Raw genomic sequence first — 55775 nt, 5'->3', positions numbered from 1 at the left:
CAAGCCCAAGGTGGTGGTGCTCATGCTGATCACCTCGCTGGCGGGCATGTTCCTGGCCACCCGGGCGGGCGTCAGCTGGAGCGTGCTGTTGTTCGGCAACCTGGGCATCGGCCTGTGCGCGGGTGGCGCAGCGGTGGTCAATCATGTGGTGGATCGGCGCATCGATGCGTTGATGGCGCGCACCCACAAACGGCCTTTGGCCCAAGGCCGAGTCGAGCCCCTGCCGGCGCTGTTGTTCGCCTTGGCCCTGGCCCTGTTGGGCATGGTTCTGCTGCTTGTGTTCACCAACGCCCTCACCGCCTGGCTGACCCTGGCCTCATTACTCGGTTATGCGGTGCTCTACACTGGCTTTCTCAAGCGCGCCACGCCCCAGAACATCGTCATCGGTGGCCTGGCCGGAGCCGCTCCACCGTTGCTCGGCTGGGTGGCGGTAAGCGGCCATGTCAGCGCCGAACCCTTGCTGCTTGTGCTGATCATTTTTGCCTGGACCCCGCCGCATTTCTGGGCGCTGGCCATCCACCGCAAGGAGGAATACGCCAAGGCCGATATCCCGATGTTGCCGGTGACCCACGGCGAGTACTACACCAAGCTGCATATCCTGCTGTACACCCTGGTCTTGCTGGCAGTGAGCCTGCTCCCGTATGCCATCCACATGAGTGGCCCGCTGTACCTGGCCTGTGCCCTGGCTTTGGGCCTGCGCTTCCTGCATTGGGCCTGGGTGTTGTACCGTAGCAGCCGGCCGCACGCAGCGATCGGCACCTTCAAGTACTCTATCGGCTACCTGTTCGCGCTGTTCATTGCGTTGCTTCTTGACCACTACCTGTTGCTGAACCTATGACCCGAACCCAGAAAACCGTCTTCATCCTCGTTGCCCTGGTCGCGTTGATCATGGGCCTTACCGTCAACAAGGTGCTTAATGGTCGTGACCAGCCCAACCCTGCCGAACTGATCGATGCGGGCATCATCCTGCTGCCGCAGAGCCGCGCCGTGGCCGATGTCACCATGACCAACCAGGACGGCCAGCCGGTGCAGATGGATGCCCTCAAGGGCAAATGGTCGCTGCTGTTCTTTGGCTACACCTACTGCCCGGATATCTGCCCGACCACCCTGGCCCAGCTGCGCCAGGTGAAGAGCGAGCTGCCCAAGGATGCCGTCGACCGGCTGCAGGTGGTGTTGGTGAGTGTGGACCCTGACCGCGATACGCCGAACCAGCTGAAGCAGTATCTGGGCTATTTCGACAAGGACTTTGTCGGGGTGGCGGGGTCGATCGAGGATACCCAGAAGCTGGCCAATGCCTTGAGCATTCCGTTCATTCCTGCGGACACCAGCAAGCCGGGGTATACCGTGGATCACAGCGGTAACCTGGCGATTGTCGGGCCGGATGGGCGGCAGCGCGGGTTCATTCGGGCGCCGTTCAACAACCAGAAGCTGGGGGCGCAGCTGCCGGGGCTGGTCAAGCGGGATTGAGTCAGCCCCAAAAGCTTCGCGGGTAAACCCGCTCCTACAACGATGGGTGTAGGGGCGGGTTTACCCGCGAAGAGTCCAGCGTGATAGTTCGGCTCAGAACGCCGGAACCACAGCGCCTTTGTACTTCTCGATGATGAACTGCTTCACCTCTGGCGAGTGCAGTGCAGCCGCCAGTTTCTTCATGTCGTCCGAGTCCTTGTTGTCCGGGCGGGCAACCAGAATGTTCACGTAAGGCGAGTCGCTGCCCTCGATGGCCAGCGCGTCTTTTTCCGGGTTCAGCTTGGCTTCCAGCGCGTAATTGGTGTTGATCAGGGCGGCATCTACCTGGGTCAGCACGCGCGGGATGGTGGCGGCTTCCAGCTCACGGAACTTCACGTTTTTCGGGTTCTCGGCAACATCCTTCACGGTCGACAGGATGTTCTTGTTGTCCTTGAGCTTGATCACGCCAGCCTTGTCCAGCAGCAGCAAGGCGCGGCCGCCGTTGGTGGCGTCGTTGGGGATGACCACGGTGGCGCTGGAGGACAGCTCGTCGAGCTTCTTGATCTTGGTCGAATACACGCCCAGTGGCTCGATGTGCACGCCAGTCACGCTCACCAGGTTTGTGCCCTTGGCCTTGTTGAACTCATCCAGGTAAGGCTGGTGCTGGAAGAAGTTGGCGTCCAGGCGCTTTTCGGCCACCTGCACGTTCGGCTGGATGTAGTCGGTGAATTCCTTGACCTTCAGCTCTACGCCTTCTTTCGCCAGTTGTGGTTTGACGAAGTTGAGGATCTCGGCGTGCGGCACCGGGGTGGCGGCGACGGTGAGGGTATCGGCCTGGGCCGAGAAGGCCGCGACAGCGGCAGCGACAGCAAGCAGCTTCTTCATTGATCACTCCTTGTGAGGGCCGCGACGGCCCCCGAACGGGTCGGCCAGGCCGACCCCATTGGGGTTACTTACGGGAAAAATGCACGACCAGTTTGTCGCCCACGCTCTGCAGTACTTGAACCAGTACCAGCAGCAGTACCACGGTCACTACCATCACATCTGTCTGGAAACGCTGGTAGCCGAAGCGGATAGCCAGGTCGCCAAGGCCACCGGCACCCACCACACCGGCCATGGCGGTGTAAGAAACCAGGGTAATGGCGGTTACGGTAATGGCCGCGAAGATGCCCGGACGGGCCTCCGGCAGCAGCGCACTGGTGATGATCTGGCGGGTGGTGGCACCCATTGACTGGGTGGCCTCGATGATGCCGCGGTCCACTTCACGCAGGGCGGTTTCAACCAGGCGCGCAAAGAACGGCGTGGCACCCACTACCAGCGGCGGGATGGCGCCCGCAACGCCCAGCGAGGTACCGGTGATCAGCACGGTGATCGGGATCATCACGATCAGCAAAATGATGAATGGCAGCGAGCGCAGGATGTTGACCACCAGCGACAGCAGCGCATAGACGCCTTTTTGTTCGAACATCTGCTTTGGCCCGCAGAGGAACAGCAGCACACCCAGTGGCAGGCCCAGCAGCACGGTGAAGAACAGCGAGCCGAACAGCATGATCATGGTATCGACGGTGGCCAGCCAGATCTCGGCCCAGTCGACGTTGGCGAAGAAACTCAGGGCGTCCATCAACGCATTACCTCCATATGTACGTCAGCTGCCTTGAAGCGGGCGAACGCCGCTTCCATGTCTCCGCCGATCAGGGCGAGAGTGAGCTGGCCATAGGGGACATCCTTGATGCGGTCGATACGCCCGGCGAGGATGCTGTAGTCGACACCGGTTTCGCGGGCCACGGTGCCCAGCAGCGGCGCGTAGGTGGCGTCGCCCTGGAAGGTCAGGCGTACGATGCGGCCTGGAACGTGGGCAAAGTCGTCGCGCTGCTCGCCTTCGTCGACCTGCTCGTCTTCCTGGACGAAGCGCTTGGTGGTGGGGTGCTGCGGGTGCAGGAACACCTCGGCCACCGAGCCTTGCTCGACGATCTTACCGGCGTCCATCACTGCCACGCAGTCGCAGACACGGCGGATCACGTCCATCTCGTGGGTGATCAGCACGATGGTCAGCTTCAGTTCACGGTTGATCTCGGCCAGCAGTTGCAGGACTGAGGCCGTGGTTTGCGGGTCGAGGGCACTGGTGGCCTCGTCGCATAGCAGGATCTTCGGGTTGGTCGACAGGGCGCGGGCGATACCGACGCGCTGCTTCTGGCCACCGGACAGCTGTGCCGGGTACTTCTTGGCGTGGTCCGACAGGCCAACGCGAGCCAGTAGCTCGGTGACGCGCTTGTCGATTTCGCTGCGCGACAGCTCCCCGGCCAGGGCCAGCGGCAGGGCGACGTTGTCGGCGACGGTCTTGGAGGCCAGCAGGTTGAAGTGCTGGAAAATCATCCCGACCTGCTGGCGGAAGCCGCGCAACTGGCTGGCGTTGAACGCGGTGACGTCTTCGCCGTCGACGATGATCTTGCCGCCGGAGGGTTCCTCCAGGCGGTTGATCAGGCGCAGCATGGTGCTTTTGCCGGCGCCGGAATGGCCGATCAGGCCGAACACCTGGCCATCTTCGATGGTCAGGCTGGTCGGATTCAGTGCGGGGATTTCCCTACCGGCAACGCGGTAGGTTTTATGTACCTGTTGGAACTCGATCACGTAGCGAACCTTGTGGGGCGCATTGAAATTTGGGTCAGCGGTTAGCTGGGGTCGCGCATTTTAGCCTTTTCCCATAGCTGTTCTTAGCATTTATTTCGTCATGTACCAATCCATCGGGCATATCGCGACAACCGGTAATCCTGATTGAACGCTCGGCAACGCCCTCCAGTCACTACTTGCACAAGCCCTGAACGGGCACGCCTTAAGACTGATGAGGAGAGCCGATCATGCCCAGCAAGAAAACGGATGCGCCCAAGCACAGCGAGGCCGCCGGTACCCAGACCCCCGACCGGGCCAACACCAATGCCAAGCTGCAGAGCCTGGAGGCCGACCGCAGCGATGCGACCGGGCATGCGCTGCGCACCAACCAAGGCGTGCGCATTGCTGACAACCAGAACTCCCTCAAGGCGGGTGATCGCGGGCCGTCGCTGCTTGAAGACTTCATCATGCGCGAGAAAATCACCCACTTCGACCATGAGCGTATCCCCGAGCGCATCGTGCACGCCCGCGGTACCGGGGCACACGGGTTCTTCCAGAGCTATGGCAACCACGCCGAGCTGACCAAGGCCGGCTTCCTGCAAGATCCGGAAAAGATCACCCCGGTTTTTGTCCGCTTCTCGACGGTTCAGGGCCCACGCGGTTCTGGCGACACGGTGCGAGATGTGCGGGGCTTTGCCGTCAAATTCTATACAGATGAAGGCAATTTCGACTTGGTCGGCAACAACATGCCGGTGTTTTTCATTCAGGATGCCATCAAGTTTCCCGATTTTGTCCACGCGGTTAAGCCAGAGCCACACAACGAGATACCTACCGGCGGTTCGGCTCATGACACCTTCTGGGATTTCGTCTCGCTGGTGCCGGAGTCGGCTCATATGGTCATGTGGGCCATGTCTGACCGCGCCATCCCGCGCAGCCTTCGAATGATGGAAGGCTTTGGCGTGCATACTTTTCGCCTGATCAATGCCAAGGGCGTGGCCAGCTTCGTCAAGTTTCATTGGAAACCAAGCCAGGGCGTGCATTCCCTGCTGTGGGACGAAGCCCAGAAACTGGCGGGCAAGGACACCGACTTCCAGCGCCGTGACCTATGGGAAGCCATCGAAACCGGTGACTACCCGGAATGGGAACTGGGCGTGCAGATTGTGCCTGAGGCCGACGAACACAAATTCGATTTCGACCTGTTGGACCCGACCAAGATCATCCCGGAGGAACTGGTGCCCGTCACGCCGCTGGGCAAGATGGTGCTCAACCGCAACCCGGACAATTTCTTTGCCGAGGTCGAACAGGTGGCGTTCTGCCCGGGCCATATCGTGCCGGGTATCGACTTTACCAACGACCCGCTGCTGCAGGGCCGACTGTTCTCGTACACCGATACCCAGATCAGCCGCCTGGGTGGGCCGAACTTCCACCAGATCCCGATCAACCGGCCGGTATCGCCGAACCACAACAACCAGCGTGATGCGCTGCACCAGCACGTCGTGCACAGGGGGCGGGCGTCCTACGAACCCAACTCGATTGACGGCGGCTGGCCGAAGGAAACCCCGCCTGCGGCGCAAGACGGCGGTTTCGAGAGCTATCAGGAGCGTATTGATGCGCACAAGATTCGCCAGCGCAGTGAGTCGTTCGGCGATCACTTCTCGCAGGCTCGGCTGTTCTTCCAGAGCATGAGCCCGACTGAGCAACAGCACATCATCAAGGCTTACAGTTTCGAATTGGGCAAAGTCGAGCGTGAACATATCCGCGCCCGGGAAGTGAATGACATTCTCGCCAACATCGACTTGAAGCTGGCGGCGGCGGTTGCGGCCAACCTGGGCCTCCCCGCGCCGAAAGCGGGTACGGTGCAGGTAAAGGGTAGCCAGCCGGCGCAATCGCCTGCGTTGAGCCAGATGAACCACCCAGGTTCGGTGGGTATCAAGGGGCGCAAGATTGCCGTGCTGGTGGCAGATGGCGTGGACGCTGCCAGCGTAGACAAACTGGTCAAAGCCCTGGAAGCGCACAGTGCCCGGCCGATGCTGCTGGGCCCGACCTCGGCGCCGGTGAAGGCGGCGGATGGCAAGCAACTGCCGGTAGCGGCGTCGATGGAGGGGATGCCTTCGATCATGTTTGACGGGATTGTCGTGCCTGCGGGCAAGGCTTCTACGGATGCACTGGCGGCTAGCGGATTGGCCAAGCACTTCTTGCTGGAGGGATACAAGCACCTGAAGGCGCTGGTGCTGACCAAGGAATTGGTGAAAGCGTTGGGGCTCAAGGAGGATAAGGGGCTGTTGCTCGGGGATGAGCAGAAGGCAATGGATGCCTTTGTCAAAGCGGTTGAAGGCCACCGGGTGTGGGAACGGGAAGCGGCTGCTGAAGCTGTTCCTGCCTGATAAGGCCTTTTCGCGGTTAAACCCGCTCCTTCTGTAGAAGCGGGTTTAACCGCGAAGCTTTTACTGCCGATGCGGGACCAGCACCACCTGTGCCGGCAGCGAGCGCTGGATCTGATGCTTCTGCTTCAGCTCAAACCCACTGTCAATCTTGCGCACGCGCTTTTCCAGCAAGGTCTTCAGCCAAGGCGCATCTCCGGTGCGCGGCACCTGGAATACCACCTCACACTGGTAACTCACCACATCGGCGGCAATGTCGTCCAGTTGGCGGCGCAGCGCGCGGCTGTCAGTGGTCTTCAAGGCCACCACGGTACTTGGCGCTGTCGGGTCGATGATGCGTGCCTTGGGCTTGGCTTCGGCGGCTTTCAGCGCAGCTTCCGCCTTTTCCAGCTCGGCCTTGCGGGCCTGGGTCACAGCATCCCCGCCGGTCACCGCTGGCGCCTGCGGCATCAGTGCCCGGGCACGGGCCAGCGCGGTAGCTGCCGCGTTCACATCGCCCTTCTGCAGGACGATCTGGCTACGTTGCAAGTAGGCTTCGGCCAGTTGGCGCTGGTATTGCTCCAGGCGTGCATCATCCGGCGACTGGGCCTGCAGTGCTGCAAGCTGGTCTTCGGCGGTAGCCAGCTCATTGCTGGCGATGTTCTGTTGCAACTGCTGCCAGGCATCTGCTTGGGCAGGTGCGGTGGCCTGGTCGACCGGCGCATTGGAACAGGCAGCCAGGATCAGGGAAAACGCGGCAACAAGCAGATAACGGGAGGCGAACGGCTTCATTCCTGCGACTCTCTATTTGCGCAAAAAGCGAGCAAGTCTACACCCAGGTGCGCACGCTCGAAAATAGGCCTTACAGACCCTTTACCGGCCAAAGGTTGCAAGGTGTGCCTGCACACACCCTGCCTCTCAGCGTTTTGGCAGGGCCAGGCTCAGCAAGAATAGCACCGCGGCGCAGACCACGATCGACGGCCCGGCGGGGGTGTCCTTGAACCAGGACATGGCCAGACCGCCGCAGACCGCGGTGACGCCCAGCAGGCTGGCACCCAGGGCCATTTGCTCTGGTGAGCGGGCGTGCCGCTGTGCCGCAGCCGCAGGGATGATCAGCAGCGAGGTGATCAGCAGCACGCCAACGATTTTCATGGCAACTGCAATCACCACTGCAATCAGCAGCATCAGCGCCATGCGTAGGCTGGCCACGGGCAGGCCTTCGACCATGGCCAGCTCTTCGTGCACGGTAACTGCCAGTAGCGGCCGCCACAGCATAGCGAGCAGCAGCAGGACCAGTGCACTGCCGCCGAGGATCCAGGCCAGGTCGGTTGGGCTGATGGCCAGCAGATCGCCGAACAGGTAAGCCATCAGGTCGATGCGCACATCGTGCATGAAGCTCAGCACCACCAGGCCCAGCGACAAGGTGCTGGGGGCCAGGATGCCCAGGAGGGTGTCGGAGGCCAACGGCTGGCGTTGCTGCAATGTCACCAGCAGAATCGCCAGCAACAGGCAGCCCACGGTTACCGCCAGTGCCGGGCTGACATCCAAGGCGAAACCCAGGGCTACACCGAGCAGGGCGGCGTGAGACAGGGTGTCGCCAAAGTAGGCCATGCGCCGCCATACCACGAAGGAGCCCAGTGGGCCTGCAACCAGTGCCAGGGACAAGCCGGCAAGCAAGGCGTAGAGAAGAAAGTCAGCCATGCTTGCAGTGCTCTCCGTGAACATGGGTGCCAGGGGCGACCACCGAGCCATGCAGGTCGTGGCTGTGGTCGTGATGGTGGTGGTAGATGGCCAGGCTCGGTGCGGTCTTGCCGAACAGTTCGACGAACGCCGGGTCACCGCTGACTTGCTCGGGGTGGCCCGAGCAGCATACGTGGCGGTTCAGGCACACCACCTGGTCGGTGGCGCTCATGACCAGGTGCAGGTCGTGGGACACCATCAGCACGCCGCAGCCGTGGCGGTCACGCAGGCGGGTGATGAGGTTGTAAAGCTCGGTCTGGCCGACTACGTCTACTCCTTGTACCGGTTCGTCGAGCACCAGCAACTGGGGTTCGCGCAGCAAGGCGCGGGCCAGCAGCACGCGTTGCATTTCGCCGCCGGAAATAGTCTGGATCGGGCTGTCGATGACTTGCTCGGCGCCCACTTCCTGCAGCGCCGACAAGGCTGCCGCGCGGTCTACACCTGGCACCAGGCGCAGGAAGCGCAGCACCGACAGCGGCAGTGTGGCATCAACCTGAATCTTCTGGGGCATGTAGCCAATCCGCAGCTTGGGCTTGCGCCATACCTTGCCGCGATGTGGCTTGAGCAGGCCAAGTACGGCGCGCACCAAGGTAGTCTTGCCCGCCCCGTTGGGGCCAATCAGGGTGACGATCTGGCCTGGGGCGACCGACAGGTCGATGCTGTCGAGCACCGACTCGCCGCCAAAGGTGACGCCGACCTGCTCCAGGCGAATCAGGGCGTCGCTCATGCCGCGCTCCGGCAGCTACCGCACAGGCCGACCACTTCCACGGTCTGGGTCTCGACCGTGAAACCCACGCCTTTGGCGCTGTTGATGATGGCCTCGCTGATGCTGCTCTGTTCAAGCTCGATGGCCACATGGCAGGCCCGACAGATCAGAAACTGGCCTTGGTGCACGTGCTCGGGGTGGCTGCAGCCGATGAAAGCGTTGAGCGACGCGATGCGATGCACCAGGCCGTTTTCCAGCAGGAAGTCCAGCGCGCGGTACACCGTGGGCGGCGCGGCGCGGCGGCCGTCCTGCTCACTGAGCACCGCGAGGATGTCGTAGGCACCCAGCGGCTTGTGGCTCTGCCACACCAGCTCCAGCACACGGCGGCGCAGGGCGGTCAGGCGCAGGCCCTGGCGGGTGCACAAGGCGTCGGCTTCAGCCAGTGCGCTGTGTACGCAATGGGAGTGGTCGTGAGGACGGTTGGCCAGCGGTGTGATGGACATGGGCAGCGACGGTTCCGGACAGAGACGTTATTATGTTACCTGTTTCTGACGACTCGAGTATTCACCGTGTCCCGATTCCTGGTTCTGTTTGTCGCTTTCATCGCATTATCCGCGCAGGCCGACGTGCGTGTGCTCACCAGTATCAAGCCCCTGCAGCAGATTGCCGCTGCCGTGCAGGATGGTGTTGGCAGCCCTGAAGTGTTGCTGCCGCCCGGGGCTTCACCGCACCACTATGCGCTGCGCCCCTCCGACGTGCGGCGGGTAGGCGATGCCGACCTGCTGTACTGGATCGGCCCGGACATGGAGAACTTCCTTCCGCGTGTGCTGGGAAGCCGTAGCAAGGCCACAGTGGCTGTGCAGTCGCTGCCGGGCATGAAGCTGCGCCACTTTGGCGAGGACAGCCATTCCCACGAGGAAGAAGACCACAGCGACCACGACCATGATCACCGCCCAGGCAGTCTTGATGCACACTTGTGGCTATCGTCGGTCAATGCGCGAGTAATCGCAGCAAAAATGGCAGCTGACCTGGCCCAGGTCGATCCGGCCAATGCGGCTCGCTATCAGCGCAACCTGAAGGCCTTCGATGGACGCCTGGATGCGTTGGACGGGCGTATCAAGGCGCGTGTGGCAGGTATTGCCGGCAAGCCGTACTTCGTCTTCCATGAAGCCTTCGATTATTTTGAGGCTGAATATGGCTTGAAGCACGCGGGCGTGTTCAGCGTAGCGTCCGAGGTGCAGCCTGGGGCGCAACATGTGGCGGCCATGCGCCAGCGCCTGCAGGAAGTAGGGAAGACCTGCGTGTTCAGCGAGCCGCCACTGCGGCCGCGATTGGCCGAGACCCTGACTGCCGGGTTGCCGGTGCGCCTGGCCGAGCTGGATGCCCTGGGCGGCACCGATCCGGTGGATGGCAAAGGGTATGAGCGCTTGCTCGAGAAACTGGGCGGTGACCTGGCAGGCTGCCTGGAACAGTTGTAAGCCTGTCCCGGCCCCTTCGCGGGTGAACCCGCTCACACAGGTACTGCACAGGCCTCAAGGCTGTCGCTATCCCTGTGGGAGCGGGTTCACCCGCGAAGAAGCAGACGCGGTCTACAGAGCGAACGGCAGGTGCAAAGCCACCTGCTGGCGCTGCGCCAGACGCACTTCGAACTCGCCCGGATCGTGGATCATCACATCCATCCCGGCAAACGACTCGGCCGCAATCAGGCGCGACAGCCAGAACCGCACGCAGCCTACCCGCAACATTTCCGGCCACAGCTCGGCTTCGGCTGCAGTGAACGGCCGTAGTGCCGCATAGGCTGCCAGCAGCGCCTGGGCGCGTGGTACATCTACCGCGCCCTGCTCATCCAGGCACCAGTCGTTCACGGTGATGGCGATGTCATACAGCATCGGCCCGGAGCAGGCATTGTAGAAGTCGATCACACCGGTCAGGTGGGTGCCTTCGAACATCACGTTGTCGCGGAACAGATCGGCATGCAGGTTAGCCCGCGGCAAGGCCAGAATCTGCGCCTTGTGTGCGCTGATTTCGTCCAGCGCCGGCTGCAGCAATGTGGCTTGCTCTGCAGTCAGGCGTGGCAGTAGCTCGGCACCCGAGGCCAGCATCCAGTCCAGGCCGCGGTCGGTGCGGCGCTCGATGATGTGCTCGCGGGTGGCCAGGTGAATGTGTGCCAGTAGCTCGCCGACCTGGGCGCAGTGCTGGTTGTTGGGGGCCTTGATGTGCTTGCCCGACAGCCTGGGCTGCAGCAATGCCGGCTTGCCGCACAGCTCGCGCAGGCCGTTGCCGTCGCGGTCACGAATGGCATAGGGCACCGGCATGTCGGCGGCGTGCAGGGTGTCGAGCAGCTCGATGAAGAACGGCATGTCCTCGCTGGGCCCACGCTCGATCAGCGTCAGGACGAACTCCCCCTGTTCGAGGCTGACGAAGAAATTGCTGTTCTCGGTACCGGCGGCAATGCCCTGGAAGTCGAGCAGACGGCCCAGCTCGTACGGCGCCAGAAAGGTTTCCAGCTCAGGCCGGGTCACGGGGGTGAAGACTGACATGATGAAAAATTGCCCATACGGGCACTTCCGCCGGGAAGTGCCGGGTTGATGTGAACGGTGCGCGTCAGCTTACCACTCGAAGATCTTCCAGGACGGAATCAGCATGTCCGGCTGGTCGGATCGAATGAAATTGGCATCAGTGCCATCGGCGCGTACCAGAAAATAAGGCTTGCCGTTTTTCGGCGTGATCTTGATCGCATACAGGAAGCCGTTCTGCCGGTATTCCTGGATGGTTCTATCGCCTTCCGTGCGAATGGTCACCTCGGGATCGGCCGAGGGGGCGTCGTCCGCCGCCAGGGTGACGACAGGCGTGGTTGCCAACAGGCCGAGCAGTAACAGGCGATTGAGTGTGCGCATGATAACCTAGTCCCTTTGTCGTCAATGATTCTGGCTATTCTAGCGCCGGACCCGTCGAAAAGGTTGATTCTGCTCATGAGCCAAGCGCCCCTCGTCCTGGTGGACGGTTCCTCCTACCTTTATCGCGCCTTCCACGCGCTGCCGCCGCTGACCACGTCCAAGGGCATGCCGACCGGTGCGGTGAAGGGTGTGCTGAACATGCTCAAGAGCCTGCGCAAGCAATACCCCGACAGCCTGTTCGCCGTGGTGTTCGACGCCAAGGGCGGCACTTTCCGCGATGCCATGTTCGCCGAGTACAAGGCCAACCGCCCCAGCATGCCGGACGACCTGCGGGTACAGATCGAGCCGCTGCACGCCAGCGTCAAGGCGCTGGGCTACCCACTGCTGTGCGTGGAGGGAGTCGAGGCTGACGACGTGATCGGCACCCTGGCGCGCAGCAGCGCCGCACTGGGTCGCCCGGTGATCATCTCGACCGGTGACAAGGACATGGCGCAACTGGTGGACGGGCACATTACCTTGGTCAACACCATGACCGGAAGCGTGCTGGACGTGGCTGGCGTGCACGAGAAATTCGGCGTCGGCCCGGAACACATTATCGACTTCCTGGCCCTGATGGGTGACAAGGTCGACAACATCCCCGGCGTACCGGGCGTGGGTGAAAAAACGGCGGTGGGGCTGCTGACCGGCATCGGCGGCGGTCTCAGCGACCTTTACGCCAACCTGGACAAGGTGCCAACGCTGGCCATTCGCGGCGCCAAGACTTTGCCGGCCAAGCTGGAGGAGCACCGCGACGCGGCATTCCTGTCCTACGAACTGGCCACCATCAAGGTTGACGTGCCACTGGATGTGGAGGTCGAGGCGCTGGTGTGCGGTGAACCTGACCGCGAGGCACTGCTGGCGTTGTACACCGAGATGGAGTTCAAGAGCTGGGTTGCCGAAGTGCAGCGCGATGCGGCCAAGGCTGGTGATGATGTCGCCCCTGCCGCGGAGCCGGCGGCCAAGGTCGAGCCTAGGTACGAAACCATTCTCGACCAGGCCCGTTTCGACGCCTGGCTGGAGAAGCTGCGCCAGGCACCGCTGTTCGCCTTCGACACCGAGACCACCGGCCTGGACGCCCAGCAGGCGCAGTTGGTCGGTCTGTCGTTCGCTGTCGAGCCGCATGAAGCGGCCTATGTGCCGCTGGCCCACGATTACGAAGGCGCGCCCGTCCAGTTGGACCGCGAGGCCGTGTTGCTGGCGCTGAAACCACTGCTGGAGGACCCGGCCAAGGCCAAGGTCGGGCAGAATGCCAAGTACGACATCAACATCCTCGCCAATGGCTCCCCCGCCATCGAGATGCGCGGCGTGGCCTACGACACCATGCTCGAGTCGTATGTGCTGAACTCCACCGCCACCCGCCATGACATGGACAGCCTGGCGCAAAAGTACCTTGACCACACCACGATCGCCTTCGAGGACATCGCCGGGAAAGGTGCCAAACAGCTCACCTTCAACCAGATCAACCTGGACAAGGCCGGCCCCTACGCCGCCGAAGACGCCGACATCACCCTGCGTCTGCACCACGCTTTGCAGGCCCGCCTGGCACAGACGCCGAGCGTGCAACCGGTGCTGATGGATATCGAGATGCCGCTGGTGCCGGTGCTGGCCAGGATCGAGCGCCAGGGTGCTCTGGTCGATGCCGAACTGTTGAAAGTACAGAGCGGTGAGCTGGGCGTGAAGATGGCTGCGCTTGAGCTGCGTGCCTACGAGCTCGCCGGTGAGGCGTTCAACCTCGGCTCGCCCAAGCAACTGGGCGCGATCCTTTACGACAAGCTGGGCATGCCGGTGCTGAGCAAGACTGCCAAGGGCCAGCCATCCACCGCCGAAGCAGTGCTCGACGAACTGGCCGAGCAAGGTTACCCGCTGCCAGAGGTGCTGATGCAGTACCGCAGCCTGAGTAAGCTCAAGAGCACCTATACCGACAAGTTACCGGGGCAGATCAACCCGCGCACCGGGCGTATCCATACCTCCTACCAGCAGGCCGTGGCGGCCACCGGGCGGTTGTCGTCGAGCGACCCGAACCTGCAGAACATCCCGATCCGCACCGCAGAAGGCCGGCGTATCCGCCAGGCGTTCGTCGCCAGCCCGGGTTACAAGCTTCTGGCGGCGGACTATTCACAGATCGAGCTGCGCATCATGGCCCACCTGGCCAAGGACGAAGGCTTGCTGCATGCCTTCCGCAACGACCTGGACGTGCACCGCGCTACGGCAGCCGAAGTGTTCGGAGTGGCTCTGGAAGACGTCACCACCGACCAGCGGCGCAGCGCCAAAGCCATCAACTTCGGCCTGATCTACGGCATGAGCGCCTTTGGCCTGGCCAAGCAGATCGGCGTCGACCGCAAGCAGTCACAGGACTACATCGACCGCTATTTTACCCGCTACCCGGGCGTGCTGGCCTATATGGAGCGCACCCGCGCTCAGGCGGCCGAACAAGGCTTTGTCGAAACCCTGTTTGGCCGCCGGCTGTACCTGCCTGACATCAATGCCAAGAACCCTGCGCTGCGCAAGGGCGCCGAGCGCACGGCGATCAACGCGCCGATGCAGGGTACTGCTGCCGACATCATCAAGCGGGCCATGGTCAAAGTAGACAACTGGTTGAGCGAGAGCGGGCTGGATGCCCGGGTGATCCTGCAGGTACACGACGAATTGGTGCTCGAGGTACGCGAGGACCTGGTGCAGCAGGTGAAAGATGAAATTCGCCAGCACATGAGCCAGGCCGCGCAGCTGGATGTGCCGCTGCTGGTCGAGGCGGGAGTTGGTGCGAATTGGGACGAAGCTCACTGATTGAGCAGGTAAAACTGTGTAGGATCTGCGGCGTAGTGACGCGGATCCTGGCACTGCTCAGTGCCGTGGATGCTTAAGTTTCATGAAACTATCGCAAATAGTTTTATGGGCTTCGGAACTAAACCGGTGAAGCGGAACTCAGAGTAACTGAATGGCTGGTGAAGCCCTTCGATGCTCCTATGTTGTGTTAAGTGTTGGCAGATATCTGGACCCCGCCCTAGCGGTCCGGACTTGGACCCCGAACTTCCCCCTCCCCATACGAAGTCCGGGGTTTTTTTTGCCCGGAATTTGACGGTTGGCTTGTACTGAGCCCCGTAGGAGCGGGTTTACCCGCGAATGCGAGGTCGAATACACCGCTGCATTCGCGGGTAAACCCGCTCCTACAAGGGCCTGCGCCCAATCACCAAAGCGTGTCCAACCCCGATCAGGTGTAGGAGCGGGTTTACCCGCGAATACGGTAGTGGCGGCAACGGTGAACGGCGGGTGGAGAGCAGGCCCGGCCCTTTCGCGGGTAAACCCGCTCCTACGGGGCAGGCGCAAACCACTAAACGACCGGCTTGTCTTCCAGTTCCATCCAGTCTGCCAGCACCCGGTAGGCGTCTTCCACGCCCAGACGCTTGGGTGCCGAGAACAGCTGGATGGTCACGCCATCGCCCCAGCCCTTGCGGATTTCCGACTGCACTTTCAGCAATGTGTTCTTGCCCGCGCCGTGGGTCAGCTTGTCGGCCTTGGTCAGCAGGATGTGCATCGGCATGCTGCTGGCCTTGGCCCAGTCGAGCATCATCTTGTCGAAGTCGGTCATCGGGTGACGCACGTCCATCATCAGGATCACGCCACGCAGGCACTCACGGCTGCCCAGGTAGGCTTCCAGGTGTTTCTGCCAGTGCTGCTTGAGCGGAATCGGGACTTTTGCATAACCATAGCCCGGCAGGTCGACCAAACGCCGTTCATCGTCCAGACTGAAGAAATTCAACAGCTGGGTGCGCCCGGGAGTTTTCGAGGTACGCGCCAGGCTGGCATGAGTCAGGGTATTGAGGGCGCTGGATTTGCCGGCGTTGGAACGGCCGGCAAAAGCCACCTCGTAACCCTGGTCGTCCGGGCATTGTTCGACCTTGGCTGCGCTGAGGGCGAATTTGGCTTTCTGGCAGAGGCCGAGGATGGGGTTCTTGACTTGCATGGGATATCCGATGTGGGTGTTGCCTGACTTTGTAGAGCCAAGCCTGGCAAGCGGTGTCGTTTCCGTTTGGATGGCGGAAGTATATAATGCCCCAGTTTTTGTGTGCTCATTCTCCCAGCGAAGGAGAACGGGCATGGGGTGTCGAACAATAGCTCGCGCAACAGAACGCAGCGCGGCCCCCAACCCTGAAGGTCGTTCCGCATGGCGAAATGGCTGCTTGCTGTCGGTATGTTCCTGCCGTTTTTCAGCGCACAGGCTACACAGGATCCCGAGGTGTTGTACAACCGCACGTGTGCGGCCTGTCACACCGGGCAGTTGCCACAGGCACCCAGACGGGGTGACCGGGCAGCTTGGGAGCCAAGGCTGGCGCAAGGCATGGATGTACTGGTGAAGCACGTGACCCAGGGTTTCAAGGCTATGCCGCCGCGTGGATTGTGCATGGACTGCAGTGCCGAGGACTACCGTTTGGTCATCCTTTGGATGAGCGGCAGTCCCGATACATAACATTTCACCCTTAGCCGTGTTGGATTAGCTGATGAACAAACTAGTCGTGAGTCTGCTGTTGACCTTGGGTGTCGCTGGTGCGGCCACTGCTGCGCAACCTATCAAAGGCGATGCCGCCGCTGGCCAGGCCAAGACCGCCGTCTGTGGCGCCTGCCACAATCCCGACGGCAACAGCCTGGCACCGAACTTCCCGAAACTGGCTGGCCAAGGCCAGCGCTATCTCGAAAAACAACTGCACGATATCAAATCGGGCAAGCGTACCGTGCTGGAAATGACCGGCATGCTGGCCGCATTCAGCGACCAGGATCTGGCCGATATCGCTGCCTACTTCTCCAGCCAGAAAGGCAGCGTGGGTGCCGCCGATCCCAAGCTGGTCGAGCGCGGCCGTGCGCTGTTCAACGGCGGCGACCTGGAAAAGGGCATGCCGGCCTGCACTGGCTGCCACTCGCCTAACGGTGCGGGCATCGCCCTGGCTGGCTTCCCGCACTTGGGCGGGCAGCACTCGCAGTACGTGGCCAAGCAGCTCACTGACTTCCGCGAAGGCAACCGCACCAACGATGGCGATGCCATGACCATGCGCACTATAGCTGGCAAGCTGAGCAACCATGATATCGAAGCGTTGGCCAGCTACATCCAGGGCCTGCATTAACTTTCGGTTAATGTTGTAGGCCAATGATGAAAGGGCGGCCGGGCTGCCCTTTTTTCCGTCCGCAGCCGTTACACTACAGAACTCGAGCCCTTCCCGGCCTGTCTCAGTGCAGGTCGCGCCGTGGCGACCCATGACTGCTCAGGAGTAAAGCATGCGTAAACTGATTCTCAGCGCTGCGCTGGTCGCCGCCAGCGTATTCGGTATGACTGCCGTTCAGGCCGCCGAGCCTGTTGCTGGCAAGGAATACATCGAGCTGAGCAACCCTGTTCCGGTTTCCGTACCTGGCAAGATCGAAGTCGTCGAGCTGTTCTGGTACGGCTGCCCACACTGCTACCACTTCGAGCCGACCATCAACCCTTGGGCTGAAAAGCTGCCCAAGGACGTCAACTTCAAGCGCGTACCTGCCATGTTCGGTGGCCCGTGGGATGCGCACGGCCAGATGTTCCTGACCCTCGAAGCCATGGGCGTCGAGCACAAGGTGCACGCTGCGGTGTTCGATGCCATTCAGAACCAGCACAAGCGCCTGACCGACAAGAACGACATGGCCGACTTCCTCGCCACTCAAGGCGTTGACAAGGACAAGTTCCTCGCTACCTTCGACTCGTTCGCCATCAAAGGCCAGGTCAAACAGGCCAAGGAACTGGCGAAGAAGTATGAAATCACCGGCGTACCGAGCATGGTCGTCAACGGCAAGTACCGCTTCGACCTGGGTACTGCCGGCGGACCGGAAGGCGTGCTGAATGTCGCCGACCAGCTGATCGACAAGGAGCGCGCTGCCAAGTAGGCGGCGTCACCCATGCCCCGCTTCAGAGCTACGCGTGGCATTGGCCTGCACGAGCCGCAGGTCAACGAGCATCACCTGCAGGCCCCGGGCCTGCCCGAGGATGGTCGTCTGCGGCTGCTCAGTTTCAACATCCAGGTGGGTATAAGCACCGAGCGCTACCGCCATTACCTGACGCGTAGCTGGCAGCACCTGCTGCCGCATAACGGGCGTGCCGGCAACCTGCAGAAAATCGGCAGGCTGCTGGGCGACTTTGATCTGGTGGCCTTGCAGGAGGCCGATGGTGGCAGCCTGCGCTCGGGCTACGTCAACCAGGTCGAACACCTGGCCCACTTGGGGGCCTTCCCCTATTGGTACCAGCAGCTAAACCGCAACCTTGGGCGTTTTGCCCAGCACAGCAACGGCGTGCTCAGCCGCCTGAAGCCGCAACTGCTCGAAGACCATCCGTTGCCTGGCCCGGCCGGGCGTGGTGCGATCCTGGTGCGGTTTGGCGAAGGCGACGATGCACTGATAGTGGTGATGATGCACCTGGCATTGGGGGCCAAGACACGCGCCCTGCAGTTGGGTTATATCCGCGAGCTGATTGGCGGTTACCGTCACCAGGTGCTGATGGGCGACATGAACACCCACGCCACCGATCTGCTCGAGCACTCGCCGCTGCGCGACCTGGGCCTGGTCGCCCCGCAAGTCGAGGCCACTTTCCCCAGCTGGCGACCGCAGCGTTGTCTTGATCATATTCTGCTCAGCTCAAGCCTCACGCTGGAGCGTGTAGAGGTGCTGGCGCAGCCAATTTCGGACCACCTTCCCGTTGCTGTCGAGATTCGATTGCCTGATGCATTGACTGTGGATACGCTGCCGGTTTTGAGCTAATTGCCATCACCGTTTGCGGACCTGGGCATGACTGAAGACGCTGAGCGCTGGAAAGAAAAATACCTTAAAAGCATCGAGCAGCAAGAAAAGCTCGAACGCCGTTGGGATGCCCGTCTTGACCTGCTGCGTCGCGGCTTGGTGCGCACCACCCTGGCTGCCGAAGGCAGCGACAAGGTGGTAGACGAGTGCATGAAGGAAATGCGCGACGTCATTCGCAGCGGCAACATGGACGCTGGCCTCGCCGGTTTGATTCCGCGCCTTGAGAAAGCGGTACTGGATTCTGAACAGCGTCGCGAAGCCCGCATGAACCAGGTCAGCGATGCGCTGACCGCACTGGTTGGCCAACTGCAAGGTCTCCCGTTACCCAGCGATATTTCGCGGTCATTGAAGAAGCTGGCGAAGAAGCTCGACGGCGGGGTTGCCCAGTCACGCGAGCTGCCGCCACTGTTGGGCGAGTTGAGTGGCTTGCAGGGGCGCGCGCTGTCGGCCCTTGGCAAGACGGGTGAAGAAGCCCGACCGGGTTTTCTGCAGCGGTTGTTTGGAAGCCGCGAGGAAGATGCACAGGTAGGCGCAGAGCTTGCCCCGGTGGCGTTGCCAGTTGCAGAGGTTGTGCCCTTGGCAGCCGGCAGTATCGAGCCCTCGCGGCCCGATGACGTCGATGCGCTACAACCGCTGGCGGCCCCTGCTGCTCCGACTGCCGAGGTGGCCGAAGCGCCCGAGCTTGAGCTGGAGGCATTTGGCCCGGCGCTGATCGAAACGACCGAAATGCCGCCAGCCCCGTTGCCACAGCTTAAAGCGCCAGTGCCGGACGCTGCAGTTGCTGCCAGCGAGGCATTGGCTGAAGCAGAACCCTTACAAGCCCTTGAAGAAATCTTTGGTGAAGACGGCCCCTATGCCCTGCCTTATGCAGTGGAGCCGCCTTACAGCCAGGTTGCCGCGCACATCGAGCAGACCCTGATCGGTCTGCTCGATGACCTCAGCCTGCCCGAGCGACACAAGGCTCAGGCGCGGGAAATGCGCGAGCGGGTTGCCCGCGGATTGAACTGGTATGAGCTGATCCCGGTGCTGGATGACTTGGCAGTACTCATGCTGGCAATCACCGACAGCGGCCAGCACGAATTCGAAACCTACCTGCAGCAGCTCAACGAACGCCTGGAAGGTTTCCAGAGCCATCTGCACGAGGCCAGCGCCGGCCATGCTGACAACAGCACCGCTGCCCGGGAGCTGGATAGCCAATTGCGTGAGCACGTCGACGGCCTGCAGAGCAGCGTGCAAGGTGCCGCCGATGTAGACAGCCTCAAGCACATTCTGGAAAACCGCCTGGAAGGCTTGCTGGTGACCATGGACGAGCACAAGCACGAGCGTGATCGCCGCGAGCAGGAATTGGCTGGTCGCCTGCAAGGCTTGTCGGAGCGTGTGGCGAGCATGGAGCATGAGGCGCTTGGCTATCGCGAGCACTTGGAAGAGCAGCGCCAGAAAGCCCTGCTGGACCCGCTCACCGGCCTGCCCAACCGTGCGGCCTGGAGCGAGCGGGTCGAACGCGAAATGCTCGACTGGCAAGAAAACGGCGGCCACCTGGCGATGGCGATTCTTGACCTGGACCATTTCAAGCGCATCAACGACAACTATGGGCATCTGGCTGGGGACAAGGTCCTCAAGATCGTTGCCGACCAGTTGCGCAAGCGCCTGCGGGGTCGTGATTTCATCGCCCGGTTTGGCGGCGAGGAATTCGTCCTGCTGCTGCCGCAGACCACGCCGGCAGTCGCCGCGCAAATGGCCGAGGTGTTGCGCGCCACAGTCGAAGCCTGCCCATTCCACTTCAAGGGTGAGCGGGTGGTGATCACCACCTCCATCGGCCTGGGCGCATTCCGTTCCGGCGAACGCAGTAACCAGGTGCTCAAGCGAGCCGATGCAGCGCTGTACCGGGCAAAGGAGCATGGGCGTAATCGCGTCGAGCAAGGCTAGCCAGCCACCGTCTGTTCGGCAGGCACAGCGCAGGTGAGCACGTTATACTGTAGCGCTCATACGCTGAGGCCACCGACGTGCTTTCCACGCTTAAAAAAACCCTGATTTCCTTTTTGCTGTTGTCTGTTGCCGGTTGCTCGACGGGCCTGCGCATCGACCGCAGTCACCCTTCGGTCAATCAGGACAACCGCATCCAGTTCATTGTCCTGCATTACACCAATGCCTCGCTGGAGCGGTCCCTGGCGCTGCTTACCCATGGCGAGGTCAGCAGCCATTATCTGATCGGCGATGGCCCGGCCACGGTGTATCAACTGGTGGATGAAAACCGTCGTGCCTGGCATGCCGGTGATAGCCAGTGGCAGGGGCGCACCTGGCTGAACTCCTCGTCCATTGGTATCGAAATCGTCAACCCGGGCTTCACCGACACCCCGAAAGGCCGGGTTTGGCACCCTTACAGCGAGGCGCAGATCCAGTCGCTGATCGCACTGCTCAAAGACATTGTCAAACGCAACAACATCGAACCACGCCATATCATCGGCCACAGTGACATCGCCCCGCTGCGCAAGCTGGACCCGGGACCATTGTTCCCGTGGAAGCGCCTGGCCGATGCCGGGCTGGGTGTCTGGCCGGATGCCAACGCCGTGGCACGGCAGCAGGCCTACTTCAGCGCCAACCCGCCAAGCGTTGGCTGGTACCAGCAGGAGCTGGCACGGTTTGGCTATCAGATCGATCAGACCGGCGTGCTGGATGTTGCCACACGCCATGTGATCGCCGCGTTCCAGATGCGCTTCCGCCCGCAGCGCTTCGACGGCATGCCGGATGCGCAGACAGCAGCGATGCTGCAGGTACTTAACCGCATGCGTTGAGTCACGGCGGGCGGGGTATTAGTTGCAGCAGCCTTGCGCTGCGAAGAGGCGGGTTAGGTCGACGCAGTTGTATCGACGTTAATGGTCTCATCGCAACCATAAGGCTGCTTCTACAAAGAGCGTGGGTGGATTGCAGCGAAGCGCCAAACGGTGAGGGTGATTCTTGATTCAGTTGCTATACCTTGGTTATCAACTGGATGCCTTTGATGTCAGCCTTCATCGCCTTGCTGCGCCAAATTTTTTACCGTCCCTGGATGCTGGCCACTTTGGCAGCGCTGGCCAGCGCCGCGGTGTTGCTCTCTGCCAGCATCGGCATTGCCCTGCAACAAATGAAACAAAGCGAAAGCGAACAGATGAATGCCCAGGGCGAGCGTTTTCTGGAACGGCTGGAACAGGTGTTCGGTCAGTTGCGCGAAGGGGTCGACCTGCTGCAGGCCCAACCCCTGCGCGGCTGCAGCCCGGCGATGCTGGCAGCCTTGCAACAGGTTGGCCTGAACTCGCGGTTCATCTATGAAGCTGCTTATGTGGATGGTGATGTTGCCTGCTCCAACCGCGGTGATGAGCGAGCGTTCGTTCCCTTGCGGGCGCCGGATATCCAAGGGCCGACGTACAGCTACTGGCTTAACACCACCACCGAGCCGAACGAGAACCTGGCAGCACTGATGCTGGGTCGGGGCAGGTTTCTGGTTTCTACCTCCCGTGGGCATTTGACCGATGTGGTGGACCTGCCACCGGGCGGCAGCCTGGTCGTGGTGCTGGACAACGGCGCCCGGGCCATTCCGGTGCTCGGGCCGCCACAGGTATGGCCACCGCCCTCGGCCTGGTCGACCAGCCAAAAGTCGCTGCTGGAACTCAGTGACCGGCTGATCTACCGAATGCCGACCAAGTCGCCGGATTACCAGTTGGTGCTGATTGCCCCGAGGGCCAGTCTGCCGCTGAGGATGAACGGCATGCTCTGGTTGCTGTTCCCCGGCAGCGTGCTGGCGGCCTGCTGCATCGGTTGGTTGGTACTCCAGCTGATTCTGCAACGACGGTCGATGAGCTCAGAGTTGCAAAATGCCTTGCGTCGTGGAGAGCTGCAGGTGCTCTACCAGCCAATCATCGAGCTCGACAGCCGGCGCTGTGTGGGCGCGGAGGCCTTGGTGCGGTGGCGCCGCCCGGACGGCACCCTGACCAGCCCGGACCTGTTCATCCCGCTGGCGGAAAATACCGGCCAGATTCGCCAGATCACCGACTTTGTCCTGCAGCGTGTGCTTGAACAGCTAGGACAGCTACTACGTTCGCACCCCAAGCTTTACATATCGATAAACCTGGCGGCCTGCGATGTGATGGTGCCCCGTATTGGCCGGGTGGCGGCGCGCTTGTTGGCCTTGCATCGAGTGGCGCCCAGCCAGATTGCCTTCGAGGTGACCGAGCGCGGCCTGATCGACGTGGTGGTTGCCCGTGACAACCTGCAGGCGCTACGCGCCGTGGGGCACCAGGTGCTGATCGACGATTTTGGTACCGGTTATTGCAGCCTGGCCTACCTGCAAACCCTGCCAGTGGACTGCCTGAAGATCGACAAGGCATTCATCGACGCTCTGGGCCACGATGCCGCCAGTAGCGGCGTGGCCCCGCATATCATCCGCATGGCCCATGACTTGCACCTGCGGGTAATTGCCGAAGGTATCGAGTTCGAGGACCAGGCGGTCCTGCTGAACAGCGAGGGGGTCAATTATGGCCAGGGCTGGCTGTTTGCCCGGCCGCTGAACGCCCGGCAGTTTGCCGAGTTGGTGACTCGCGGACACCTGCCGCGGCGGGTGTAGGTGCGGTAAAGCAGTCAGACCGGCAACGCCATGTAGAACTGGGTCCCCTGCCCCGGCCGGGAAAACACGCCCATGCGCCCTCCGTGCAACTGCACAATCTCCTTGCACAGCGCCAGGCCCAGCCCAGCACCGCCTTTCTTGCGACCTACCTGCACGAAGGGCTCGAAGATGCGCCCTTGCTGCCCATAGGAAATGCCCTCGCCGTTGTCCTCGACGCTGATGATCACCCGTTCCGCATGGCGTCGGGCATGCAGGCGTATGCGCCCGCCGTTGGCAGTGTGGCGGATGGCGTTGTGCAGCAGGTTGTCCAGCACCCGGTCCAGTTGGGCGACGTCGGCCTGGATACGCGGTAGCGGCGGGTCCAGTTCCTTGATCAGTTCGATCTGCTTGTTCGCAGCCTGTTCGGCAAAGCGCAATTGCGCCTGCTCCAGCAGTTCGTCGATGGCACAGGGGGCCAGCTCGAGCTTTTGCAACCCGCTCTGATAACGGGAGAAGTTGAGCAGGTCATTGATCAGTTGGGTCAGGCGCTGCATTTCTTCGCCGATGGTTTCCAGCAGGTCGTACTCGCGGGCCTCGGGCGGGAACTTTACCCGCTCGCGCAGCAGGCCGAAGGCCATGTGCATGCCGGTCACCGGGGTACGCAGTTCGTGGGAGGCGCGCAGCACGAATTCGCTGCGCACCCGCTCGAAGGCCCTTTGCTCGGTCACATCGTGCAGCACCATCACCGCGCCGAGGATTGGCCCCTGCGGGTGGCTGACGGGGGTCAGGCTGTAGGTGAGCAGACGTGATTCTTCATCGACCTCCATGTTCAGGTCGTCCGGTGGGCGGTCGAGGCTGCCCCCGCGCAGAACCTGGCGCAGTTGTTGCTCAAGCTCGGGGCGCTGCAAGGCTTCGACCAGGCTGCTGCCCACGCGGCTGTCGTTCCAGCCCAGCTGACGCTGTGCCACCGGGTTGAGGTGCTCGAGGCGGCCCTGGCGGTCGATGATCAGCAGGCCGTCGTCGATGCTGTCAAGCACGGCTTGTAAACGCTGCTGGCCGGCCAACAGTTCGTCAACGTTGGTGGCCTGGTGCTTGCGCAAGGCATCGGCCATCAGACCAAAACGGCGGGTCAGCTGGTTAAGCTCGGCGGCCTGGGTGACTGGCAAGGTAACGTCGAAATTGCCCTTGCCCAGTTGGTCGGCTGCCTTGGCCAAGGCTTCGATCGGTTGGCCGAAACGCCGGGCGATGTTGTGCGCGGTGATAAAGCCCAGTACCAATACCACCAGCCCCATCAGGCCGAGTACACCACTGACCAGCAAGGCGCGGTCACGGGTGCGTTCCTCGCTACGGGTAATCAGGTCCAATGCCTGCTTGTGGGAATCGATCAGGTCGGTGCGCACCTGATTGAACGCAGCCCCAAGCGGCTGATCGACACCCATGCTGCGAGCGGGTGTGGCGCTGTCGCGATAGGTCTGGAGGAAGGACTGGTAATTGCTGCTGGCCTTGCTGAAACCGGTGCGCTCACCACCTTGCTCCAGCCCTTGGTTGAGCAGGTCCTGGAAGTTGTCCTGCAGCAGCCGTAGGCTTTCCGGGGCGGTGTTTTCATCGAGAATAAGCATCAGCTGTTCGCCCAGGTTCTGGCGCAACTTCAGCCCCACTTCCAGGGCATGGGTGGTATCGCGCACCAGCTGCTGTTGCACTGTAGCCATCTGCAGCATGCTGACCAGGCCCAGCAGCAACCCTAGCAACGCCACAGTGATGAGCGCCGAGATACTAAGGAAAAGCCGCGTGCGCAGCTTCATGGGCGGCCATTTCATAGGTTGTACTGCTTGCGCTTGCGGTACAGGGTAGAAGCATCGATGCCCAAGGTCTTGGCGGCTTGGTCGAGGGTATCGCTGGCGGCCAGTACGGCACCGATATGGGCACGTTCCAGCTCATCCAGGCTAAGCGCGGCACCTACGCGTGGGGCATTGCCGGCGGGTTGTTCGCCCATGCCCAGGTGGCTGATTTCCACGCGTTCCTGCGGGCAGATGATACTGGCCCGTTCCACTACGTTGCGCAGTTCGCGAATGTTGCCGGGCCAGCGGTAATTGAGCAGGGCGGCGCGCGCCTCATCACTGAAACCACGGGCGGGTCGGGAGTATTCCTTGACGAAACGGGCGAGGAAACGGTCGGCCAGGATGAGGATGTCTTCACTGCGCTCGCGCAGGGGGGGCAGGTGCAGGGTAATCACGTTCAAGCGATACAGCAGGTCTTCGCGGAAGCGGCTTTCGCGCACCATCTCTTCGAGGTTGAGGTTGGTGGCAGCCAGGATACGCACATCAGCACGTCGGGTAACCGGGTCGCCGACACGTTCGTATTCCTTGTCCTGGATGAAGCGCAGCAGTTTGGGTTGCAAGGTCAGCGGGAAATCGCCGATCTCGTCGAGGAAGAGTGTGCCCCCGTCAGCCTGGTTCACCCGTCCCAGGGTGCTTTCGCTGGCGCCGGTGAAGGCGCCGCGGGTATGGCCGAATAGCTCGCTTTCCATCAGCTCGGCGTTAAGCGACGGGCAGTTGATGGTCACACAGGCTTTGCGTGCACGCTTGCTCCAGCCATGAATGGCACGAGCCAGCTCGCCCTTGCCGGTACCCGATTCTCCAAGGATGAGGATGTTGGCGTCGGTGATGGCGACTTGGCGGGCAGTTTCAAGCACCGCCATCATGGCCGGGCTATGGGAATCCAGGCCGTCCTTGGGCTTGCGTACTTCACCTTCCAGGGCTTCCAGGCGCGCAGAAAGCTGGCGCACCTCCAGTTGCTTGGCGGTGGCCAGGCGCAACTGGTCGGGGCTGCACGGCTTGACAAGGTAGTCGGCAGCGCCGGCCTGGATGGCGTCTACTGCGGTGTCGATCGCCGAGTGCGCAGTGACGATCACCACCCGCATCCACGGGGCCTGGATACGCATTTGCGCCAGCACGTCGAGGCCGTTGTCTTCACCCAGGCGCAAATCGAGGAAGCACAGGTCGAACACCTGGCGTTGCAGCAGGCTCTCTGCCTGGGCGGCACTGTTGGCCGTGGCCACACTGTAGCCCTCGTCTTCCAAGCAGTAGCGGAAGGTGCGCAGGATTGCGGACTCGTCATCCACCAGCAGAATGCGGCCTTGGTTGTCCTGGGCTGATTCCATTTCCTGTGCTCCTTAGGATAGATCTTTATTTAGTGTGGGAAAAATCGGGCAAGTTGCATGGTCAATTCTGAAGGATTCTGTCCTTTGCATGCTAGCCAATGGCCAAACGATGCCCACGAGCCGCGATTCTTCAATGATTTGCTTAGAGGCACGCGCTGGCACATTGGTTGCGATGATTTTCAGATTTTGCCCACGAAGGAGGCACTGTCATGCCCTTTTCCCTGCGTACAGCCGTTTTGGCCGCCACCCTGCTGCCAATATTTACCCCAGCATTCGCCGACCCTGTGCAGGACGCGCGCCTGGAAGGCGCCCTGCAAACCGCTTTGTCACTGAACCGGATGCTCGACCCATTTCGTATCAAGGTTGAAGTGAACGGCAAGCAGGCGCGGCTTTCCGGTGAGGTGGAGAACGAGGTCGAGCGGCAGTTGGCCGAGGACGTGGCCCGTGCTACCCGGGGCATCGAACAGGTAGAGAACCTGCTGCAGCTTAATACCCAACTGGTGGAGCGTCCGCTGGAGCTGCGTGCCTACGCCCAGCGCCTGGAAGACGTGACCCTGGCGGCTGTGGTGCGTGCTCGGCTGTTGTGGAGCCGTACCACCGAAAAGGCACCTATAGAAGTACAAAGCAGTGAGGGTGTGGTGACGTTGCGTGGCAAGGTCGACAGTGCCGAAGCCAAGGAGCTGGCGGGCGTGCTGGCGCGTACCACCGACGGCGTGTATCTGGTCAACAACCTGGTCAGCCTCGATACCGCCGCCATGGCCAAGGCGCGGGAAACACCAGTGGGCGCGCCAACCGGGCCGCAACCAAGCGACAGCTGGGTCGTCGACAAGATCCAGAGCAGCTATCGCTTCAGTCGCAACCTCGATGGCCTGAACCTGAAGGTGGCCAGCGAAGCAGGCATGGTGCGGCTCTCGGGCGAGGTGGTTAGCGCGGAGCAGAAAACCATCGCTGTGGAGATCGCCCGGCAAATCATCGGCGTACGGGGCGTGGATGCTGACCTGCTGAAGGTGGCCACCAAGGTCGAAGGCTGATCGTGCAATTCGCACGAACCCACAGGCGCCATCGTGCAGGATACGTCCTCGTGGTGTAGTTGCTTATTGTATAACTAGTTGATTTATAACGATTTTATAAAAATCAAAAGGCTGGCATGCAGGCTGCAATTACCTGTTCAGGTTTGAACAAAAATTACAGCAGGAGGAGCCAGCATGAATCGCCAACCCGTCAACCGCTCGCAGAGCGCCGCACTGCCTTTGCGCCAGGTGCTGACACTCGGCATGGCGATGCTGCTGACCTTGGCCGCTGGCCTCTTCTATTACAGCTTGCAGACGGCGCGTCTGGCTGAGCAGGTGGCAGCTCAAACTGCCCTGTTGACGCAGATTCAGGTAACTCGTGCCAACACCTTGGCCAAGGCCGCTGACTGGCAGCCAGCTAGCCAGGCCATTGCCTCACCGGCCACTGTGGAAAAAGTTGTTCCCCAGGAGCGTTGGGTTTTTTGACCTGACGGCCGGATCGATTCCGCAAAAGAAAGGAGAACTACCATGCTGAGTTGGGCTATCACTTTCCTCATCATCGCCATTGTCGCCGCCGTACTGGGCTTCGGTGGTATCGCGGGCGCTGCAACAGGTATCGCCAAGATCCTGTTCATTGTCTTCCTGGTGTTGTTTGTAGCCTCCTTCTTCTTTGGACGCGGACGAGGTTAAAGATGGGCAGGAAGCTTCGTTCAGCCGTGGTCGCCGCCCTGTTGCTGGGCTGTAGCGCGGCGGCCATGGCGGCCAATGACGGCCAGGCTCGGGTTGACCAGCTGCTCGGCTCGGACCCGGAGTACCGGGAAACCTGGCAGGACACCATCGAAGGCGAGGAACGCCTGCCCGATTGGGTGGTCAACCTGACCGGCAGTGCCCAGCAGCAGATGTCTGCGGTTACTGAAGACGGCGATAAGTTTCTGGTCGGACCGCTGTGCGAAAAGCAGGACAATTGCACCTACAAGCGGCTGATCGTGGCGTTCAGCTGGGACAAGGATGATGCCTATGGGATGCTCGTGGAGGTACCCGAAGGTTTGCCGAGCGACAAGTCGCCCACCCGTCATGCGCAGTACCGCTGGCTGGGCGAGCCCGACGACGGCATGAAGGCAATGCTGCAGGAGCAGCTCAAGCGTGACCCGAACTGGTACTGAGCATTTATTGCCGGTACGGATGAAAGGTCACTCACTGTCACGTAATAGAAGCTGAAGCTTTCTATAGTTCAGCCTTCTATGATGCGCCGCCCCGAGGAGGGGTAGCACATGACCAAGGGGCCGGGCTGCTCTGGTTGCTACAGGATCGGAGTGGCCTAGGGGTACAGGGAGTGCCTCCAGTAATGGGCCGGGTCAGGAAAGGCGAAATCGGAAGTCTCAGGTCGGCGGTGTCACAGGGATACTTTGCCAGACCTGACTTCCGAGGAGCCCTGTAGGAAACGTCGCTTCCCTTGCGCGTTTTTCCCTTGAGACACATTTTGTCTCGACCGTACATCAAATTTTTTTCGACCATCTCGGTGCCTCTACAAGTGGCATTTCCGCCATTCGGATTGTCGAACAGGCCATCCTTCGTGCCCAATCTGTACTGCCAAATCTGCCGAAATATGGCGGTTTGGTCTTGTTCGGGATTCCGAATGTTATAAATCAAGCACTTGCGAAGCTGCCGACTAGGTCGAAAACAGTATGCATAAACGGCATGCGTCATGCGTTTCCGGCATTAGCTTTCGCCCCTTGCCGTCGCAATAGTTGCCGCCTTTTTCGCTGGCCAGAGCGCCCTGTCGCTCGCCTGCGGTGTCCTTACATGACGTCGCCTGACGGAAGCCCTTACTGCTCGTGACCTTGCCTATGGCTCTGTTACGCGTGTTTCCGCCAGGTGCCATGACCACTAAAACAAAGGGTAAAGACATGAAGAAGGCAAAACTGAGCCTCGCCTGGCAGATCGTTATCGGTCTGGTCCTGGGTGTTGCAATCGGCGCGCTACTGAATCATTTCAGTGCAGAAAAGGCATGGTGGATCAGCAACGTCCTTCAGCCCGCTGGTGACATCTTCATCCGCCTGATCAAGATGATCGTCGTCCCGATCGTGATTTCGTCGCTGATCGTGGGTATCGCCGGTGTTGGCGACGCGAAGAAACTGGGCAGCATCGGGCTGAAGACCATCATCTACTTCGAAGTGGTGACCACGATCGCCATCGTCGTAGGCCTGGTGCTGGCCAACCTGTTCCACCCGGGCGCCGGCATCGACATGAGCACTCTGGGCACTGTGGACATCTCCAAGTACCAGGCGACAGCGGCCGAAGTGCAGCATGAGCACGCGTTCATCGAAACCCTGCTGAACCTGATCCCGTCGAACATCTTCGCAGCGCTGATGCGTGGCGAAATGTTGCCAATCATCTTCTTCTCGGTGATGTTCGGCCTGGGTCTGTCGAGCCTGCAGGCAGAGTTGCGTGACCCGCTGGTTCGTACCTTCCAGGCCGTTTCGGAAACCATGTTCAAGGTCACTCACATGATCATGAACTACGCCCCGATCGGCGTGTTCGCCCTGATTGCCGTGACCGTGGCCAACTTCGGTTTCAGCTCGCTGCTGCCGCTGGCCAAGCTGGTGCTCCTGGTGTACTTCGCGATCGCTTTCTTCGCCTTCATGGTACTGGGCCTGGTGGCCCGCGTGTTCGGCTTCTCGGTGATCAAGATCATGCGCATCATGAAAGATGAGCTGATCCTGGCCTACTCCACCTCCAGTTCGGAAACCGTACTGCCGCGGGTGATCGAGAAGATGGAGAAGTACGGTGCGCCAAAGTCGATCTGCTCGTTCGTGGTACCGACCGGCTACTCGTTCAACCTCGACGGTTCGACCCTGTACCAGAGCATCGCGGCGATCTTCATTGCCCAGCTGTACGGTATCGACCTGTCGTGGAGCCAGCAACTGCTGCTGGTACTGACCCTGATGGTTACCTCCAAAGGCATCGCTGGTGTGCCGGGCGTATCGTTCGTGGTACTGCTGGCCACCCTGGGCAGCGTGGGTATCCCGCTGGAAGGCCTGGCCTTCATCGCCGGTGTGGACCGCATCATGGACATGGCCCGGACTGCGCTGAACGTTGTGGGCAACGCCTTGGCTGCGTTGGTCATTGCTCGCTGGGAAGGCATGTACGACGCCGCCAAGGGCGAGAAGTACTATGCCTCGCTGATGGCCGAGAAGCGGGAAGCTGTAGTGGTTGGCGAAACCGCCAAGCGCTGAGCCTGATGGCTGTTTGACCAAGAGCCCCGACTTGTCGGGGCTTTTTGTTATCTGCGTGATCTTGAGCCGCGCCTGCAAAGGCTCGCGATCGCCAGTCACAGGCTGCGATACGCTATTATTCGGGCACTTTTCAGGGGGAACATACGGATGCTCAACGGCCTTTGGCTCGGATTTTTCCTGGTGGCGGCGGTGTCCGCCCTGGCCCAATGGCTGGTAGGTGGCAACGCTGGCATCTTCGCGGCAATGGTCGAAAGCATCTTTGCCATGGCCAAACTGTCGGTCGAGGTAATGGTGTTGCTGTTCGGCACGCTGACCCTGTGGCTGGGCTTTCTCAAAATCGCCGAAAAAGCCGGCATCGTCGAATGGCTGGCCAAGGTGCTGGGCCCGTTGTTCGCCCGTCTTATGCCGGAGGTGCCGCCCGGCCACCCGGCCCTGGGCCTGATCACCATGAACTTCGCTGCCAACGGCCTGGGCCTGGACAATGCCGCCACGCCGATAGGCCTGAAGGCCATGCGGGCGCTGCAGGAGCTGAACCCCAGCAGCACTACGGCAAGCAATGCGCAGATTCTGTTCCTGGTACTCAACGCCTCGTCGCTGACCCTGCTGCCGGTGACCATCTTCATGTATCGGGCCCAGCAAGGTGCGGCAGATCCGGCCATGGTGTTCCTGCCAATCTTGCTGGCTACCAGCGTCTCGACCGTGGTCGGCCTGCTGTCAGTGGCGGTGATGCAGCGCTTGCGCCTGTGGGACCCGGTCGTGCTCGCCTACTTCATTCCCGGTGCCTTGCTGCTGGGTGGTTTCATGGCTTTTCTTGGCACGTTGTCGGCGGCTGCGCTGGCAAGTCTGTCGTCAGTGCTGGGCAACCTCACGTTGTTTGGCGTGATCATGCTGTTTCTGGTGATCGGCGCCCTGAGACGCGTGCAGGTATATGAAGCCTTTGTCGAAGGTGCCAAGGAAGGCTTTGATGTGGCCAAGAACCTGTTGCCCTACCTGGTGGCGATGTTGGTGGCGGTGGGTGTGCTACGTGCGTCAGGTGCCCTTGAGCTGGCCTTGGAAGGCATTCGCCATGCGGTGAACTGGATGGGCATGGATACACGCTTCGTCGAAGGCTTGCCGACGGCGCTGGTCAAACCGCTCTCTGGCAGCGCTGCACGGGCGATGCTGATCGAGACAATGCAGACCCACGGCGTGGACAGTTTCCCGGCGCTGCTGGCGGCGACTATCCAGGGCAGTACCGAAACCACCTTCTATGTGTTGGCGGTGTACTTTGGTGCCGTGGGCATCCAGCGCGTGCGCCATGCAGTGGGTTGCGCACTGCTGGCCGAGTTGTCAGGCGTGATCGCGGCTATCTTTGTCTGCTATTGGTTCTTTGCCTGAGCCTTCAGTTGTGCCTGATTGGCCTGGGTGATGGTCCAGTTCACGACTTGCCCCACCAGTTGGTCGCTGGCCTGGCCGAAGCCGGCTACCACTGCTGATACCTGTGTATCGTCCAGCGGTTGGCGGATTTCGAAGCGCTTGCTGGCCAGGATGCGTTGGTTGCGGCCCTGGACCAAGCGAGCGTCATAGCGGACCACCACCTCCACTACCCCATCTGTGCGGTACTCACTCTGAAATGCCTGCAGCTCGCCGGCCAACTCGTAGTCAGCCTGCAGGTTACTGTCGTCAGCGCTCAGGCGCTGTACCTGGCCCTCACGCTGGAACCCGTCGAGCAAGCGGTTACGCAGCAGCACCGGGGCCGCATCGCTCCAGCGCGCGCCCTTGTAGCTGCTCACCACATTGCCCTGGGGAATCACGGCAATCCTTGGCCCCGCCAACACTTCACTGGCCAGTGGCTTGTTCAGGCGCAATGACCAGTCCAGCGCCGGTGCCGTACGGCTGGGTTGATTCACCGGCAGGCGATAAAGGTCCACAGGTTCGCTCTTCGGCAGGATCGAGCAGGCACTGGCCAGGCTCAGCGCGGCCGCCAGGGTCAGCAGGCGCAGCGACGGATTCATGGCTGGAACTCCTTGTTGTTGTCGCGGCCAAGCAGGTAGCCGCTTGGGTCGGCCTCCAGTTGCCGGGAAATGCCTTTGAGTGCGTTAAGGGTTTCGCGCAGTTCACGAATGGCTGGGGCGAGCTGGTTCAGGCTCTGGGCGCCGTCACCGATTGCCTCGCTGTTGTTCTTGAGCAGGTTATTGATGGTTGCCGTGCTTTGGGCCAGTGACTGCATGGCCTGTTCGGCGCTGCCGATCGCCTGTTTGCCTTCGCTACCCAGCAGGCCGTTGGCATTTCGCATCAGCGCCTGGGTTTCGGCCAAGGTGGCACTGGCCTGCTTGCCCACCTGCACCAGCTGCTCGATGGCCTCGGCGATGCTGCCGTGCTGGCCGGCAAAGGCGCCGGTGGTCTTGTCGAGGTTGGCCAGCGTGTTGCTGAGGTGGCCTATGTTGTCCTCGGAGAACATCTGGTTGGCGTTGTGTAGCAGCATGTTGATGTTGGTCACCAGGTCGCTGCTGTCGTTGAGCAGGCGCGAGATTGGCGATGGCGAAGCGATGATCACCGGCAGCTTGCCATCCTTGCCTTTAAGCTCTGGGCTTTGCGGGGTGCCGCCGCTGAGCTGGATGAACGAGTTGCCGGTGACGCCGGCCAGGGTCAGTTTGGCCTGGGTGTCTTCCTTCACCGGGGTATCGGCGCTCAGGCGCACCCGTGCCAATACCCGACGCGGGTCTTTCGGGTCCAGACGCAGGGTGGACACGTCGCCCACCTTGATGCCGTTGTACTGCACCGTGCTGCCACGGGAAAGTCCAGACACGGCTTCGTTGAACACTACTTCGTAATCCTTGAAGGCGTCGTCGACACTGGACTTGGCCAGCCACAGGCCGAACAGCATGGCCCCGGCCACCACCAGAACGGTGACCAGGCCGATGAGGACGTGATGGGCTCGGGTTTCCATTGCTCAGCGCTCCTGCCCGGCACGGGTGGCAGCCTGTTCGGCTGCGCGCCCACGTGGGCCGTGAAAGTATTCTTGGATCCAGGTGTCGTTGGTCTTTTCGACCTCGGCCAGCGGGCCGGCCACCAGGACTTTCTTCTGCGACAGCACCGCGATGCGGTCGGTAATGGTGTACAGGGTGTCGAGGTCGTGGGTGATCAGGAACACCGACAGGCCCAGAGCATCGCGCAGGGTAAGGATCAACTGGTCAAATGCCGCAGCACCGATTGGGTCCAGACCAGCCGTGGGCTCGTCGAGGAACAGAATGTCCGGGTCCAGGGCCAAGGCGCGGGCCAGCGCTGCGCGCTTGATCATGCCCCCGGACAATGAGGCCGGATACTTGTCGGCAGCCGAAATCGGCAACCCGGCAAGGGCCAGTTTCACCCCGGCCAGGTGCTCAGCATCGCTGCGAGACAGTCCGGCGTGCTCGATCAGCGGCAAAGCCACGTTTTCGGTCACCGTCAGCGAAGAGAACAGCGCGCCCTTCTGGAACAATACGCCAAAGCGCCGTTCGACCAGTGAACGCTGTTCTTCGCGCAGGCCGGTCAGGTCCTGGCCGAGTACCTTGATCTGCCCTTCATTGGGCCGCCGCAGGCCAATGATGCTGCGCAGAAGCACCGACTTGCCGCTGCCTGAGCCGCCTACCACGGCGAGGATTTCGCCGCGGTACAGGTCAAGGTCAAGGTTTTCATGCACCACCTGGCGGCCGAAGCGGTTGCAGATGCCGCGGGCTTCGATTACGCAATCCTGGCCACTCACCAGCCCATCTCCATGAAGAACAGCGCTGCCACCGCATCCAGCACGATGACCACAAAAATCGACTGCACCACTGCCGAGGTGGTGTGTGCCCCTACCGACTCGGCGCTGCCGCTGACCTTGAAGCCTTCCAGGCAGCCGATGGCGGCGATCAGGAAGGCGAAGAACGGTGCCTTGGCCAGGCCTACCAGGAAGTGCTGCACGCCTATGTCGCTTTGCAGCAGCGACAGGAACATGGCCGGCGAAATATCCAGCGTCAGGGCGCATACCACCGCGCCGCCAACGATGCCGCAGATCATCGCGACAAAGGTGAGCAACGGTAGCGAAATCAGCAGGGCCAGTACCCGCGGCACCACCAGCAGCTCCATGGGGTTGAGGCCCAGCGTGCGGATGGCGTCAATTTCTTCGTTGGCCTTCATCGAGCCGATTTGCGCGGTGAACGCGCTGGCAGTGCGGCCGGCCATGAGAATGGCTGTCAGCAGCACGGCGAACTCGCGCAGGAACGAGAACGCAACCAGGTCGACGGTGAAAATGGTCGCGCCGAAGTCGGCCAGCACCGTGGCACCGAGGAACGCGACTACGGCGCCCACCAGGAATGTCAGCAACGCAACGATGGGCGCGGCATCCAGCCCGGTCTGTTCAATGTGTGCCACCACAGGAGTGAAGCGCCAGCGATGTGGCTGGAAGGCGCGGCGCAGCAAGGTTTCGAGAATCACACCGACGAAACCAAGCAATTGCATGCTGTCCTGCCAGAGCGTGCCGACGGCGCAACCGATACGCTCCAGCAGCTGCAACAGCACATTGCGCTCGGGCTCTTTGACCGGGATGCAGTAATCCTGGACCGAGCAGTAGACATTCTTCAGCAGCGCCCGGCTGGCTTCAGGCAGCTCGAGGGTGCAGTGCGACAGGCGCTCGGAGCCTAGTAGTTCAGCCAATAGCGAAGCACCGGCGGTGTCCAGGCGGCCCAACTGGCTGAGATCGGCGACGGTGTCGGCAGGGCACTGCGTGCGCAGGCGCTCGCTCTCGCGCTTGAGGTTGGCGTAGTGTGCCAGGGTCCAGTCGCCGGTAACCCGCAGGCAGGCCGGTTGGCTGCGGGTGTCCAGGGTGGCGCTGGGGGTGGTCATAGGCTCCATGCAATTGACTCGGCGCTAAGGCTTAGGGGCTGATCATAGCGCAGGGGGCATGGGGTGTTTGGTGATTATGTGCTGCATGTACGCTTGGCAACAGTGACCTGGGCCTGCTTGTGCTGCGCAAGGCAGGGGTCAACTAGCAGCTGGTGCATCATTGACCACCTTGAAGCGCAGCACGCCGATCACTTGCCCATCCTCGGTCAGCACCCTCACCTGCCATTTGCCTACCGGGTTGGGTGGGAAGTTCTGTTTGTGGGTCCAGGCCCGATAGCCTTCCTTGCGCCCACCGTGGATGTCCAGGGCAATGCGGTCGACCTCCTTGCCGTCCTTTTGCCACACATGGTAGATCCGTTCGTTCAGGCCGCGTGGTGCGTTGATGGCGGTATAGGCATACAGGCCACTGCTGCGGATGCGGCTGGCAGCAATTTCGTCCAGTGAGTCGCCGGGTTGGCGGTTCAGCACTTCGGTACTCACCGCCACTTCGGTCATCCACAGGGTTGCCGGCGGTACCCAGGAGCGCAGCAGCCAGCCCCCGGCACCGACCGACAGGGTAACCAGCACCAGTGCCACCGCGCGGCGCCAATTGTTGATCGGGAAGCTGCTGGCCAGGCTGGGGAACGACAGGGCCATGGCCGCGATGAGGGCCAGCTTGAAGCTTTGTGCGGTGGTCAGGTGCAGGATGATCGGTAACGCAGTCAGCAGAGCGGCGAACAACGTCAGGGTATGCAGCGCCAGGAATAGCCAACGCCGTGGTGCCAGCCACTTGTAGTACAGCGGGTCGATGATCGAAACCAGGCCGGCGGCGCCGAGCAGGCCTGTGAATACCAACTGACCGCTGTTCCAGGTGGTGGTGATGAAAAAGAACGGCAGCACGAAGAACAGCGTTTCCTGGTGGATCATCTGCGTTGCGTAACGCAATAGCGGCTGAGGGATCTCGCGGTTGAAAGTGCGCGCGAACAGCCCGGTGAGGGTGTTCTCCAGCATCAGCCAGACCCAGCTGACCAGCATGAGCACGGCGACCCAGCTGGCCAGGCCAGCCTGGCGGTCGACCAGGATGAAGCTGCCGATACCAGAGAGGAAACCGCCGAGCGCGATGATGCCGGGGTAGCGCTTGAGGAGTTCGATGATGCGCTGAACGATTTGGGGGATTTGGGGCATTGGGGGCTACAACAGAAAAGTGAGGTGGCTGTGCCAGCCTCTTCGCGGGCAAGCCCGCGAAAGGTCCGGTACTGGCAAAAGGATACCGCCGAATCACCGCTGCCGTGTAGCACCACTGGGCCGCTCAGGCCTTTGCCGCCGCCAGCGCAACAGCCCCGCCGCCAGGACCAGCCCTACAAGCAAGGCCATCAGCCCGTAAAGCTCGTCATAGCCTAGCAACGGCTTTTCGATGCGCACATAGCCATCTTCCTTGAGCAGATCCTTCAGCGCCTCGTTGGCCTGTTCCAGGCTGACCTGGCGCAGCTTGCGCACCGGGTTGGCAAAGCGCCCGTCGGTGTAGTCGTTCAGCGCCCCCCAGTAGTAGTCGGCCAAGGCACTGTTGCCTTGGGTGCTCCAGCTTTCCTTGCCGATGCTGGCTTCCTTGATGCGGGCGAAGGTGTCTGGGTCCAGGCCTTCTTTGCGCAGGTGGTCGAACAGGCCCTGCATCACCTTGACGGCCTTGTCGATGTCATCGCGCTCAAGGTCCGCATTGAGGCTGAGCAGGCCGGTGTCGCCAAAGCTCTCACGCTGTACGGAGGGGCCGTAGGATAGCCCGTTGCGCAGGCGCAGCTGGTCGTACAGCGCCCAGTCCAGGTAGCGCGACAGCAGGTCGAGGGTGGCTTGGTGGTCGTTGTCCAGCACCGGCTCGATGAACAGCCAGTGCAGTTTGACGCCATCGCCCAGCCAGCCGCGGGTCAGGTTGCGACGCTGCTCGGCCTGTCGGGTGATGCTTTCAAGGTTGCGGCGCTCTTCGGGTTCAGTAGTGGGCAGCTCGCCAAAGGACCGCTCCAGGTAGGCCGGAAGCAGGCGGTCGAGGCCGCCGACCATGATCAGGGTCATGTTGTTGGCCGCGTACCAGCGGTCACGCAAAGCCTGGACTTGCGCCAAGGTCATGTCGTCGAGGTTGGAGCGCTCCGGGCATTTCAAACCCAGCTCGGTGGCCAGTTGACTGCTGGCGGGGTGGCCGATGTCCTGGCGGTCGAGCCAGCGCTGCAGGTGGCCATAGTGGCCGCCATCCTCGCGCTCTATGATGCGCTTGGCGGTGGCCAAGGCCTTGGCGTCGATACGGGTGTCGCGGATTACTGCCAACAGCAGGTCGAGGACCTTGCGCTGGTTGCGCGCCGGGGCCTCGATGACAAAGGTGGTGTCGGCACTGCTGGTATAGGCGTTCCACTCGCCGCCAAGCGCTTGCAAGCGTTCTTCCAGCCCACCTTCGCCTGTTTCGTCGATACCACTGAACAACAGGTGCTCAAGCAGGTGTGGCAGCTCTTTCTGCTCGCAGTCGAAATCATCCAGGCCCACGCCGACCACCAGACGAATCGCCACATGGTCACGTTCGTAACCGTTTTTCAGGATGACCTGCAGACCATTAGGCAATAGGTAGCCTTCAACCCGCGAGCGGTCGAGGGCGAACGAGGGCAGGCTGCAGATCAGCAGGCAAACGAACATCAGGCAACGCATGGGCGAGCGAGGGTCCTCAGCAAGGAGAAATCACGGCTGGCGGGCTTCATCGGGCACACTGTCGAGCATCAGCCCTCCGGTGTCCGAGCCGCCTAGTACCACATAGGCACTACTACAGAACAAAGAGTTCAACCGCTTCATGTCGGCGATCAGCTCCAAGTGTAGCGAACTGGTTTCGATACTTTGCACGACCTTGCGCTGCAGGCGGCTGACATGGGCGTGGGCGAGGCGCCGTTCCTGGGCACGGAACCGGCGTTTTTCCCGCAACAGCAAGCGGGCGCTTTCCGGGTCTGCACTGAGGAATACGGACAGGCCCAGGCGCAGGTTGGCCAGCAATTGCTCCTGCAGGCCGGACAGCTCTTCCAGGCCTACCTGGGAGAATTCCCGGCGCTGGCTGGTTTTCTGCTGCTGGACCTTGCGCAGCATGCGTTCGATCAGGTCACAGGCGAGTTTGAGGTTAATTGCCAGTTCGATTATTTCGGCCCAGCGGCGGTTGTCCTGTTCGCTGAGGTCTTCCCGTGACATCTGCGCCAGGTACAGCTTGATTGCGCTGTACAGGGCTTCGGCGTCTTCGCCCAAGGCACGAACTTGCTGTGGCAAGGCGGTCTGGGTGCCACGCAGGGCTCCGAGCATGGCTTCGAGCAGGCTGTCGACGATATCCCCCAGGCGCAGCGTTTCGCGGGCGGCGTTGGCCAGCGCCAGGCTGGGCGTTTCCAGGGCCGAGGCATCAAGGTGACGGGGGCGGACCTGACCATTGCCGTTTTCCCGTTCAGGCAGCAGGACGTTGCACAGCCGACCCATCGGTTTGACCGTGGGCAGCATGATCAGACAGCGCAGCGTGTTGTAGAGCAGGTGAAAGCCGATGACCAGCTCCTGAGGGCTGAAACTCAACGAGTCCATCCATGCCACCAGCGGGTGCAGCACAGGGATGATCAGCACCAGGCCGATCAGCTTGTACAGCAGGCTGCCCAAGGCTACCCGACGCCCGGCGCCGTTCTGCATGCTGGTACTGATGAAAGCCAGCAGCCCGCTGCCGATATTGGCGCCGACCACCAGCCCGATGGCTACCGGCAAGCTGATCAGTTCGGCGCCGGCCAGTGTTGCTGTGAGCAGAACGGCTGCCAGGCTGGAATAGGAAATCATGGCGAACATTGCCCCGACCAGAGCGTCGAGCATGATGTCGCCGGTCAGTGAGGCAAACAGCACTTTCACGCCTTGGGCATGGGTGATCGGCGCAGCTGCCTGCACGATAAGTTCAAGTGCCAGGATGATCAGGCCAAGCCCGATGCCTACCCGGCCTAGTTGGCCGGCCCGTGTCTGCTTGCGCGAAAGGAAGAAAATCACGCCAAGGAAGATCAGCAGCGGCGACAGCCAGGACAGGTCGAAGGTCAGCACCCGGGCCATCAGCGCGGTACCCACGTCGGCACCCAGCATGATTGCCAAGGCCGGGGTCATGGCCATCAGGCCTTGGCCGACGAAGGAGGTGACCAGCATGGCCGTGGCGTTACTGCTTTGAACCATGGCAGTGACCAGAATACCGGCGATGAATGCCAGCGGGCGCTTGTCCATGTTCTGGCTGATGATGCGCCGCAAGTTCGAGCCGAATACCCGAAGGATGCCGGTACGCACAATGTGGGTACCCCAGACCAGAAGCGTCACGGCCGAGAGCAGGTTGAGCAGGGTCAGCATGGCGAAGGCCCCCTGTTACAAAGGCCCATTGGGCCAAGAAAAGAAACGTGAGCGTTTGAAGAATTTTCAGTGCTCACTCAAAGCTTTAGTTGTTTTGCCCAGCTGTCGCCAGCTTCGCATGGCAGTCATTTATTTAAAACAGATCTGAAATGGATGATTGCCTGTACGGGTCGCTTCGCGGACAAGCCCCCCACAGTGACCACGTACAGAAAAAACGGGCATGAAAAAGGGCCCCGCGAAGGGCCCTTGCTGTACTGCGCTTCCTTGTCCTTATTGACCCGGAATGTCCTTGCGCAGTTTCACCGGTTCATGATCTTTGCCATCCTTGCGGGCCATGGCGGTGCGCATGCGTATGTTGATGGCTTCCACCCCCAGCGAGAAGGCCATGGCGAAGTAGACATAGCCCTTCGGCACATGCACATCGAACGCCTCAGCGATCAACACAGTACCGACCACGATCAGGAACGACAGCGCGAGCATCTTCAGCGACGGGTGCTTGTCGATGAAATTGCTGATGGCGCCGGCGCACAGCATCATCACCAGCACCGCCACGACGATGGCGGCGATCATCACCGGCACGTGGGACACCATGCCCACTGCGGTGATCACCGAGTCCAGCGAGAACACGATGTCGATGATGGCGATCTGGATTATGGTGTAGAAGAACTTGCCACCTGCGCCTTTCGGCTCCTCTGCGTTCTCGTCCTCGCCTTCCAGGCCGTGGTAGATCTCCTGCGAGCTCTTCCATAGCAGGAACAGGCCACCGAAGAACAAAATCAGGTCACGCCCCGAGATGCCTTGGCCGAACACCACGAACAGGTCGGCGGTAAGGCGCATGACCCAGGTAATCGACAGCAGCAGCATGATACGGGTGACCATGGCCAGGGCCAGGCCGAAGATACGGGTGCGAGGCTGCATGTGCTTGGGCATGCGGCTGACCAGAATCGAGATCATGATGATGTTGTCGATACCGAGGACGATCTCAAGCGCGGTAAGGGTGAAAAAGGCAACCCAGATTTCCGGGCTGGTCAGCCATTCCATGTATTTTCCTTCGAGCGGTAATGGCAACGCGCCCCGGTCAGGGCGCGTCGCGTAGGTGATACGGATGTATTAAAGACTACTGAACAGCGGGAAAATCCCCATCAGCAGTGCGCCGAGCATTATGCACAGGCATACCAGCACTGCCCACTTGAGCGTGAAGCGCTGATGATCGCCGAACTCGATACCGGCCAGGGCCACCAGCAGGTAGGTGGAGGGTACCAGCGGGCTGAGCAGGTGTACCGGCTGCCCGACGATCGACGCACGGGCCATTTCCACCGGGGTGATGCCGTAGTGGCTGGCGGCTTCGGCCAGCACCGGCAGCACGCCATAGTAGAACGCGTCGTTGGACATGAAGAAGGTGAACGGCATGCTCACGATCGCGGTGATTACAGCCAGGTATGGGCCTAGCGCTTCAGGGATGACCGACAGCAGGCTCTTGGACATGGCGTCGACCATGCCGGTGCCGGACAGGATGCCGGTGAAGATGCCGGCGGCGAAGATCAGCCCGGTTACGGCCAGCACGCTGCCGGCGTGGGCAGCAATGCGGTCCTTCTGTTGTTGCAGGCATGGGTAGTTGACGATCATGGCGATACTGAAGGCAATCATGAACAGCACTGGCAGCGGCAGTACACCGGCGATCAGTGCGGCCATCAGGGCGGCGGTCAGGGCACCGTTGAAGTACAGCAGTTTGGGCCGACGTGCGTCCGGGTACTGCGAGACGGTGATTTCGCTGTGGTCGATGTCGTCGGTAGGCAGATGCAGTTCGCCCAGGCGGGCACGTTCACGTTTGCCATACATGTAGGCAATGGCCAGGATCGCCAGCACACCGAACAGCATGGCCGGGATCATCGGCACGAAGATGTCTGACGGGTCTACGTGCAGGGCGCTGGCAGCACGGGCGGTCGGGCCACCCCAGGGGGTCATGTTCATCACGCCGCCGGCGAGGATGATCAGGCCGGCCATGATCCGCGGGCTCATGCCCAGGCGGCTGTACATCGGCAGCATGGCGGCGCAGCAGATCATGTAGGTGGTAGCACCGTCACCGTCGAGCGAGACCACCAGGGCCAGTACAGCGGTGCCGACCGAGACTTTCAGCGGATCGCCCTTGACCAGCTTGAGGATCTTGCGCACGGCCGGGTCGAACAGGCCGGAATCGATCATCAGGGCGAAATAGAGGATGGCGAACATCAGCATCACGCCGGTAGGTGCGAGCTTGCTGATGCCCTCTAGCATCATGGGGCCGATCTTGGCGGAAAAACCACCGAACAGGGCGAACAGGATCGGTACCAGAATCAGCGCGATCAAGGCCGACAGGCGCTTGCTCATGATCAGGTACATGAAAGTGATGACCATGGCAAAGCCGAGGAAGGTCAGCATGGCAATACTCCAGGCGTGGCGCGGCGAAAGGACAGTCGATTCGGGCGTATCAGCGCGCAGGGCGCTGTGCAGAGAGCATGCGGAGGGAGGCTACGAAAAGGCGGGCGCAGGAATACATCAGAATCACCATTGTTGTTGTTGATTGGGCCGGGCGTGGTATTACCAGGTGCCCTGGCTGACCGGTCTTGTGCCGGTAGTGGGCGCTATCCTAAGAGGGCAAGCTTTCAGCCAGCTTTCGCTGAAGCAAAGGTGACGGGAGGTAGGTGATGCAGGATGTAACCGAAGGTGGCTGCCATTGTGGCGCCCTGCGTTATCGGCTGGAGGGCAACCTGACGGACATTGCCCACTGTCATTGCTCGATCTGCAGGCGGGTCAGCGGTGGACTGGTGGTCACCTGGCTTACCCTGCCCCGTTCCGGGTTTCAGTGGTTAACGGGCGAGCCGAACTGCTATGTGGCGCCAGCCAGTTGCAGCCGCTACTTCTGTGGGCAGTGTGGGGCGCATGTGGCGCTGGTGACCACGCATAGCCCGCAGACGATCGATGTGACGGTGGCTACGCTGGATCACCCTGAATGGGTGCGAGCCAACCGGCATATCTGGGTGGGCAGCCGGTTGCCCTGGTTGCATCTGGATGAGGATTTGCCCTCGGAGGATGAGGAGAGCCTGTAGGCGCGGGCTTGCCCGCAAAAGGGCCAGCCCTGCATACATCACAACTGCAGGCCACCAGCAGCTTTGTGCAACGCCCGCAAGTGCTCGCCGATCTGCTTCACGTTGGCCTCGACTGCTGCAATTTCCCTGGCTCGTGACGGCTCCAGCAGCGCCCTCACCTCTTTGTCCAGGCTGGTGCTCAAGCGCAATAGCTGTGCCTGTCGCTCGCTGCTCACCTGCTCCAGGTGCTTGCGCTCTTCCGGCTGCGGCAGCCCGTAGCCTTTGGAGTCGAGCAACTCTGCCGGGCGGCTGAGAAAACCGCTGTTGGCAAGCATTTGCTTGAGCGTGGCATCGGCTTTGTTGATGCTGCCATCTTTCAATGCTGCGGCATTCAGGTAACGCTGCTTGACCTCGTCCTGGGCCAGCAGAAGCTGCCGGCGCAGGCTGGCTTGCTCAAGCAGAAGCAGTGCCGCGCTGGTGCGCAGGTCGGCCTTGGCGAACCAGCTGCGACGTTGCTCGGCATCGAGGGCCAGCCAGTCTTCAACCAAAGCTTGCTTGATCGGCAGCTGTTTTCTCAGCACCTCGAACATCGCCTGGTAGCGGTCGCGGTAAGAATCGAAGCGGTAGCCCAGGCGTAACGCTTCGCGCGGGTTATCAAGCACGCTGGTGTCTGCCAGCCCCCTGCCCTTGAGCACGGCCAGCAAACCGTTGGGCATGATGCTGTCCAGGTCGTTGAGGCGCGGGTTGGCGGTGCCGCTGCGCAGCAGCTTCAACGACTCCACTGCACAGTTGTTGGACAGGAACCAGTAGTTGCCGTCATAGCTCCAGTGCATCTCGGCGGCCTGGCGCACCAGGCTCTCGATTTCGTCGCGGTTGAGTTTCAAGGGCACCGAGGCCAGGCTGCGCAGCTCGGTCTTGGTGTATTCGTCGATCACCTGGCCCAGCGGCAGCACGAATAGCCGCGACGGGTAGTTGCCGACCAGGCCGTCCCAGCTGGACAGTTGCACGTCGTTGACGAAGGCGCGGTACGACAGCACCAGGCTTTGATCGAGGTCCAGGCGGCAATCTGGTCCGCGTGGGCGGCCTGGCTTGCAGATCACCAGGCGCAGCATGCTGTGCCCCCAGCGGCTGACCAGGTTCTGATTGGCTTCAGCCAGCAGGTAGTCCACTTCGTAGACCCGCTCCGGGTCGATTTCACCTAGTGGCTGGCGGGCGAAGTCGCTGCCGGCATTGATGAAGGGTAAGCCTTTGGCACAGGTGCTTTGTTGCGGTGCCCAGCCGAAGTGTTCGTGAAGGTATTGGTACAGCGCCGGGCGACGGCAGCTGTAGCTCGGGTCGAGGAGGAAATATTCCATGTTGACCGCGATGTATTCCTTGGGGCTGCTCAACTCATAGCTGTCGGGGCTGCGCACGAATTGGCCATTGTGCTGCTCGCGCTCGCCACGCCGGCCGACGTACTGCTGCCACCCGGCCAGGTCGAGCAGGCGTGGGTCGTCGCTTAGGGTGAAGCGGCGGTTGGCCTGGCCGCGGCATTCTTCCGGCAGGCCGACCTTGCCCAGCGTGCCTTGCTGGCGCTTGCAGCGTGCAATCAGTAATTTTTCGGCGCTGGGCCACAGGCGGGCACGGTCGTAGAGATGGGTGAGCTCGTGCAACACGGTGGCCAGCAGCTCTTCACGCACCGTGCCATGTGGGCGATTGGTGCGCTCGCTGGCGGCGCTGCCATCGGTGAGGCTGGGCAGCAAGCGGCGGTTGAGCTCGAGGGCGGATATCAGTGATGCCTGCCCATAAGTGTCGGCAGGCATGTTGTCGCTCCAGCTGACCCGCACGCGGCGGTCCAGCTGTTGCTTGAAGCGCGGTGGCAGCTTGCCCATGGCCTCGTCGAGCAGGGCTTGGGAGGCTTTTGCTTGTTGCAGGTCGAGGCCGGACGCCTGCAGCTCAAGCTGCAGGTCGGCCAAGGCGGGCGTGCCGAGCAGCGTCAGGGCGCAGCCGAGCAGCCAGGCACGCACGCGCTTCACAGTGCGAGTATGGCTTCAGCCAGTACTTGGTCGCTGGCGCTGCGCGCTTCCGGTACGCGCTCGCGCAGGGTATTGAAGGCGGCCTCGAGTTGCACGCCGCGGATGTCACCGTTGCTGGCGACGAAGCTTGCAGCGTCGTCGTGGGCTTCGCGCACAACTTTGGAGTCGCGGATCGATGTGGTGGTGTCCGAGGTGAAGTCGATCGAACGGCCAAAGGCACGCACGATGATGTTGCTGGTGGCCACCAGGGTCTGTGCCTGGGCCAGGTCGGCCAGCAGCAGCATGCCGAGGGAAGCGGCAATCAGCGGTTTGCGCATGAAGCATCTCCGAAAAATACAGGGAGTCAGGTGTAGTTATTGGACGAGAATTGCCTGCGCCAGTTCCAGATCGCCGACGGCGTGTCGTGCGCAATTGTGGCGTAATGATTCCAAGGCGGCTTCCAGGCGTGCACCACGGATCTGTCCGTCGCTGGCAACGAATGCGGCGGCATCGTCGCGGGCCTGTTTGACTAGTTTGCGGTCGAACGGTGCGGTTGTGACCTGGCTGGTGACATAGCCGGTGATGACCAGGCTTTGTGTGGTGGTATCCATGGCATGGGCGCTGGCCATGCCTGTGGCGGCGAACAGCAACGGCAACAGATAACGCATGAGCTTTCTTGAAGGCTGGAAAAATGAACGGCGAAGCCTACCTCAGGTGCGAGGGCCGAAGCCAACGCACCTGTTTTGCATGGCGTGTATCAGAGCGCCAGGATGGCCTGGGCCAACTGTGTATCGCTAGCTTGCAGGTCGGGCATGTTCGAACGGATGTGAACAAAAGCGCTTTCAAGTCGGGCGCCGCGGATAGCGCCCTGAGTGCCGACGAAGCTGGCTGCGTCATCGCGGGCGGCCTGGACGATCTTGTCGTCGCGGAACGAAGAGCTCAGGTCGGAAGTGGCGTCGGTGGAGGCGGCAACGGCACGTACTACCGTATCAGTGGTGACAACGAAGCTGGTGGCGTTGGCAGTGCCGGCCAGGCCAAGCAACAGCGCGGCGCCAAGCAAGTGTTTGCGGGACATGGTCGTGGACTCCTGGGTAGGTCAGGTTGGTTCTGCTGTATCGGACGTTTGCAGGGCTCGTCGCGGTACGTTTTCATCAACTGGTTCTAGCAGACGGTTAGGCCAAGCGTACCACGCGGTGCTGCGTAGAGATGAGAACGACTGCTGATCCGGAGAACTGTTAAGGCGATTTTTCTATATTTCGTAACTGTACTGGTCGTGATCCTAAGTACTCTACAGCGCATCTCTCGGGCAATAAAAAACCCGCTGCAGTCACCTGCAACGGGTTTGAGGAATTCACGGTGCCGGCCAAAGCCGGCAAGCCGGGAGCTTAGCGCCAGAAAGGCTTGCTCAGCTCTTCGTAACGCTGCGACTCGCTGATGCCGGCGTCTGCAAGCAGGCGGGAGTCCAGGCGAGCCAGTTGACGACGGCTGGTCATGCGACGCTGCCACAGCAGCAGGGTCGACAATGCACGCAGTGGCATCGAGGCGTTGGATTGTTGGGCGTTGCTTTCAAAAACCAGACCGGAACTGAGGGTACGTTCCATGATGCTTCATCCTTCCGCTTATGGCGGGATTAGGTAGTGATTTAACTGATGCCAATGATCCTCCTCTGTCGTCCATAACAGTAGATACAGTTCGGTTGAAAGACGATGGCTCAGTTAACTGTGTAACCCTACTGTTGCACTCGAAATAGGCGTAACTGTACTGGTCCGCACTTCTTTGGTGCATTCTTGTTCAAGAAATGGGATTTGTCAGTCGGGAAGGTCTGAAAACACCAGTACAGTAGTACAGATTGTGCTGCTGATCGCGGAAAGGTGTATTGAGAGAAGGGTTTGACTGTTATGGTCCATTCGCGGGCAAGCCCGCGAAGGGCCGGAACAGCGGAAGCAGGGCCGCCGTTCCGTACCACATCTGGATCAGCTTGCCAGCATGCGCCCGGTTTCTTCCAGGTTTTCGTGCCAGCTCAGGGCCTCACGCAGGATGTGCGGGGTATGCCCGCCACGCTGGCAGGCGCGGTCGAAGTAGTCGTTCAGCGCAGCGCGGTAGTCTGGATGCACGCAGTTGTCGATGATCGCCCGCGCCCGTTCGCGCGGCGCCAGGCCACGCAGGTCCGCCAGGCCCTGCTCGGTGACCAGGATGTCCACGTCGTGCTCGGTATGGTCGACATGGCTGACCATTGGCACCACGCTGGAAATCGCCCCGCCTTTGGCAATCGACTTGGTGACGAAGACCGCCAGGTGAGCGTTACGGGCGAAGTCGCCGGAGCCACCGATGCCGTTCATCATCCTGGTGCCGCAGACGTGGGTGGAGTTGACGTTGCCGTAGATGTCGAACTCCAGTGCGGTGTTGATACCGATGATGCCCAGGCGACGTACCACTTCCGGGTGGTTGGAAATTTCCTGCGGGCGTAGCACCAGCTTGTCCTTGTAGCGCTCCAGGTTGCCAAACACATCGGCATTGCGGCGCGTCGACAGGGTGATCGAGCTGCCCGAGGCGAAACTCAGCTTGCCGGCGTCGATCAGGTCGAAGGTGGAGTCCTGCAGCACTTCAGAGTACATGGTCAGGTTTTCGAACGGCGACTCGATCAGGCCGCACATCACCGCATTGGCAATGCTGCCAATGCCGGCTTGCAGCGGGCCGAGCTTGTTGGTCATGCGGCCGGCATCCACTTCCTTCTTGAGGAAGTTGATCAGGTGGTCGGCGATGCCCTGGGTTTCATCATCTGGCGGCAGCACAGTGGATGGCGAGTCCGGCTGGTCGCTGATGACGATACCGACGATCTTGGCCGGGTCGATCGGGATGGCGGTGCTGCCGATACGGTCGTCGACCTTGACCAGCGGGATTGGCGTGCGAGTCGGGCGGTAGGTTGGGATATAGATGTCGTGCAGGCCTTCGAGGTTGGTGTTGTGCGAGAGGTTGATCTCCACAATCACTTGCTTGGCGAAGATCGCGAAGCTGGCCGAGTTGCCCACCGAAGTGGTTGGCACGATGTGGCCTTGCTCGGTGATGGCCACGGCTTCGATGACCGCGATGTCCGGCAGCTTCAGCTGCTGGTTGCGCAGTTGCTCGACGGTTTCCGACAGGTGCTGGTCGATGAACATCACCTGGCCGTCATTAATGGCCTTGCGCAGGGTGCTGTCGACCTGGAATGGCATGCGGCGGGCCAGTACACCGGCCTCGGTCAGTTGTTTGTCCAGGTCATTGCCCAGGCTGGCGCCGGTCATCAGGCTGATTTTCAGAGGCGATTGCTTGGCACGTTCGGCCAGTGCATGCGGTACGGCCTTGGCCTCGCCGGCGCGGGTGAAGCCGCTCATGCCGACAGTCATGCCGTCCTCGATCAGACCAGCGGCATCAGCCGCACTCATTACCTTGCTGTGCAGGGAGGACAAGCGGATACGATCACGGTACATGGATTGTTATCTCGGGCTACTGAAACTACTGCAGCGCAGTCTAGAGATTTCGCCCATTGCCGTCCCACGACCATGGTCGTATGAGAAGGCTTGTATTTGAGCCGTTGATCCGGATCAACAAAAGAAAAGCCCCGGCAGATTCTGACCGGGGCTTCCTTTATATCAGCGGGTTTGTAGCGGCTGTTGTCACTCCACCGCTTTGACCATGTCCTCGATGACCTTCTTGGCGTCACCGAACACCATCATGGTCTTGTCCAGATAGAACAGCTCGTTGTCCAGGCCGGCATAGCCGCTGGCCATCGAGCGTTTGTTGACGATGATGGTCTTGGCCTTGAACGCTTCGAGGATTGGCATACCGGCGATTGGCGACTTGGGATCGTTCTTCGCCGCCGGGTTGACCACGTCGTTGGCGCCCAGCACCAGCACCACGTCGGCCTGGCCGAAATCGGCGTTGATGTCTTCCATCTCGAATACTTGATCGTACGGTACTTCAGCCTCGGCCAGCAGTACGTTCATGTGCCCGGGCATACGGCCCGCCACCGGGTGAATCGCGTACTTCACGGTCACGCCGTTGTGGGTCAGCTTCTCGGTCAGCTCTTTCAGCGCGTGCTGGGCGCGGGCCACCGCCAGGCCGTAGCCCGGAACGATGATCACGCTGTCGGCGTTGCTGAGCAGGAAGGTTGCATCGTCAGCCGAGCCGGACTTCACCGGCCGCTGTTCTTGCGAACCTTGCGCCGCGCCAGTGTCGGTATCGCCACCGAAACCGCCAAGGATGACGTTGAAGAACGACCGGTTCATCGCCTTGCACATGATGTACGAGAGGATGGCACCGGACGAACCTACCAAGGAACCGGCGATGATCAGCATCGAGTTGTTCAGCGAGAAGCCGATACCGGCCGCTGCCCAGCCCGAGTAGCTGTTGAGCATCGACACCACCACTGGCATGTCGGCGCCGCCGATCGGAATAATGATCAGCACACCCATGATGAAGGCCAGGACCAGCATCAGAGTAAAGGCACTGTAGTGGCCAGTGAAAGTGAACAGAAGGCCCAGGGCGATGGTGGTCAGGCCAAGGATCAGGTTCAGTTTGTGCTGGCCAGCGAACTGTACCGGTGCGCCTTGGAACAGGCGGAACTTGTACTTGCCCGACAGCTTGCCAAAGGCGATCACCGAACCGGAGAAGGTAATGGCACCGATGGCGGCGCCGAGGAACAGTTCCAGGCGGTTACCAGTAGGGATCGGGTCGCTGATGGCAGCCACAATGCCCATCGACTGCGGCTCCAGTACGGCGGCAATGGCGATGAATACCGCGGCCAGGCCGATCATGCTGTGCATGAAAGCGACCAGTTCGGGCATCTTGGTCATCTCGACGCGCTTGGCCATGATCGAGCCGGCGGTGCCGCCGACCAGCAGGCCGACGATGACATAGCCGATACCGGCCGTGGCAAGTTCAGCCCCGAGTTTATAAATGAGGCCAACCGTAGTGAGGATGGCGAGCCCCATGCCGATCATGCCGAACAGATTGCCGCGCCGCGAGGTGGTCGGGTGCGACAGGCCCTTGAGCGCCTGGATGAAGCACACCGAGGCGACGAGGTAGAGGAGCGTTACCAGATTCATGCTCATGCTTACTTCTTCGCCTCGTTCTTGGTTTTCTTCTTGAACATCTCAAGCATGCGGCGGGTGACCAGGAAGCCACCGAACACGTTGACTGCGGCAAGGGCCACGGCCAGGGTGCCCATCAGCTTGCCGGCCGGGGTCACGGTCAGGGCCGCGGCCAGCATGGCGCCAACGATGACGATTGCCGAGATGGCATTGGTGACCGCCATCAGCGGGGTGTGCAACGCCGGGGTGACGTTCCACACCACGTGGTAGCCCACATAGATGGCCAGCACGAAAATGATCAGGTTATAGATGCCGTGGGAAATCAGCATGTCTTCCATTGTCGTGCTCCTTAGCCGTTCTTGCGGACGACCTGACCATCACGGCACATCAGGCAGGCCGCGACGATGTCGTCTTCGAGGTTGATGATCAGCGCGCCGTCCTTGTCGAACAGCAGCTTCATGAAGTCCAGCAGGTTGCGTGCATACAGTGCCGAGGCATCGGCACCCACCTGGGCCGGCAGGTTGGTAGGGCCGACGATGGTCACGCCGTTCTCCTGCACCACTTGGTCTGCGACGGTCAGCGGGCAGTTGCCGCCTTGCGCGGCAGCCAGGTCGATGACCACCGAGCCAGGCTTCATCTGCGCCACGGTTTCGGCGCTTAGCAGGGTCGGCGCCTTGCGGCCGGGGATCAGCGCGGTGGTGATGACGATATCGGACTGCTTGGCGCGCTCGTGCACGGCCTGGGCCTGACGCTGCATCCAACTGGCCGGCATTGGTCGGGCATAGCCGCCAACGCCTTCGGCGCACTCTCGCTCTTCGTCGGTCTCGTATGGCACGTCGATGAATTTTGCGCCCAGTGATTCGATCTGCTCTTTCACGGCAGGGCGAACGTCGGATGCTTCGATCACCGCACCCAGGCGCTTGGCTGTGGCGATGGCCTGCAAGCCGGCAACGCCGGCACCCAGGACCAGCACGCGTGCCGCCTTAACGGTACCGGCAGCGGTCATCAGCATTGGCATGAAGCGTGGATAGTGATGGGCTGCCAGCAACACGGCCTTGTAACCGGCGATGTTGGCCTGTGATGACAGCACGTCCAGGCTCTGCGCCCGCGAGGTTCGCGGCGCGGCTTCCAGGGCGAAGGCGGTAATACCGCGTTCGGCCATCTTGCCGATCAGTTCGCCGTTGAAGGGGTTGAGCATGCCCACCAGAAGGCTGCCGCTGTTGATCAGGGCCAGTTCCTGGTCGGTGGGGGCGACCACCTTGAGTACCAATTGGGCGCCGTAGGCATCGGCAGCGCTCCCAATGGAAGCACCCACGGCTTCATAGGCACTGTCCGGAATGGCGGCGTTAAGCCCTGCCCCCCGTTGAACGGTGACCTGATGGCCCTGGCCAACCAGTTTCTTGATGGTTTCGGGGGTCGCAGCGACCCTTGTCTCACCGGTCTGCGTCTCGAGAGGAACACCAATGTGCACGACTATTTCTCCTGCGGTGACCTTTTGTCTTTGTAGAAGCCAGCACACTTCGGATGGTGCGCTGGGGCGGCTGTGGAGCGCCAACCCGCCGGATCCCGGGCGGGGCGAAGCATTTTGCAGACGAACCCAGAGGCCTTCAACCGGTTCTGGAGCGAAACTAAGCCAAAACTACAAGTCACCCTGTGACCGCTTGTCGCAGTGATAGGGCTGTAGCCCGTCAAACATGGGCCATTGGCAGATTAGGAGAAAAAATCAAAAAAAAAGCGGCCAATTCGCTTACGACTAGTTGGATGTCGCAAAATAACCCGCAAAGCCGCGTACTGAGCACGATTAAGGGGTATTTTTGTGCTTGCGTTACAGTTTGCGAATATGCGACATATACATATATCTGTAGGTGTTTAAAATAATTGACTACAGGGTCAGCTTGTCGCGTTTGTCGCTGTTTTGTTCATGTAGGCCTGAGCCTGGCTTACTAGCCAGTCGCGAAAGGCGCGTAGCGACGCCGACTCCACCTTGCGCTCTGGAATCATCAGATAGTAGGCCTTGTCGCTACTCAGGGCATGCCTGTTAGCGACCACCAACCTACCCTCCTCCAACTCCCGCTGGATCAGGAACGGTGGTATCAGGGCAATGCCCATGTCGTGCATGGCCGCCTGGGCGAGCATCGAGAATAGTTCATAGCGCGGGCCTGTCATGTCGCGCTCCACAGTCATGCCCACACTGCCGAACCATTGCCGCCAGGCATACGGGCGCGTGCTCTGCTGCAGCAGTGGCAACTGCGCGATGTGGCGTGCCTCGAGCATGCCTTGGCCGTTCAGCAGCGTCGGGCTGCACACAGGTACCGGGTTTTCACCCATCAGTTGGTGCGACTGGGTGCCTGACCAGTCCGCATCACCAAAATAGATGGCGGCATCGAAGGCCGTGTCGGCAAACAGGAATGGCCGGGTGCGGTTGGTAAGGTTGACCGTGACCTCCGGATGGCGCTGCTGGAAGTCCTTGAGCCGTGGTAGTAGCCATTGAGTGCCAAACGTCGGTACTACCGCCAGCTCGATCACATTGGCGCCTTGCTGGCGCATCACCGACAAGGTATCGCGCTCAACGGCGTCTAGTTGGGCCGCCACCTGGCGACTGTAGGACAGGCCGGCTTCAGTCAGCGTCACGCCGCGGCGCGAGCGACGGAACAGTTCCACATTAAGGAAGGTTTCCAGTCCACCGATCTGCCGACAGACGGCACCCTGGGTCAGGGCGAGCTCCTGGGCAGCCTTGGTGAAGCTCTCGTTACGGGCTGCCGCCTCGAAGCAAACCAGGGCAGTGGTACTGGGGATCTTGCGGCGCATGTACGTCAACCTCACTTGTAAGGCTGTCAATAAGGCGTTTTGCCGATTTACGGAGTGACAAAATATCACTAATCGGTGCGCAATCCTCGTTTGTCCCGGCGGCTGATCAGGCCTAGGCTCAAAGGCACAAGAAACTGCCCCCTATTTCGAGGATTCGCTCATGGCCGGTAAAGCAAGCTTCAACTGGATCGACCCGCTGCTGCTGGATCAGCAGCTCACTGAAGAAGAGCGCATGGTGCGTGACAGCGCTTATCAGTTCGCCCAGGACAAGCTGGCGCCGCGTGTGCTCGAGGCCTTCCGCCACGAGCAGACCGACCCCGCGATCTTTCGCGAGATGGGTGAAGTCGGCCTGTTGGGTGCAACCATCCCTGAGCAATACGGAGGCAGCGGCCTGAACTATGTGTGCTACGGCCTTATTGCTCGTGAAGTGGAACGTATCGACTCGGGCTACCGCTCGATGATGAGTGTGCAGTCGTCGCTGGTGATGGTGCCGATCAACGAATTTGGCACCGAAGCTCAAAAGCAGAAGTACCTCCCCAAGCTGGCCAGTGGCGAGTGGATCGGTTGCTTTGGTCTAACCGAGCCTAACCATGGCTCCGATCCTGGCTCGATGATTACCCGCGCGAGGAAGGTCGACGGTGGCTACCGGTTGACCGGCAGCAAGATGTGGATCACCAACAGTCCCATCGCCGATGTGTTCGTGGTGTGGGCCAAGGATGATGCGGGCGATATCCGTGGCTTTGTACTGGAAAAAGGCTGGCAAGGCCTCAGTGCCCCGGCAATCCATGGCAAGGTTGGCCTGCGCGCCTCGATCACTGGTGAAATCGTCATGGACAATGTGTTCGTGCCAGAAGAGAACATCTTCCCGGACGTGCGTGGCCTCAAGGGCCCGTTCACCTGCCTGAACTCGGCTCGCTATGGCATTTCGTGGGGGGCGCTGGGTGCCGCTGAAGCCTGCTGGCACACCGCCCGCCAATACACCCTGGATCGCCAGCAGTTTGGTCGTCCACTGGCCGCCAACCAGTTGATACAGAAGAAGCTGGCCGACATGCAGACCGAAATCACCCTGGCGCTGCAGGGCTGCCTGCGTCTGGGGCGCATGAAGGATGAAGGGACGGCTGCGGTGGAGATCACCTCTATCATGAAGCGCAATTCCTGCGGCAAGGCGCTGGATATCGCCCGTATGGCGCGTGACATGCTGGGCGGCAACGGCATCTCCGACGAGTTTGGTGTGGCCCGTCATCTGGTTAACCTGGAGGTGGTCAACACCTATGAAGGTACCCACGACGTGCATGCACTTATCCTGGGGCGTGCGCAGACTGGTATCCAGGCGTTCTATTAATAAGGAGCAAGCCATGGGCGCGCTATCACATCTGCGGGTGCTAGACCTTTCGCGCGTGTTGGCCGGCCCGTGGTCTGGTCAGATTCTGGCTGACCTTGGCGCCGACGTGATCAAGGTCGAGCGCCCCGGCAGTGGCGACGATACCCGCTCATGGGGGCCACCTTTCCTCAAGGATGTTGAAGGTGAGGATACCAGTGAGGCGGCCTATTACCTGTCGGCCAACCGTAACAAGCGCTCCGTGACCATCGACTTTACCCAGCCGGAGGGGCAGCGGCTGGTGCGTGAACTGGCGGCGAAGTGCGATATTGTCCTAGAGAACTTCAAGGTAGGTGGGCTGGCTGCCTATGGCCTGGACTACCAGAGCCTCAAGGCGGTAAACCCGCAGCTTATCTATTGCTCCATTACCGGCTTCGGTCAGACCGGGCCATATGCCAAACGCGCTGGCTATGACTTCATGATCCAGGGGCTGGGTGGGCTGATGAGCCTGACTGGTCGTCCGGAGGGCGAAGAAGGCGCAGGGCCGGTCAAGGTTGGGGTGGCGCTTACCGATATTCTGACCGGGTTGTATTCCACGGTCGCCATGCTGGCTGCCCTTGCCCACCGGGATCAGACTGGCGTCGGCCAGCATGTCGACATGGCATTGCTCGATGTGCAGGTGGCCTGCCTGGCAAACCAGGCAATGAACTACCTGACCACGGGCACCCCTCCTCGTCGGCTGGGTAATGCACACCCTAATATAGTCCCGTATCAGGACTTTCCGACGGCAGATGGCGATTTCATTCTTACCGTGGGTAATGACAGCCAGTTCCGTAAGTTCGCCGAGGTGGCCGGGCAGCCGCAATGGGCGGAAGACCCGCGCTTCGTTACCAATAAGCTGCGGGTGGCCAACCGGGCCGAGCTGATACCATTGATTCGTCAGGCTACGGTATTCAAGACCACGGCTGAGTGGGTGGCCCAGCTGGAGGCTGCTGGAGTGCCATGTGGGCCTATCAATAACCTGGCCCAGATGTTCCAGGACCCTCAGGTATTGGCGCGTGGGTTGGCGGTGAGTATTCCGCATCCATTGGCGGGTAATGTGCCGCAGGTTGCGAGCCCGATACGGTTGTCGGAGACGCCAGTGGAGTATCGCCGGGCGCCACCACTGCTGGGCGAGCATACCGAAGTGGTGCTGGGGGAGGTGTTGGGGGTAGATGCCGGTGAGGTACAGCGCCTGCGTGATGCTGGAGTGCTCTAGATGAAAAGCGGGGAGGCCGTCAGGCCTCCCCGCTTTGCTTTTCTGCGCTATCAAGGTTTCTTGAAATTAAAGGTTGACGCCCTCTCGAATCCCCTTATAATGCGCCCCACTTCCAGCGACAACGGAACGACAAACTCCTTGAAATTCAATGAGTTAGACAATTCTGAAGGTGCTGTAAGGGCTACGATCAAATGATCGAAAGCGGTTGAAAAGGTGGTTGACAGTGCTTCTAAGTGCTGTATGATTCGCCTCCCGCTACGAGAGATCGCAGCGAGCCAAGTGTTTGAAGCTAAACGAGTTTCTCGCAAAAAACTTCAAAATAAACGCTTGACAGGCTCTGAGGAAAGCGTAGAATGCGCGCCTCGGTTGAGACGAAAAGCTCTTAACCAAACGCTCTTTAACAAATCGAATCAAGCAATTCGTGTGGGTGCTTGTGAGTACGGACTGATAGTCAAAAAGATTATCAGCATCACAAGTGGCCATG

53 protein-coding genes (1 of these 53 running past the window's edge) are annotated in these 55775 nt (G+C 61.1%); 22 read left to right on the top strand and 31 right to left on the bottom strand.

The window, feature by feature from the left end; all coding sequences use genetic code 11:
- Both cyoE and INQ47_RS04865 read left to right on the top strand, forming a co-directional pair.
- Positions 1-838, top strand: partial view of a heme o synthase gene (gene cyoE / locus INQ47_RS04870; RefSeq protein WP_021784589.1) — the 3' portion only. Its footprint begins 56 nt before the window's first position; 838 of the gene's 894 nt are visible here — the last part of the coding sequence; the start codon falls outside the window, past its left edge; the stop codon is at positions 836-838.
- Positions 835-1467 (top strand): SCO family protein, encoded by a 633-nt coding sequence (locus INQ47_RS04865; RefSeq protein ID WP_274147927.1) that lies wholly within the window; start codon positions 835-837, stop codon positions 1465-1467. Before cyoE ends, INQ47_RS04865 begins: the two co-directional genes overlap by 4 nt.
- A 93-nt stretch (positions 1468-1560) precedes the next feature.
- Here the strand turns inward: INQ47_RS04865 and INQ47_RS04860 are convergent, their stop codons facing one another.
- From INQ47_RS04860 to INQ47_RS04850, 3 genes are all read right to left on the bottom strand, one after another.
- Entirely contained in the window at positions 1561-2331 is a 771-nt protein-coding gene (locus tag INQ47_RS04860) for a MetQ/NlpA family ABC transporter substrate-binding protein (RefSeq protein WP_404701251.1), read from the bottom strand.
- A gap of 64 nt (positions 2332-2395) precedes the next feature.
- Positions 2396-3067, bottom strand: coding sequence for a methionine ABC transporter permease (locus INQ47_RS04855; RefSeq protein ID WP_404701250.1), 672 nt, complete (start codon positions 3065-3067; stop codon positions 2396-2398).
- Positions 3067-4074, bottom strand: coding sequence for a methionine ABC transporter ATP-binding protein (locus tag INQ47_RS04850; RefSeq protein ID WP_021784593.1), 1008 nt, complete (start codon positions 4072-4074; stop codon positions 3067-3069). Before INQ47_RS04850 ends, INQ47_RS04855 begins: the two co-directional genes overlap by 1 nt.
- Before the next feature lie 227 nt (positions 4075-4301).
- Here INQ47_RS04850 and katE point away from each other — a divergent pair, with 227 nt between their 5' ends.
- On the top strand, positions 4302-6437 hold the full coding sequence (katE, locus tag INQ47_RS04845) for a catalase HPII (RefSeq protein WP_404701249.1): 2136 nt from the start codon (positions 4302-4304) through the stop codon (positions 6435-6437).
- A gap of 60 nt (positions 6438-6497) precedes the next feature.
- On the opposite strand, the gene INQ47_RS04840 is transcribed toward katE, so the two are convergent.
- The 4 genes from INQ47_RS04840 to zur form a co-directional block, all read right to left on the bottom strand.
- A complete protein-coding gene (locus INQ47_RS04840; RefSeq protein ID WP_103469512.1) occupies positions 6498-7205 on the bottom strand; it encodes a PA5502 family lipoprotein in 708 nt (235 codons plus the stop codon).
- Positions 7206-7331: 126 nt separating this feature from the next.
- The gene (gene znuB, locus INQ47_RS04835) at positions 7332-8114 is read right to left on the bottom strand and encodes a zinc ABC transporter permease subunit ZnuB (protein ID WP_404701248.1); all 783 of its coding nucleotides are present in this window, start codon (positions 8112-8114) and stop codon (positions 7332-7334) included.
- The gene (gene znuC / locus INQ47_RS04830) at positions 8107-8880 is read right to left on the bottom strand and encodes a zinc ABC transporter ATP-binding protein ZnuC (RefSeq protein ID WP_404701247.1); all 774 of its coding nucleotides are present in this window, start codon (positions 8878-8880) and stop codon (positions 8107-8109) included. The genes znuB and znuC overlap by 8 nt, the downstream gene beginning before the upstream one ends.
- Positions 8877-9362, bottom strand: a complete 486-nt coding sequence (zur, locus tag INQ47_RS04825) for a zinc uptake transcriptional repressor Zur (protein WP_021784598.1) — start codon at positions 9360-9362, stop codon at positions 8877-8879. The genes znuC and zur overlap by 4 nt, the downstream gene beginning before the upstream one ends.
- Positions 9363-9428: 66 nt before the next feature.
- Here zur and INQ47_RS04820 point away from each other — a divergent pair, with 66 nt between their 5' ends.
- Complete coding sequence (locus tag INQ47_RS04820; protein ID WP_404701246.1) at positions 9429-10337, top strand: zinc ABC transporter substrate-binding protein; 909 nt, start codon at positions 9429-9431, stop codon at positions 10335-10337.
- Between the two features lie 111 nt (positions 10338-10448).
- Here the strand turns inward: INQ47_RS04820 and INQ47_RS04815 are convergent, their stop codons facing one another.
- Together INQ47_RS04815 and INQ47_RS04810 are read right to left on the bottom strand one after the other, a co-directional pair.
- On the bottom strand, positions 10449-11399 hold the full coding sequence (locus INQ47_RS04815) for a homoserine kinase (RefSeq protein WP_252459049.1): 951 nt from the start codon (positions 11397-11399) through the stop codon (positions 10449-10451).
- Between the two features lie 69 nt (positions 11400-11468).
- Positions 11469-11756 carry a DUF2782 domain-containing protein gene (locus INQ47_RS04810; protein ID WP_176683014.1) on the bottom strand — a complete coding sequence of 96 codons (288 nt, stop codon included), beginning with the start codon at positions 11754-11756 and terminating at the stop codon, positions 11469-11471.
- A 75-nt stretch (positions 11757-11831) separates the two neighbouring features.
- Here INQ47_RS04810 and polA point away from each other — a divergent pair, with 75 nt between their 5' ends.
- Complete coding sequence (gene polA / locus INQ47_RS04805; RefSeq protein WP_404701245.1) at positions 11832-14579, top strand: DNA polymerase I; 2748 nt, start codon at positions 11832-11834, stop codon at positions 14577-14579.
- 544 nt (positions 14580-15123) lie between these two features.
- Here the strand turns inward: polA and yihA are convergent.
- On the bottom strand, positions 15124-15756 hold the full coding sequence (gene yihA, locus INQ47_RS04800; RefSeq protein WP_010951522.1) for a ribosome biogenesis GTP-binding protein YihA/YsxC: 633 nt from the start codon (positions 15754-15756) through the stop codon (positions 15124-15126).
- A 201-nt stretch (positions 15757-15957) separates the two neighbouring features.
- Between yihA and INQ47_RS04795 the strand changes: the two genes are divergently transcribed.
- The 7 genes from INQ47_RS04795 to INQ47_RS04765 all read left to right on the top strand — a co-directional run bounded on the left by INQ47_RS04795 (position 15958) and on the right by INQ47_RS04765 (position 23196).
- Positions 15958-16260 carry a cytochrome c5 family protein gene (locus tag INQ47_RS04795; RefSeq protein ID WP_003252992.1) on the top strand — a complete coding sequence of 101 codons (303 nt, stop codon included), beginning with the start codon at positions 15958-15960 and terminating at the stop codon, positions 16258-16260.
- A 31-nt stretch (positions 16261-16291) separates the two neighbouring features.
- The gene (locus INQ47_RS04790; RefSeq protein ID WP_003252989.1) at positions 16292-16909 is read left to right on the top strand and encodes a cytochrome c; all 618 of its coding nucleotides are present in this window, start codon (positions 16292-16294) and stop codon (positions 16907-16909) included.
- A gap of 151 nt (positions 16910-17060) precedes the next feature.
- Entirely contained in the window at positions 17061-17693 is a 633-nt protein-coding gene (gene dsbA, locus INQ47_RS04785; protein ID WP_003252987.1) for a thiol:disulfide interchange protein DsbA, read from the top strand.
- 12 nt (positions 17694-17705) lie between these two features.
- A complete protein-coding gene (locus tag INQ47_RS04780) occupies positions 17706-18560 on the top strand; it encodes an endonuclease/exonuclease/phosphatase family protein (RefSeq protein ID WP_103443600.1) in 855 nt (284 codons plus the stop codon).
- Positions 18561-18587: 27 nt separating this feature from the next.
- Positions 18588-20525, top strand: a complete 1938-nt coding sequence (locus INQ47_RS04775; protein ID WP_404701244.1) for a GGDEF domain-containing protein — start codon at positions 18588-18590, stop codon at positions 20523-20525.
- A 77-nt stretch (positions 20526-20602) separates the two neighbouring features.
- The gene (locus INQ47_RS04770) at positions 20603-21391 is read left to right on the top strand and encodes an N-acetylmuramoyl-L-alanine amidase (RefSeq protein WP_404701243.1); all 789 of its coding nucleotides are present in this window, start codon (positions 20603-20605) and stop codon (positions 21389-21391) included.
- Positions 21392-21597: 206 nt separating this feature from the next.
- Positions 21598-23196 carry an EAL domain-containing protein gene (locus INQ47_RS04765; RefSeq protein WP_252459045.1) on the top strand — a complete coding sequence of 533 codons (1599 nt, stop codon included), beginning with the start codon at positions 21598-21600 and terminating at the stop codon, positions 23194-23196.
- Positions 23197-23210: 14 nt separating this feature from the next.
- On the opposite strand, the gene INQ47_RS04760 is transcribed toward INQ47_RS04765, so the two are convergent.
- Both INQ47_RS04760 and algB read right to left on the bottom strand, forming a co-directional pair.
- Entirely contained in the window at positions 23211-24992 is a 1782-nt protein-coding gene (locus INQ47_RS04760) for a KinB sensor domain-containing domain (RefSeq protein ID WP_021784606.1), read from the bottom strand.
- The gene (gene algB / locus INQ47_RS04755) at positions 24989-26335 is read right to left on the bottom strand and encodes a sigma-54-dependent response regulator transcription factor AlgB (RefSeq protein WP_252459044.1); all 1347 of its coding nucleotides are present in this window, start codon (positions 26333-26335) and stop codon (positions 24989-24991) included. Before algB ends, INQ47_RS04760 begins: the two co-directional genes overlap by 4 nt.
- 209 nt (positions 26336-26544) lie before the next feature.
- On the opposite strand from algB, the gene INQ47_RS04750 reads away from it, so the two are divergent.
- The 6 genes from INQ47_RS04750 (at position 26545) to INQ47_RS04725 (ending at position 31958) form a co-directional block, all read left to right on the top strand.
- Positions 26545-27366: a BON domain-containing protein gene (locus INQ47_RS04750; protein WP_209968893.1), complete on the top strand. Its 822-nt coding sequence runs from the start codon at positions 26545-26547 to the stop codon at positions 27364-27366.
- Positions 27367-27540: 174 nt separating this feature from the next.
- Positions 27541-27831 (top strand): hypothetical protein, encoded by a 291-nt coding sequence (locus tag INQ47_RS04745; RefSeq protein ID WP_209968889.1) that lies wholly within the window; start codon positions 27541-27543, stop codon positions 27829-27831.
- A gap of 42 nt (positions 27832-27873) precedes the next feature.
- Positions 27874-28035: a DUF1328 domain-containing protein gene (locus tag INQ47_RS04740; protein WP_003252966.1), complete on the top strand. Its 162-nt coding sequence runs from the start codon at positions 27874-27876 to the stop codon at positions 28033-28035.
- A gap of 2 nt (positions 28036-28037) precedes the next feature.
- A complete protein-coding gene (locus tag INQ47_RS04735; RefSeq protein ID WP_404701242.1) occupies positions 28038-28508 on the top strand; it encodes an inhibitor of vertebrate lysozyme family protein in 471 nt (156 codons plus the stop codon).
- Positions 28509-29252: 744 nt separating this feature from the next.
- Positions 29253-30581 carry a glutamate/aspartate:proton symporter GltP gene (gene gltP / locus INQ47_RS04730; RefSeq protein WP_209968883.1) on the top strand — a complete coding sequence of 443 codons (1329 nt, stop codon included), beginning with the start codon at positions 29253-29255 and terminating at the stop codon, positions 30579-30581.
- Between the two features lie 147 nt (positions 30582-30728).
- A complete protein-coding gene (locus INQ47_RS04725) occupies positions 30729-31958 on the top strand; it encodes a nucleoside recognition domain-containing protein (RefSeq protein ID WP_252459042.1) in 1230 nt (409 codons plus the stop codon).
- Here INQ47_RS04725 and INQ47_RS04720 read toward each other — a convergent pair.
- The 9 genes from INQ47_RS04720 to INQ47_RS04680 all read right to left on the bottom strand — a co-directional run bounded on the left by INQ47_RS04720 (position 31940) and on the right by INQ47_RS04680 (position 42197).
- Entirely contained in the window at positions 31940-32575 is a 636-nt protein-coding gene (locus INQ47_RS04720; RefSeq protein WP_404701241.1) for an ABC-type transport auxiliary lipoprotein family protein, read from the bottom strand. The two genes, INQ47_RS04725 and INQ47_RS04720, sit on opposite strands and share 19 nt — an antisense overlap.
- Positions 32572-33510, bottom strand: coding sequence for an MlaD family protein (locus INQ47_RS04715; RefSeq protein ID WP_252459040.1), 939 nt, complete (start codon positions 33508-33510; stop codon positions 32572-32574). The genes INQ47_RS04720 and INQ47_RS04715 overlap by 4 nt, the downstream gene beginning before the upstream one ends.
- A gap of 3 nt (positions 33511-33513) precedes the next feature.
- Positions 33514-34305, bottom strand: a complete 792-nt coding sequence (locus tag INQ47_RS04710) for an ABC transporter ATP-binding protein (RefSeq protein WP_011953162.1) — start codon at positions 34303-34305, stop codon at positions 33514-33516.
- Positions 34302-35435 (bottom strand): ABC transporter permease, encoded by a 1134-nt coding sequence (locus INQ47_RS04705; RefSeq protein ID WP_252459039.1) that lies wholly within the window; start codon positions 35433-35435, stop codon positions 34302-34304. Before INQ47_RS04705 ends, INQ47_RS04710 begins: the two co-directional genes overlap by 4 nt.
- A gap of 129 nt (positions 35436-35564) precedes the next feature.
- The gene (locus tag INQ47_RS04700; RefSeq protein ID WP_252459038.1) at positions 35565-36590 is read right to left on the bottom strand and encodes a DUF5924 family protein; all 1026 of its coding nucleotides are present in this window, start codon (positions 36588-36590) and stop codon (positions 35565-35567) included.
- 93 nt (positions 36591-36683) lie between these two features.
- Complete coding sequence (locus INQ47_RS04695; protein WP_252459037.1) at positions 36684-38090, bottom strand: pitrilysin family protein; 1407 nt, start codon at positions 38088-38090, stop codon at positions 36684-36686.
- A gap of 30 nt (positions 38091-38120) precedes the next feature.
- Entirely contained in the window at positions 38121-39779 is a 1659-nt protein-coding gene (locus tag INQ47_RS04690; protein ID WP_252459036.1) for a Na/Pi cotransporter family protein, read from the bottom strand.
- 270 nt (positions 39780-40049) lie between these two features.
- The gene (locus INQ47_RS04685; protein ID WP_252459035.1) at positions 40050-40820 is read right to left on the bottom strand and encodes a TerC family protein; all 771 of its coding nucleotides are present in this window, start codon (positions 40818-40820) and stop codon (positions 40050-40052) included.
- 69 nt (positions 40821-40889) lie between these two features.
- Positions 40890-42197 carry a CitMHS family transporter gene (locus INQ47_RS04680; RefSeq protein WP_021784619.1) on the bottom strand — a complete coding sequence of 436 codons (1308 nt, stop codon included), beginning with the start codon at positions 42195-42197 and terminating at the stop codon, positions 40890-40892.
- A 266-nt stretch (positions 42198-42463) separates the two neighbouring features.
- Between INQ47_RS04680 and INQ47_RS04675 the strand changes: the two genes are divergently transcribed.
- A complete protein-coding gene (locus INQ47_RS04675) occupies positions 42464-42865 on the top strand; it encodes a GFA family protein (protein ID WP_252459033.1) in 402 nt (133 codons plus the stop codon).
- 38 nt (positions 42866-42903) lie between these two features.
- Here INQ47_RS04675 and INQ47_RS04670 read toward each other — a convergent pair whose 3' ends face one another.
- The 10 genes from INQ47_RS04670 to INQ47_RS04625 form a co-directional block, all read right to left on the bottom strand.
- On the bottom strand, positions 42904-44859 hold the full coding sequence (locus INQ47_RS04670; protein WP_404701240.1) for a DUF4105 domain-containing protein: 1956 nt from the start codon (positions 44857-44859) through the stop codon (positions 42904-42906).
- Complete coding sequence (locus tag INQ47_RS04665) at positions 44856-45176, bottom strand: DUF2388 domain-containing protein (RefSeq protein WP_021784622.1); 321 nt, start codon at positions 45174-45176, stop codon at positions 44856-44858. Before INQ47_RS04665 ends, INQ47_RS04670 begins: the two co-directional genes overlap by 4 nt.
- A 36-nt stretch (positions 45177-45212) precedes the next feature.
- Positions 45213-45506, bottom strand: a complete 294-nt coding sequence (locus INQ47_RS04660; RefSeq protein WP_404701239.1) for a DUF2388 domain-containing protein — start codon at positions 45504-45506, stop codon at positions 45213-45215.
- 89 nt (positions 45507-45595) lie between these two features.
- On the bottom strand, positions 45596-45913 hold the full coding sequence (locus INQ47_RS04655; RefSeq protein WP_028697682.1) for a DUF2388 domain-containing protein: 318 nt from the start codon (positions 45911-45913) through the stop codon (positions 45596-45598).
- A gap of 310 nt (positions 45914-46223) precedes the next feature.
- The gene (locus INQ47_RS04650; RefSeq protein WP_021784625.1) at positions 46224-46439 is read right to left on the bottom strand and encodes a DUF1127 domain-containing protein; all 216 of its coding nucleotides are present in this window, start codon (positions 46437-46439) and stop codon (positions 46224-46226) included.
- A 372-nt stretch (positions 46440-46811) separates the two neighbouring features.
- The gene (locus tag INQ47_RS04645; RefSeq protein ID WP_021784626.1) at positions 46812-48305 is read right to left on the bottom strand and encodes an acetyl-CoA hydrolase/transferase family protein; all 1494 of its coding nucleotides are present in this window, start codon (positions 48303-48305) and stop codon (positions 46812-46814) included.
- Between the two features lie 186 nt (positions 48306-48491).
- Positions 48492-49928 carry an NAD(P)(+) transhydrogenase (Re/Si-specific) subunit beta gene (locus INQ47_RS04640; RefSeq protein ID WP_252459029.1) on the bottom strand — a complete coding sequence of 479 codons (1437 nt, stop codon included), beginning with the start codon at positions 49926-49928 and terminating at the stop codon, positions 48492-48494.
- Positions 49929-49930: 2 nt separating this feature from the next.
- A complete protein-coding gene (locus INQ47_RS04635; RefSeq protein WP_003252914.1) occupies positions 49931-50245 on the bottom strand; it encodes an NAD(P) transhydrogenase subunit alpha in 315 nt (104 codons plus the stop codon).
- Positions 50246-50256: 11 nt separating this feature from the next.
- A complete protein-coding gene (locus INQ47_RS04630; protein ID WP_404701238.1) occupies positions 50257-51378 on the bottom strand; it encodes a Re/Si-specific NAD(P)(+) transhydrogenase subunit alpha in 1122 nt (373 codons plus the stop codon).
- Between the two features lie 419 nt (positions 51379-51797).
- Positions 51798-52715: a LysR family transcriptional regulator gene (locus tag INQ47_RS04625; protein WP_404701237.1), complete on the bottom strand. Its 918-nt coding sequence runs from the start codon at positions 52713-52715 to the stop codon at positions 51798-51800.
- Positions 52716-52875: 160 nt separating this feature from the next.
- On the opposite strand from INQ47_RS04625, the gene INQ47_RS04620 reads away from it, so the two are divergent.
- From INQ47_RS04620 to INQ47_RS04610, 3 genes are all read left to right on the top strand, one after another.
- Positions 52876-54057 (top strand): acyl-CoA dehydrogenase, encoded by a 1182-nt coding sequence (locus tag INQ47_RS04620; RefSeq protein WP_003252907.1) that lies wholly within the window; start codon positions 52876-52878, stop codon positions 54055-54057.
- Positions 54058-54070: 13 nt separating this feature from the next.
- Positions 54071-55291 (top strand): CaiB/BaiF CoA transferase family protein, encoded by a 1221-nt coding sequence (locus tag INQ47_RS04615; RefSeq protein WP_404701236.1) that lies wholly within the window; start codon positions 54071-54073, stop codon positions 55289-55291.
- A gap of 240 nt (positions 55292-55531) precedes the next feature.
- A partial coding sequence (locus tag INQ47_RS04610) for a hypothetical protein (RefSeq protein ID WP_404701235.1) occupies positions 55532-55775 on the top strand: 244 nt, incomplete at its 3' end.

The organism is Pseudomonas sp. 3HC3 (assembly GCF_044904505.1).
GTDB classification, from domain to species: domain Bacteria; phylum Pseudomonadota; class Gammaproteobacteria; order Pseudomonadales; family Pseudomonadaceae; genus Aquipseudomonas; species Aquipseudomonas putida_Y.
The sequence above is the reverse complement of the archived record's forward strand: the minus strand, read 5'-3'. Positions and strand labels throughout refer to the sequence as shown.

Excerpts from the sequence above, each read along its gene's own strand:
- INQ47_RS04865 (WP_274147927.1), top strand. The coding sequence starts at position 835 with ATGACCCGAACCCAGAAAACCGTCTTCATCCTCGTTGCCCTGGTCGCG.
- INQ47_RS04860 (WP_404701251.1), bottom strand. The coding sequence starts at position 2,331 with ATGAAGAAGCTGCTTGCTGTCGCTGCCGCTGTCGCGGCCTTCTCGGCC.
- INQ47_RS04855 (WP_404701250.1), bottom strand. The coding sequence starts at position 3,067 with ATGGACGCCCTGAGTTTCTTCGCCAACGTCGACTGGGCCGAGATCTGG.
- katE (WP_404701249.1), top strand. The coding sequence starts at position 4,302 with ATGCCCAGCAAGAAAACGGATGCGCCCAAGCACAGCGAGGCCGCCGGT.
- INQ47_RS04840 (WP_103469512.1), bottom strand. The coding sequence starts at position 7,205 with ATGAAGCCGTTCGCCTCCCGTTATCTGCTTGTTGCCGCGTTTTCCCTG.
- znuB (WP_404701248.1), bottom strand. The coding sequence starts at position 8,114 with ATGGCTGACTTTCTTCTCTACGCCTTGCTTGCCGGCTTGTCCCTGGCA.
- znuC (WP_404701247.1), bottom strand. The coding sequence starts at position 8,880 with ATGAGCGACGCCCTGATTCGCCTGGAGCAGGTCGGCGTCACCTTTGGC.
- zur (WP_021784598.1), bottom strand. The coding sequence starts at position 9,362 with ATGTCCATCACACCGCTGGCCAACCGTCCTCACGACCACTCCCATTGC.
- INQ47_RS04815 (WP_252459049.1), bottom strand. The coding sequence starts at position 11,399 with ATGTCAGTCTTCACCCCCGTGACCCGGCCTGAGCTGGAAACCTTTCTG.
- INQ47_RS04810 (WP_176683014.1), bottom strand. The coding sequence starts at position 11,756 with ATGCGCACACTCAATCGCCTGTTACTGCTCGGCCTGTTGGCAACCACG.
- polA (WP_404701245.1), top strand. The coding sequence starts at position 11,832 with ATGAGCCAAGCGCCCCTCGTCCTGGTGGACGGTTCCTCCTACCTTTAT.
- yihA (WP_010951522.1), bottom strand. The coding sequence starts at position 15,756 with ATGCAAGTCAAGAACCCCATCCTCGGCCTCTGCCAGAAAGCCAAATTC.
- INQ47_RS04795 (WP_003252992.1), top strand. The coding sequence starts at position 15,958 with ATGGCGAAATGGCTGCTTGCTGTCGGTATGTTCCTGCCGTTTTTCAGC.
- INQ47_RS04790 (WP_003252989.1), top strand. The coding sequence starts at position 16,292 with ATGAACAAACTAGTCGTGAGTCTGCTGTTGACCTTGGGTGTCGCTGGT.
- dsbA (WP_003252987.1), top strand. The coding sequence starts at position 17,061 with ATGCGTAAACTGATTCTCAGCGCTGCGCTGGTCGCCGCCAGCGTATTC.
- INQ47_RS04780 (WP_103443600.1), top strand. The coding sequence starts at position 17,706 with ATGCCCCGCTTCAGAGCTACGCGTGGCATTGGCCTGCACGAGCCGCAG.
- INQ47_RS04775 (WP_404701244.1), top strand. The coding sequence starts at position 18,588 with ATGACTGAAGACGCTGAGCGCTGGAAAGAAAAATACCTTAAAAGCATC.
- INQ47_RS04765 (WP_252459045.1), top strand. The coding sequence starts at position 21,598 with ATGTCAGCCTTCATCGCCTTGCTGCGCCAAATTTTTTACCGTCCCTGG.
- INQ47_RS04760 (WP_021784606.1), bottom strand. The coding sequence starts at position 24,992 with ATGAAATGGCCGCCCATGAAGCTGCGCACGCGGCTTTTCCTTAGTATC.
- algB (WP_252459044.1), bottom strand. The coding sequence starts at position 26,335 with ATGGAATCAGCCCAGGACAACCAAGGCCGCATTCTGCTGGTGGATGAC.
- INQ47_RS04750 (WP_209968893.1), top strand. The coding sequence starts at position 26,545 with ATGCCCTTTTCCCTGCGTACAGCCGTTTTGGCCGCCACCCTGCTGCCA.
- INQ47_RS04745 (WP_209968889.1), top strand. The coding sequence starts at position 27,541 with ATGAATCGCCAACCCGTCAACCGCTCGCAGAGCGCCGCACTGCCTTTG.
- INQ47_RS04740 (WP_003252966.1), top strand. The coding sequence starts at position 27,874 with ATGCTGAGTTGGGCTATCACTTTCCTCATCATCGCCATTGTCGCCGCC.
- INQ47_RS04735 (WP_404701242.1), top strand. The coding sequence starts at position 28,038 with ATGGGCAGGAAGCTTCGTTCAGCCGTGGTCGCCGCCCTGTTGCTGGGC.
- gltP (WP_209968883.1), top strand. The coding sequence starts at position 29,253 with ATGAAGAAGGCAAAACTGAGCCTCGCCTGGCAGATCGTTATCGGTCTG.
- INQ47_RS04725 (WP_252459042.1), top strand. The coding sequence starts at position 30,729 with ATGCTCAACGGCCTTTGGCTCGGATTTTTCCTGGTGGCGGCGGTGTCC.
- INQ47_RS04720 (WP_404701241.1), bottom strand. The coding sequence starts at position 32,575 with ATGAATCCGTCGCTGCGCCTGCTGACCCTGGCGGCCGCGCTGAGCCTG.
- INQ47_RS04715 (WP_252459040.1), bottom strand. The coding sequence starts at position 33,510 with ATGGAAACCCGAGCCCATCACGTCCTCATCGGCCTGGTCACCGTTCTG.
- INQ47_RS04705 (WP_252459039.1), bottom strand. The coding sequence starts at position 35,435 with ATGGAGCCTATGACCACCCCCAGCGCCACCCTGGACACCCGCAGCCAA.
- INQ47_RS04700 (WP_252459038.1), bottom strand. The coding sequence starts at position 36,590 with ATGCCCCAAATCCCCCAAATCGTTCAGCGCATCATCGAACTCCTCAAG.
- INQ47_RS04695 (WP_252459037.1), bottom strand. The coding sequence starts at position 38,090 with ATGCGTTGCCTGATGTTCGTTTGCCTGCTGATCTGCAGCCTGCCCTCG.
- INQ47_RS04690 (WP_252459036.1), bottom strand. The coding sequence starts at position 39,779 with ATGCTGACCCTGCTCAACCTGCTCTCGGCCGTGACGCTTCTGGTCTGG.
- INQ47_RS04685 (WP_252459035.1), bottom strand. The coding sequence starts at position 40,820 with ATGGAATGGCTGACCAGCCCGGAAATCTGGGTTGCCTTTTTCACCCTT.
- INQ47_RS04680 (WP_021784619.1), bottom strand. The coding sequence starts at position 42,197 with ATGCTGACCTTCCTCGGCTTTGCCATGGTCATCACTTTCATGTACCTG.
- INQ47_RS04675 (WP_252459033.1), top strand. The coding sequence starts at position 42,464 with ATGCAGGATGTAACCGAAGGTGGCTGCCATTGTGGCGCCCTGCGTTAT.
- INQ47_RS04665 (WP_021784622.1), bottom strand. The coding sequence starts at position 45,176 with ATGCGCAAACCGCTGATTGCCGCTTCCCTCGGCATGCTGCTGCTGGCC.
- INQ47_RS04660 (WP_404701239.1), bottom strand. The coding sequence starts at position 45,506 with ATGCGTTATCTGTTGCCGTTGCTGTTCGCCGCCACAGGCATGGCCAGC.
- INQ47_RS04655 (WP_028697682.1), bottom strand. The coding sequence starts at position 45,913 with ATGTCCCGCAAACACTTGCTTGGCGCCGCGCTGTTGCTTGGCCTGGCC.
- INQ47_RS04650 (WP_021784625.1), bottom strand. The coding sequence starts at position 46,439 with ATGGAACGTACCCTCAGTTCCGGTCTGGTTTTTGAAAGCAACGCCCAA.
- INQ47_RS04645 (WP_021784626.1), bottom strand. The coding sequence starts at position 48,305 with ATGTACCGTGATCGTATCCGCTTGTCCTCCCTGCACAGCAAGGTAATG.
- INQ47_RS04640 (WP_252459029.1), bottom strand. The coding sequence starts at position 49,928 with ATGAGCATGAATCTGGTAACGCTCCTCTACCTCGTCGCCTCGGTGTGC.
- INQ47_RS04635 (WP_003252914.1), bottom strand. The coding sequence starts at position 50,245 with ATGGAAGACATGCTGATTTCCCACGGCATCTATAACCTGATCATTTTC.
- INQ47_RS04625 (WP_404701237.1), bottom strand. The coding sequence starts at position 52,715 with ATGCGCCGCAAGATCCCCAGTACCACTGCCCTGGTTTGCTTCGAGGCG.
- INQ47_RS04620 (WP_003252907.1), top strand. The coding sequence starts at position 52,876 with ATGGCCGGTAAAGCAAGCTTCAACTGGATCGACCCGCTGCTGCTGGAT.
- INQ47_RS04615 (WP_404701236.1), top strand. The coding sequence starts at position 54,071 with ATGGGCGCGCTATCACATCTGCGGGTGCTAGACCTTTCGCGCGTGTTG.